Here is a 56,988-nt window from a genome sequence, read left to right as displayed (position 1 = left end):
ATCAGGATCGTTTCGGCATTCGTCAGGACATCACCTTGCTCGCCGGCAGCCAACGTCAGGCCGATCTGCGCGCCGACGTGCAAAGCAACAGCGGCCTCGACGCCTGGCTCGCCGGCACCCGTGCGCTGGGCGGTAAAGGCGCCCACTACATCGGGTTCGCCGACGAGCCCAACCTGAATTATTCGAGTTACGAGCAATACCGTTCGATCTTCACCAGCATGGCCCGGCAAGTGCGCAGCGATCCGGCCAATGCCAAGGCCGGTGTGCGTATTGCGATGCCGGCCAGTTCGCGATTGGTCAACGGGCCGTTCGCTGACAACGCGGCGAACAAGCGTGGCATCGACTGGGCGCGGCGCCTGCTGAGTGAGTCCGCCGATCAGGTCGATGCGCTGGCCTGGCACGAGTGGATGATTCGCGATCTGCTCGCCACCCGCGTCTACCGCGACAGCGTGCGCCGGGCGGCGGATCTGGTCGGCCTCGACGCCAAGGGTCAGCCGCGCAAGGCCTTGTTGCTGGACCAGACCAATCTGTCCAGCGGCTCAAGCCTGAGCCCCTACGATCAGGAAACCCATTTCACCTCGCTGTGGTGGGCCTCGGTGGTGATCAACGCCTCCCAGGACGGTTTGCTGACCATGCTCAACTGGTTCCAGGCCGCCGATGAGCCGCAATACCCCAAAGGCATGTTGCGGGTATTGGGCGATGACCGCTTCGAATTGAAACCGGTGGGCCTGGCCCAGCAGTTCATTCAGCAGCACTGGCTGCACAACGTGCTGTGGCTGGAGAACGACGCGTTCGAAGTCGATGTGCTGGCGATGTCTAGCGACGATCAGCGCGGACTGCTCGGCGTGAACAAAGGCACGCGTTTGCAGCGTGTCGATCTGGCGGGTGCCAAATGCCCGTTGAACAACGGCGCGCTGCGTTATTTCGGCGCCGACAACCGCAGTCGCGACGCACCTTTTCGCTGTCAGGACGGTCGCGTGCGCTTCGAGCTGCCCGGGCAGACCCTGTTTGCCCTGAGCTGGAGCGCCTCATGACCGCCCTGTTGATGTCCGGCCGCGCTGGCCTCTGGCCGCGCGATGACTCGCCATCAGGAGCAACGACCATGAATGTTCTGCAAAAAGTCAGCGATCACATCAAACGCAAAGGCCTGCGGGCCACCATGGCCAAGGTGTGGAAGCACTACGTCTTTTCTCATCAGGAACTGCTGTGGATGGAGCGCGATCTGGTCAGTCCGGTGCCGCCCCACAGCCTCAAACCCTACCCGCCGCTGCGGGTGGTGAAAATCACCCCGGACAACGTCAGCGCCTTCGCCCGCCACTTCGGCGACCGCGTCGGCACCATGGCTGAACTGGCCCGGGAACATCACACCGGGCACATGCATCTGGACGATCAGGGCCATGCGGTGGCCTTCATCTGGGGCACCGCCCGGGACTATTTCGACCGCCACTATTACGGCTGCCTGTTCCCGGTGAAACCCGGTGAATTCTTCGAGTTCGGCGGCGAACTGGCCCGCTCGTATTGGGGCACCGAACTGTCGGTGGACCTGCAACTGCAACTGTGGAAAGCCATGGCCGCCCAGGGCTGCGACAAGGTTGTGGACGTCTGCGAGTTCCACAACATTCCGGCGCTCAAGCTGCACCTGCGCATGGGCTATACCGAACAGGGCCGGATCATGAATGTGTATGAGTTGTTCGGTCGCTGGCGCTTCTATCGCGAAACCCGCTACAGCGGATCGCGTCTGGACGCGCTGCGCAAACCTTCCCGTCCACCTGTCACAGCAACGGCGACCTGAGCCTATGGCGCGATTCGAATGGCGCACCTCGTTGTGCGCACCTGACTTCCCGACGGCGGCTCATGAAGCGCTGCGCCTGCGGGTGACGGATCACACGCCGTTCAACAGCCTCGACTGGCTGCGTGCGGCAGAGCAGGCGCTCGACGCGCACGAGCGGCTGCATGTATTGCTGGGCTGGGAAGCGGACGAATTGCGCTTTTGCCTGCCGCTGGTGGCGAGCCATGAACGGTTTTTCGGTTTGCCGTTTCGGGTGGTGCACCACCTGGGTTATCCGCTGGCCGATCGCCTGGCGTTGTTATCACGGCTGAATGCCGAAGACATGCGCCAGGCCTTGCGGCTGATTCGCCAGCGAGTGCCCCACGCCCTGTTGCAACTCAACGAAATCGCCGAGCCGGTCGGCGCCGAAAGCCTGCTCACCGAATGGATGGCCCACAGCTCCACCGGCGAACGTCGCTTGAGCTGCCGGGTGCCGGTGCACCTGATCAGCGACGCCGATCGCCAGGAAGTCTCGGGCGACCCGCGCTATAAGCTGCGCCGGGCGCGCAAACGGATTGCCGCGTGCGGCGCCGAAGTCCGGCGGATCATTCCTGACGCGACCAGCATGGGCCCGTTGCTGCAGGCCATCAGTGAAGTCGAAGCGGTCAGTTGGAAAGGCGACGAAGGCGTCGGAATCTTTGCCAGCGAGCGCAGCCGCCGCTGCATGGAAAACGCCTTCACCGCCCTCGCCGCTTCGGATCGGGTCCGCGTGGTGATGCTGGAGTTGGACGGACGTTGCATCAGCTATCGGCTCGGCCTGTTCGAACAGGGCCGGCTCTACGACTACAACCTCGCCTTCCTGCCGCAATACGCCGATCTGGGCAGCGGCCGGGTGTTGCTGGAGGAATGGATACGCTGGGGGCTGGACGACAATTGGCGCTGGATCGATGCCTCGCGGGTCAGCCTGGAAAACTCCAGCCATCAACTGCACGAACGCATGACCGGGCAACTGGAACACTGGCGCTGGAGCTTCTATTCGTGGCGCCCGAGCGGTCTGTTGCTCGGGCTGGGGCTGCGCGTCTGGCACCGGCTCAAGCCTGCGTTGCAACAATGGCGGGCGAAGCGTGCGGCGGCCATTGCGACAGCTGTGATCAACCCGACCAAGGAGGGCGAACATGCCTCGCCAAGTCATAGTCAACGCTGACGATTTCGGCCTGAGCCCGAACGAAAACGCGGTGATTCTCGGTGCGTTCCAGGCCGGGGTCATCAGTTCCGCCACCGCCATGGCCAACATGCCGGCGTTCGAAGCGGCCTGCGCCTTGGCCCGGCTGCCGCTGCTGGAAGGCCGGATCGGCCTGCACTTCAATCTGACCTACGGCCGACCCTTGAGCCGGGCGATTCTCGAACGTCGCACTTTCTGCGACAGCCACGGCGTGTTCGACCTCAACCTGCCTCGCCACAGCCTGTGGCTGAGCCGGGAAGATCGCGAGGCGGTGCAGGAAGAATTGCAGGCGCAGTGGCAGCGCTGCGTCGATCACGGGGTGCGTCCCAGCCACCTCGATTCACATCAGCACGTGCACAACATCTGGCCGATCGGCGAGATCGTCGCGCGCTTCGCCGCCCATCAAGGGGTGCCGGTGCGCCTGGCGCGCAACCTGGGGCAAAACCTCAGCCTGCCCAAACGCGTGTTCAAGGGTTTGCTCAACCGTCGGTTGCAAGGTCTGGCCGGGGTTACGGCGGATTACGTCTGCACACCGGTGGACCTGCGCAACGCGCTCGCGCCGACCGACGGTGTGCTGGAAATAGTCGCCCATCCAAACCAGCTCGGGGCGGACTTCGGTGATGCCTATCTGCAACCCGGAGAGTCTCTGAGCCTTGTGCTAGAGCAGCGGCTGGCGGGCGTTCCACGGGTTTCCTATGCCGACTTGAACAGGGATTTCCTACGCGGTGCCGCGGCACTCTGAACGGTTACATAACTTGCAATAAATTCAAAGCTGGCGCTTTGACATGAACTGGCAAGGCTTGATCTATACCCACAAAAGCGACATCCACAACACCCGGGCTTCGGCCACGGAGGGCATCATGAGCGTCATTCAAAAGCTGCGCGAACGTATCAAGCAAAAAGGCCTGAGCCGCACCTTCGGCACGTTGTGGAAACGCTACGTGTTCTTCCATTGGGAACTGTTGTGGATGGAGCGCGACCTGGTCAGTCCGGTACCGCCGCACAAGCTGCGCCCCTACGACGGCCTGCGCAAAGTCGACATCACCGCCGAGAATGCCGGCGCGTTCGCCAAACACTTCGGTGACCGCGTGCAGACCATGGCCGAACTGGCCAACGAGGGCCACACCGGGCACATGTACCTGGACGCCGACGGCCATGCGGTGGCGTTCATCTGGGGCAGCATTCGCGACTACCACGACCGCCACTATTACGGCTGCACCTTCCCGGTCAAACCCGGCGAGTTCTTCGAATTCGGCGGCGAAATGACCCGCGCCTACTTCGGCAGCAGCCTGTCAGTGGACGTCCAGGTCGCCCTCTGGGAGGCCATGGCCGCTCAGGGCTGCCACAAAGTGGTGGATGTCTGCGAAACCCACAACATCCCGGCGCTGAAACTGCACATCCGCATGGGCTACCACGAACAGGGCCGCGTCACCCACGTCTATTGCCTGTTCGGCAAATGGCGGTTCTTCCGCGAAACCCGCTACGCCGGCTCACGCCTGGACCCGCTGCGCAAACCGGGACGGCCGGTGGTGACGGCGGCTGCGCAGGCTTGATCCAGTTTTGAGATTTGCGGCGTTCTCTCTATCGCTTTCGCGAGCAAGCTCGCTCCCACAGTAATTCTCGGTGAACTACATATTTGTGTACGCCGCAAACACTGTGGGAGCGAGCTTGCTCGCGAAGGGGCTCGTAAGCTCAACACACCGGTTCGCCAGAACTTCAGCTTTTAATGACTACCAACGTAAAACACATCGGCATCTGCGCCTCGCGGTTCTGGTACTGGTCATACACGTCTTCCCGGTTCGAGTGCGGGTATTCCTTGAAGTGCGTGATGTTCAGGCCGGCCTCGATGGCGGCGGTGAAGATTGCGCCGAGGCTGTGCACGAACCAGTAGGACTTCGCCGCCGGCTGTTCGACCTTGCCGACGTAGACGATCGGTTTTTCCAGCACGAAAGGTTCTTGGCGGAAATACGAGGTGGCGAGGCGAAACGGGTCTTCGGCCTCGGGGTCGACCATTTCCAGGAATGGGTGGGTTTCGTAGATCACCAGCCGTCCGCCCGGCTTGAGGGTCGAGGCGACGTGGCGGAAGAATTCGCCGATGTCGGGCATCCAGCCAAAGACGCCGATGGTGATCAGCGCGACGTCGAAACGGGCGCGCAGCGCTTCAGGCAAATGATGAATATCGGCTTCGATGAATTCGGCATTGTGCGGCGAACGCTTGTTCAGTTCGCGGGCCTGTTCGAGAAACGCGCTCGACTGATCGATACCGACCACGTTCCGCGCGCCGAGGGCGAACAGTGACAGGCTCTCGCGGCCGTTGTTGCAACACAGCTGAACGACGTCTTTGCCATCGACACCGACCTGCTCGAGCAAGCCGCGAAGGGTGTCGTCGAGGCAGGAAAAGTCAGCCTGCGTGACTTCGGTCAGCAAGGCCTGCCAGTCGGGCGAATCCTGATGATGACGGGCGGAATCATTCCACGCCTGACGATTGCTCTCGACGGCATTTTTATTGTTTGGCACTTCCATGGCGCACTCCGGGCGATGCTCACAATCGAGCGGCCCGAGTCTAGTTCAGCCTCGCGCTACAGGTTGTTGCGAACTTGTAAGCCGACAACACTTGCACCAACGCCTGCATCACGGACAGCTATAGTTAATGGCCTTGGGGAAATCCGCTTCCACAGGTGCTGCCATGGGAATGTTCAGTCGATTGCTGCTGTCCGTTTGTCTACTCGCCGCCACTCAGGCTCAGGCGCTGGACAGCAACTTCAATTACTACGGGTCCGACCAGCCTTTCGCCCACCCCGCTCCGCCGTCGTTGTCCGCTCAGCCACCCCGGCCGTTCGATGACACGCCGCCGCAGGATTTCATCGTCATCCCGGATCGCCACGTGTTCCATGACTCGCAACTGCCCACAGTGGCCGATGCGACGGTGCGGGTGTTCATCCGCACCTACGATGCCGAGCGCGGCATTTACGTCAACGACGAAGTGCTGGACCCGACGTGCGTGCTCGAATGCCTGAGCCCGCCGAATCCACGCAGCAACGCCGTTTACCACTGACGCTTGTCCGGACGGGCCAGGCCGAGTTTTTCGATGCGGTAGCGCAGCATGTCGCGGCTCAGGCCCAGCAGGCGCGCCGATTTGGTGACGTTCCAGTCGGTCTTGTCGAGCATCTTGCGCACCATGTCGCGTTCGACTTCCGGCAGGTTCATCGACTCGGTGTTGCTCGCCGGACGTGGTTCGAAATGCTGCACTTCGTGCTGATGCTGCGGTGGCAGGTCATCGCACAGACTCATGCAGACATTCAGTTGATGCGCGGCGATGGTGTCGTTCGGCGCCAGCAACACGGTCTGTTCGAGCATGTTGCGCAACTCGCGCACATTGCCCGGCCAGGTGTAACTGAGCAGCAGTTGCTCGGCCTGATCGCTGAAGTGCAGGTTCGGTTTGCCGTAGCGCTTGCCGTGGCTGGCGAGGAAGTGCCGGGCCAGCAGCAGGATGTCTTCGCCACGGGCATACAGACGCGGCACCTTGATCGAGATGATCCGCAAACGGAAAAACAGATCACGGCGAAACTTGCCCTGCTGGACCATCTGCTCAAGGTTGCAATTGGTGGCGCTGATCACCCGCAGGTTGACCTTGCGCTCCTTCACCGAGCCGACCCGGCGGATGGTCCGATCCTCGAGCAGTTTGAGCAGCTTGGCCTGCAACAGCAGGTCCATTTCGCCGATCTCATCAAGGAACAAGGTGCCGCCGTCCGCCGCTTCCACCAGTCCGACCCGGCGATCCTTGGCGTCGGTGAATGCGCCTTTCTCGTGGCCGAACAGTTCTGATTCCACCAGGTTGGACGGAATCGACGCGCAGTTGAATTCAACGAACGGGCCTTTGCTGCGCGGACCGTCGAAGTGCAGCGCGCGGGCCACCAGTTCCTTGCCGGTTCCGGTTTCGCCTTCCACCAATACCGGCGGCAGGTCGGTGTTGGCCATGCGCCGCTCGGCGTCGAGCAACTGGCCGATGGTGTTTTTCAGGTACTGCATCGGCGACGACTCGCCGATCAGCGCCTGCACGCCGGATTTCTGCGCTTCGCGCTCCTGGTAGAACGACAGCGTGCGCTCCATCCGTTCGGTGGCCAGGGCCTTGTCCAGCAGCAGTTTGAGTTCCGGCAGCGCGACCGGTTTGGTGACGTAATGAAAGGCGCCCTCCTTCATGGCGACCACCGCGTCTTCGACGTTGCCGTAACCGGTCATCATGATCACTTTCAGTTCCGGCGCGCTGATGCGCAGCTTCTGGATCAGATCGTGACCGCTCATGCCCGGCAGCGAGTTGTCGGTCAGGACGATGTCCGGCATGAAGCTTTCCAGCTGCGTCAGCGCGTCCTCGGCCGAGTGGCAGACCGTCACCTCGAAGTCTTTGCGCTCCAGGTAGGTCTGAATATTCTCGGCCAGCAGTTCGTCATCCTCGACCAGCAGAATGCTGTGTTCCATATTCCCCTCCCGATGCCACTCTAAAGTTGAGACTGACGCGGGTTCCTTCCTGCTCCCGGCTGGTCAGCACGACCGAACCCTGAAACCGCTCCATGATTCTTTTGACCAGCGCCAGGCCGACCCCGAGGCCGCCCTGTTTGGTGGTGAAAAACGGTTTGAACACCAGTTGTTGCTGCTGCGCGCTCATGCCTCTGCCGGTGTCGCTCAGGGTCATGCGCACATGACCGGTGTGCGGTGTTTCAATCTCGACACTCAGTACGCCCCCCTTGGGCATCGCTTCCAGGGCGTTGGCAAACAGGCTATTGAGAATTTGCGTCAGCAGCACCTTTTGGCTGATGACCGGCGGGCAATCTTGTGGCGTGAATCGCACTTCGACGCCATTGCGCCGGATCAACGCGTCAAACGCCCCCAGGGTGTCCTCGACCGCCGCCAGCAGTTCCACCGCCTCGCCGTCGTCACTCATCGGACGCAACGACACCAACAGCTCGCGCACCCAGCGCGACATGCGGTCGACCTGGCTGATGATGTCGCCGATATTGCGCTGCGCACCGGGGCTGGCGACTTCCTGGGCCAGTTCGGCGCTGGAGCGAATGGTCGCCAGCGGATTGCGCAAACTGTGGGCCACCGCCGAGGACATCTCGCCCAGGGCGACAAAGGTTTCGTTACTGATCAGTTGCCGTTGCTGGCTCTGCAGCAGGGTCGAGGCGCGCCGCACGATCCAGAACAGCCCCAGGTAAATCACCGCGCCGCCGAGGAGGGTCGCGGCCCAGATCGAAGCGAACCCTCGATCGATGCGGTCCACCAGATCCGCCGGTTCCTTGTAGATTTCCACCATGGCGACCACTTTGCTTTTGTCGGCGTTGAACATCGGAATGTAGTTTTCGATGAACAGGTATTTCGGTTCCCGCGACAGCCGCTGCTCGGGTTTTTCATCGTCGATCTTGTGATAGCTGGAAGACACCGGGACTTTCATCTCGAACGACTCATCCAGTTCGTCGTCGTCTTCAAACTTGACGTTGATCAGCTCGGGGTTGGTCGACCAGATGACCGTGCGGTCCAGGGCATACACCGTGGCCAGCAACACGTCGGGCAAGTGTTCGACATGATCGAGAAACTCCGCGCGGGCCGCGGCATGGGCCAATTGATCGACGTCGGGGTAATTCTGATCCTGGCGCGGGTCGAGCATTTCGCCCATGGTCCGTTGCGGCGTGATGTTGGCGTGGCGCATTTCCGCATCGCCGATGGCCTGCACGAACTGCGCGGTGAGCAGTGCATCGCGCTCCACGCTTTCGGTAACCACGAAGCGCGTGGAGATATAACCCAGCCCCAGCGCCACGGCCGCGATGATGAAAAAACTGGCCAGCGAGAACCAGCGCAGCAGGTTGAACTGTCTGCCCCAACTCTTGATGGCTGCCAACGCCACGTTCGGCGCTGCTGTTTTTTGTTCTTCCAGTCGCTGCATGGGAATGCCCTGGCGTTTTTGTGTCGAGCCCGTTACAGCCGCCTTCTCGAATGAGTGTAGGTGGCAATGACCGTGGCATACGGTTCAATGATGCTATTTAGCCGCTACTGCATACGACTCACCGCTTCGCTGGCAGAGCCCGGTTTTACTGGCGTCAACGCCCCGTCGGCCAAGGGTTGCACGGACGGATGCTGACGCTCGGTTTCGGCACTCAGAAAGTCGATGATCGACTGCGCCGAAGCCTCGTCCAGACGCAGATTCGGCATCGGGATGCGCTCGTATTGCTCGAACAGTTGCAGTGCGATCGGGTCTTTCTCCTCCAGCACGCGATCCGGTTCGCGGATCCAGCGATTGAGCCAGGCCGGGTCACGCTGGCGGGTCACGCCGATCAGGTCCGGGCCGATGTTGCGCATGCCGATGCCCTCGCCGTCCTGCGGGCCGAGGCTGTGACACGAAGCGCAACGGGTGCGGAACAGTTCTTCGCCATTGCTCGGCGGACGGATCTGCGGGGCGTCGGCATAGCTTTCTTCAGTGCTGGCCTGTTTCCAGTTCTGCAAGGTATTGGCGAGCTGATCGGCGAGGATCCACGGGTTCTCGAACGGCGAGGCTTTCATCCAGCGCCCGGTGCTCTGGTTGCCGACAATCAGGCTCAGGTTGTGATCCTTGGTGCGGCCGTTGTCGACGCCTTCGATGAACAGCCCGAGCTTCTTGCGCAGCTCAGTGACGTCTTCGAATTCACCCGTGAGGAATTTCCAGCCAGGAGCGACCTTGAAGCGTTGCGAATAAGCCTTGAGCACTTGGGGGGTGTCGCTCAGCGGATCGATGGTGATCGAGTAGAAGAAAATGTCTTTGCCGACCCGGTCCCCCAGCAGCTTCTGCACCTGGCGCAGGCGCGCGGTTTCCAGCGGGCAGGAGTCGCTGCACGAGGTGAAGATGAAGTTGATCACCACCACTTTGTCTTTGATCAGGTCATCGAAAAAACGCACCTGCCGACCGTCCTGATCGGTCAGCAGGGTGTTGGGGAAATAGTCGCCACCCCACGGGGTGGCGGATTCACTGGCGCCGTCGGGCTGCGCCTGATGGGCGATGAGCACCTGACTGCCAAGCAGGCAGGTGACCAGCACCAGAATCAGGTGCATGCCCAGGGCGCGGGAGCGCGGCGTTGGCTGGGTCATGTCGGCTCCCTCCCTGCTCATGGTTTCACGGTCACTTGCGGGCCGAAGCCGTCGCCGGTGCGGAAGGTCGGCAGCGCGGCGGAGTTGACGTAGCGCACGCCATCCCAGCTCGGCAGCGGTGTAGGCATCAACTGCAGTTGCCCGGGTTTTTCCAGGTCCCAGCGCAGCAGCATCGAGTTGTCCTCATGCTGGGTGTTGTGACAGTGCTCCATGTAGGTCCCGGCAAACTCGCGGAAGTTGATCGCCATCTCGACGTTATCCAGCCCGTCGGCTTCCGAACCGATCCGGTAGACGTCCTTGCGGGCCCATTTTTCCCACTCAGGCGGAGCCTTGCCGCCACGGCTGAGGATGATGCCTTCCTCAAAGTGCACGTGCACCGGATGGCTCCAGCCCTTGCCGCCGGCCTTGATACTCCACACCTCCAGGGTGCCGATACCGCTGACCCCGGCGTCGGTCGGGCCGCTGGCCAGTTTGGTCGAGGCATTCAACCGGCGCGGGTCCATGTGAAAGCCGAAACCGCCATCGGTCTTGATCGTCCACGGCGCTTCGTCGGTGCCGTCGGCGCGACCGAAGATGAAGGTCCGGTGCAGTGCCCTGGCGAGCAAGGCCTTGTCGGCAGCGTTGTCGCGGTGGATCTTCAGCGGAATCATTACCATGCCTTCGGCCTTGCCCGGTTTGGCCGGCTCGTAGGCCGCCGGGTCCATGGCCAGGTCCTGACCGGTGTAGGCCTTGACGTTGAGTTGCAGGACCTTGCCCACCACCGGGTCACCCCTGTCCCACTGCGGCCCCTTGCTGGTCTGCTTGATCACCGGCAGGTATTTCTCCGAGAGCACGTCGGCCAGCGGGATCACTTCTTTCGGGCCTTTGCCGTCGTCCTGGGCTTGCAGGTTGACGAAGAACAGCTTGTCACCCGGCTTGATGCCGTTTTTCGCGAAGTTGACGATGATGTCGAACCGCTCGGCGATGCCCTGGGTCGGCAGAATCGCATTGTGGTTCTGTTTGTCGCCGTCGGCATCAAGGTCCATCGAACCGTCGAACGGCACGCTGTGTTCCATGATGTTGCCGTCGTTGGCGATCATGTGGAACGGCACACGGCTGTACGACACACCGGCGTTTTTCGGCCCCGGGAATTCGCCGCCGTTGCCTTTGACTTCACGCACCAGCGCGAACTTGAAGTAGCGCGATACCGAACCGTTGAGGATGCGGAAGCGATAGCTGCGCGCCCTCACATCGAGGGTCGGTTTCCATTGCCAGTTGACCAGCACCTGGTCGCCGATGAAGCCATCGGTGTTGAACGGGTTGAACCACAACTGACCTTGCTGATCCCAGGCCTTGTCGGCGAACACCAGGTTGACGTCGTAGTCGCGGTTGCCCCACGGCAACGCGCTACCGCTGGGGAAACGCAGGTTGACGCCGTCGTTCACCGATTCATTGCCGCGATCCAGGGCGCTGTAGTAGTTCATCATCGCCGCGTTGCCCTTGTAGACGTTCTGCGCGGTGAAATCGAGCATGTGGTCGTGGAACCAGTGGGTGCTCATGGTTTCGCGCCAGTCGCCACGAATCTTGATGGTGCCGTGGTCGCAGGTCTTTTTCGCAGGCTGCACATCGTTGACCCACAGGGTTTCCCCCGGCGCGCACGGGAATGCCGCGCGTGGGTCTTCAGCCTTGGTGTTGATGCTGTCGTAACCGGCGAGCTGGATCGGCCAGCGATAGTCGTAGTACTGGCCGGGAAAGAAGAACGCGTTGGCATAACCATCGCTTTCTGCCGGCGCGTGGCCGTTATGCTCGTGGGTGGTGATGGTGTGCAGACCGAAACCGCGGTTGGCGGAAGGGTCGATCGGCAAGCCGTTGTAGTGACGCATCAGCACCGGTTGGCCGTAGCGCACCATCAACAGTTTCGGTGGCAGCGTGCCGTCAAAGGTCCACACCGAATTATGGTCCTGCACCGGCATCGCCGGGTGGAAGCGCGCATCGACACCCTTGGCCGTGCCATCGGTCGCAGGCACACCCGCGACGTTATGGTACAGACCACCGGGGCCGAACTCGCCAACCGCATAACCGTGCATTTGCCGACTGTCACGCAGGCCGCCGTTCAGCCGCGCACCGGTCTGCACGGTCTTGTAGGCGACTTGCGGGTAGAACTCGTTCCAGCGCTGGTGGGCCCAGCCTTTTCCCGGTGGCCGGCCTTCGGCAGAAGAGCCGATATGACGGTTGAGGAACAGTTCGATCTGCGCCTGCCACGGGTTGCGGTCAACCACGTTGGCAAACTGGCTCGGGAATGGCGTGAGCCCCGGCTGACGCAAAAACGCGTCCAGCGCGGTGCCGGGAGGCGCACTGCGGGCGATGTTGTTCGGGTCCTGCGCCGGTGCCGGGCCGATGGCCGCTGGCGGGAAACTCAAGGGCGCTGCCGGTGTGGTGGGGTCGAGTTTTTCCGGGCCGAATTCTTCGAACAGCACCAGTTGCTGAGTGAACGGCTGGGCACCGTACAGCGGGCTCGGCTTGCCGTTGGTGGGGTAATTGAAACTGGTCTGGACGGCGGGCGGCAGGATGTTTTCCGTGCGCGTCGTGTTGCGCGTGCCTTTGACCCCGTCGGGCAGATCGAAGGAGTCTTCGTTGGCCTCGGGCATCGTCAGGATGGCGTTGAGTGCCGCCGGTTCATCGGCCGGCTCGTCGTAGTACGCCGACGGGTCGGACGCTTCCGGCTGGTTTTCGTCGTCGATCGGACTCGCTCGAACCCCGGACATATTGCCGAGGGTCAACATCAGAACGACGCTCAGTGGCGTCAACAGGAATAGCTTTTTGGGGTCACGCGTTGTTCTGTCCATCACCAACCGCCTCATCTAAGGAAGGGGTGATGATGTTTTGCAATTACCTCGCCAAAAAATCTTTTCCAGTTGTAACAGTGGCTTGCGCGCGCTGTTGCATTCCCCACTCCCCGGTGACCGGGGCCTGACACCCACTGCTGGGGGAAAGTTCACCCCAACTTACTGAATGAGCTGAAACGCCAGACGAACGGTGGTGCCTTCGCCTTCGCGGCTGTCCAGACTCACACCGCCGCCGAAGCGCTCCATGATCCGTTTGACCAGCACCAGCCCAACGCCAAGGCCGCCCTGTTTGGTGGTGAAGAACGGCCGGAACGCCATGCTGCGCTGTTCTTCGTTCATGCCTTTGCCGGTGTCGCTGAGCATGACGATCACGCCACGGCTGTCGCCCGGTTCGAGGGTGATAGTCAGCGTGCCGCCCTTGTCCATCGCTTCCAGCGCGTTCGCCAGCAGGCTGTTGAGGATCTGTGCGAGCTGCACCGGCTGACTCAGCACCATCGGCGTCTGCTGGGGATGAAACACCACGTGCACGCCGGCCTTGGCGATCTGCTGCTCGAACGCCATCAGGCTGTCGTGCAGCGCCGCCACCAGGTTCACCGGTTCCGGGTCGTCATTGAGCGGTCGCAACGATTGCAGCAGCTCGCGCACCCACTTCGACATGCGATCGACCTGGCCGATGATGTCCTTGATGTTTTTCTGCGCAGGTCCCGCATCGAACTCCAGCGCCAGCTCGGCACTGGAACGGATGGTCGCCAGCGGGTTGCGCAGGCTGTGAGCCACCGCCGAAGACATCTCACCCAGGGCGACAAAGGTTTCGTTGGCGATCAGTTGTTTTTGCTGGGCTGCCAGCAGGATTGCCGCCCGGCGCACGATCCAGTACAGCCCCAGATAAATCAGTCCGCCGCCCAGCGCGGTGGCCAGCCAGATCAGCGCCAACCCGCGCTCCATGCGGGCGATCAGGTCTTTGGGCTCTTTATAGATCTCGACCATCGCCGTGACGTTCTTGCCCTCGGCGTCGAACAGCGGGATGTAGTTTTCGATGAAGATGTATTCCGGCGGCACCACGAATTTCTGCTCTTCACGGGCCTTGTCTACATCGTGATAGCTGGCCGACACCGGAATCCTTTGATCGAACGCCCGGTCGAGGTCTTCGTCGGCATGAATGCGGGTGTTGACCAGTGCGGGATTGGTCGACCAGATCACGGTTCGATCCGGCGCATAAACGTTGGCAAGGATCACATCCGGCAAATGTTCGATGTGATCAAGAAATTCGCCCCGCGCGCTGGCCCTGGCTTGCGGGTTCACATCGGGAAAGTCGTTGTCCTGACGAGGGTCAAGCAGCTCCCCCATGGTGCGGATATTGGGGATCGAGACGTGGCGCACTTCGGCCGAGGCGATGGCCTGAATGAACTGCGCGGTCAGCAAGGCATCGCGCTGCACGCTTTCCTCGATCACGAACCGTGTCGACACCGCCCCCAGCGCTACGGCCACAGTGCCGATCACCGCCATGCTGATCAGTGAAAACCAGCGCAACAGGTTGAACGACTGTTTGGGCGAGCTCAGCCGCTGGCTGCCCTGCTCGACCGGTAGCGATGTTGACTGCATGTTCATGGCGGCGACTTCCCGATACGTCCCTATAGGGTTATAGCCCACGGTTGGGTGTTTGCCCGGATGCGGGTCCCCACAAGCCCCCGGATAACCAGCGCCCTCCCCACAATCCCCAATGCTGGGGAAAGTCGCCCTGTCCGGGCGGGCGTCCCTGTCCCCCACGGCAAGCCGCGAACCCTTGCGCCACGGGCCTTTGCCGCCAGCTGGCGCGTCGTTGGTATGGAAGTTGTAAAGCCCTCTGCAACTGACCCATCCCCAAGGGGCAGGTACTTTGATAGAGGGATTAACTCATGCACCCTTTACTGTCCAAAACCGCGACCGTCCTGGTCGTAAGCGCCTTGGCCCAGGGCATTGCCCAGGCCGCTCTGTTCGCCGTCGACCCGGGTCCCTACACACCGGCCAATGGCGGTTTCGCCAGCTGGTATCAGGACACCCACGGTCGCACCCTGGATCTGTGCCTGTCCAAAGCGCTCAGCTCCCGCGTGCCAAGCACACCGGGCGCCCCGTCGTACATGTGCTCGCTGTTGCCGACCCCCGGCGTGTTCGATGACACGCAACCGCTCGTATTCCCCACCAACTTCCCCGATGAAGCATTCTGGTTCACCGGCGATACTTCCATCGTCGATGCGGCACGCGGCATCGACCTGACTTACGTCAGCGCCGTCGAGGCCGCGTTCGGGGGCGGCGACCCTGCGGAAGGCGACCAGATCAGCTTCGCGCGGATCCGCATCCGGGTCGACGTGCCCACCGCCGGCACCTACGTCATCACCCACCCCTACGGCGTCGATGTGTTCACCGTCGACACCCCCGGTCGCCGCGCGATCAACATGACTCGCGACATCGGCATCGGCACCCCGCAAACCTACGACGGCGCGCTCAAGGGTGACATCGGTCCATTCCTGCGCAGCGTCAACGGGCCTTACACCGAGACCAACCCATTGACCGGTGCGGCCGAGCAGTTTGTCGGCGACCCGAACCTCAACGAAGCGGTGACCGGCAGCCCGTTCAACACCAACTACGTGCGGATCGAAGGCCCGGGGGGCATTGACCTGCGCACCACGACCTTCGCCGTGTCCGGCAAGTTGTCGACGGTGGTGCGGCCAACCCCGCTGATTGCGCAGCGCAGCACCTACTCGCGCAAACCCGGCGACAGTGCGCCGGTGGCCCAGCAGGACGTGTTTGTCCAGGCGCCGCCAGCGCCCGGTACCGCCGCCATCACCAGCAGCACACCCGTGGTGAACATGACAGAAGCCGACAGCACCGGCAGCTGGTACGCGCAATCGGCGGTCAACCCGGCCTTGCCGACCGTGCTGCAAGTGACCGCCGACAACCACCTGGCGATCGCCACCAGTTCACCGACCACCCTGCCCATGACCCTGACCGACCTGGTGGTGATCCAGCGCGCTGAGTACAGCCTCAGTTCCGGGCAATTGACTGTGGAGGCTTCGACCAGTGACGAAACTTCGCCACCGGTACTCACCGCGACCTCCGGCACCGGCGCCACCATCGGTGCGCTGGGCGGTGATGGCGCGGTGAAAACCCTGTCCACCGGGATCACACCGATTCCACCGGCCAGGGTTCGGGTGACGTCGTCCAACGGCGGCAGCGATACCGAAGAAGTGGTCATCGTGCAATGAACGCTCACATGCCCAGATCCGCATCAGGAGGCATCATGAACAAGTGGCCACGTTTCGCGCTCAACGCGCTCGGGCTGACAATCTCGCTGACCGGCAGTGCGTTCGCGCAACTGGCCGCCGTCGATCCCGGCCCCTACACCTTCGCCACCGGGAAATTCCCGATGTGGTACCAGGACAACAATCAACTGTCGATGGAGCTCTGCCAGTCCCGCGCCGCCAGTTCGCGGGTGCCGGTCAGCACCCCGCCGGCGTACATGTGCACCCTGCTGCCGGAACCGGGCGTGTTCGATGACACACTGCCGATGGTGTTTCCCGACAACTGGCCACCGGAAGCCTTCTGGTTCCTGGCGGAAACCAACATCCCGAACAACGGCGCCGGTTTCGGCGTGGATGCCTACGTGGCCGGTATCGAAGCGGCGTTCGCCTCGGGAAATCCGGTCGATGGCGATCAGCAAAGCTTCGCGCGGATCCGCATCCGGGTGAACGTCCCGGTGGCCGGCACCTACACCATCACCCACCCGTACGGTGTTGAAACCGTCAATGTCACCACGCCGGGCCGGCGGGCAATCAACATCACCAAGGACGTCGGTATCGGCGCCCCGGGCAACTTCAGCGGTGCGCTCAACGGGGCCATCGGCCCATTCCTGCGCAGCATCAACGGCCCGTACACCGAAGTGAACCCGGACACCGGCGGCATCGAAACCTTTGTCGGCGACCCGAACCTCACCGAAGCGGTGACCGGCAGCCCGTTCAACACCAACTTCCTGCGGATCGATGGTCCGTCGGGTGCCGGCTCGATTCAGACCAACCTGTTCACGGTCGCCGGCAAGGTCCTCGACAACCGGCAACAGACCCATGTCGCCGTCGACCGCGCCACTTATCGCCGTACTTCGGCCGGTGTGCGCGCCGAGGTGTTCGCCGAGGCCGACAGCAGCTCGACCCTGTGCTTCCGTGAAACGTTGGCGTTGCTGCCCGGCCCACCGCCGACGCCGTGCCAGACCAGCCTGCTGGGTGACAACAACGGGCTGTTCTTCGGCCAGCGTCTGGGCACCGGTACCCTGCCGTCGGTGGTGGTCGTGACCGCGACCAACCCGGCCGGCACGACCCGTCCGACCGCCGTTTCGGCCAAGCTCACCGACGTGGTGAAAATCCAGACCGCCCGCTACAGCTGGGCCAACCATAGCCTGTTGATCGAAGCCACCTCGACCGATGAAGTCGCGGTGCCGGACATGGTCGCGCAAGGTTACGGACGCCTTTCGAAATCCGGGACTTTGCAAAAAATCACCGTGGCCGACCTGACCCAGCCTCCGGCCACCGTCACGGTCAAGTCCGCCGCCGGCGGCAGCGACACCGAGCCAGTGGTGGTGGTCGGTACCGCACCGGACACCGGCGAGAACCAGGCACCGCTAGCCGTTGCAGACACCGGCAGCACCAGCTTCGGCGTGCCGATCACCCTCAGCCTGTTGACCAACGACAGCGACCCGGACAACAACGTGCCGCTGACCATTACCGCGCTGACGCAACCGGCCGCAGGCCAGGGCACCGTCGCGCTGAGCGGCACCACCTCGGTGGTCTACACCCCGCCAGCCGTGGTCAACACTCCGCTGACCACCACCTTCACCTACAAGGCCCAGGACAGCAAAGGCCTGGCCTCGGCCAACCCGGCGACCGTGACGATCTCCGTCGCGCCCAACCGGCCACCGACCGCCGTCGCCGACAGCGTTGCCACGCTGGGTGTCGCAATCCCGATCAACGTCCTGGCCAACGACACCGATCCGGAAGGCAACACACCGCTGGGCGTCGCCAGCCTGACCCAACCGCCGGCAGGACGCGGCACGGTCAGCACCGACGGTACGGTGATCACCTACACCCCACCGGCCACCGTGACCACGGCCTTCACCACGACCTTCACCTACATCGCCCGGGACAGCTTCGGCGCCCAGTCGACGCCGGCGACCGTCACGGTGCAGGTGTCGCCACGGCCAGCGGCGGAAACCTTCACGATCACCACCTCGACCGTGCAGGCCCGCTCCGGCGGACGCTTCAACTGGGACTTCGCCGGGACCTCCTCGGTGACCACCGGCAACACCATCACCGTGCAGGTCACCACCCCGAACGGGTTGGTAACGCTGGGTAGCACCACGGTACCGGTGACCGGACGCTGGCGGCTGACGCTGAACAACACGCTGGTCGTGCCGTCGGCCAACCCGACCGCCACCATCCGTTCGTCCCAGGGCACCGTTCGCACCGTATCGGTGACCACGCTCTGAGCCCGTGCCCCACCCACCCCACATCGTTCAATGCGCAGTGGGTGGGGCCCGCTCAGCCCGGATTTCGGATTCAGGAAAACACAGGACAACGCCATGAACACGCCGACCGCCGCCCTGCTTTGCCTGCTCGCCCTGTGCGTCAGTGCGGGCGTGCGCGCCGACGACCTGATGGAAAACGATGACCTGGCGCCCAACAGCGCCGATCTCGGCGAACTGCCGCCCCCCGTGGGCCAGCAAGCCCTGATCGACCAGAACGGCCAGGTCAACCTTGCCCTGCTCTCGCAGAACGGTCAGTCGCTGCTGGGCAGAATCGTGCAGTCGGGCAGCAATCAGGAGGCGTACATCCTGCAACAAGGCAGCGACCTGATGGCCTTGATCACCCAAAACGGCTCCGGCAACGCCGCGTCCATCACGCAAACCGGCAGCCACAACCGTGCGCAGATTTCGCAAAACGGCAACAACAACGACGCCAGCATCGAGCAGGCAGGCACGGGGCTGCAAAGCGCCGTGACCCAGTCGGGCAACGGCATGAGCGTTTCGGTCAAGCAATATCGCTAAGCACTGCAATCATCGGAGAGTTCATCATGTTCAAACTGACGCCCCTCACCGCCGCCATCCTGGTCATGATCAGTGCCCAGGCCATGGCCGACGACAGCATTTCCACCCAGAGCCAGCTCGGCACCGCCAACATCGCTGATGTGAAGCAGACCCAGGCCCCGTTCAGCACCGCGACCCAGACCCAACTGGGCCAGGGCAACAACGCCGCCGCCGTGCAAGACACCGCCACCAGCGTCATCACTCAGGACGCGGTCGGCGACTACAACGCCGGTTACGCCGAACAGCTGTATGAAGACAACAGCACCATCACCCAACAACAGACCGGCGCCTTCAACACCGCCCACGCCAGCCAGTCCCTCGGTTTCGGCGCCGGCAACCAGGACCTGCAACAACAGCAAGGCACCGGCAACTTCTCGTTCGTCTACCAGGACTCGCAGAACGGCAGCGAAGGCAAGACCTTCCAGTTAGGCGACAGCAACGAAGCCAACATCGAGCAACTGTACGAAGGCACCGGCAACAGCTCGGTGATTACCCAATACGGCACCGCCAACTACGGCACCGCCGAACAAGTACTGCACAACGGCGGCCAGATCGGCATCAACCAGGCCGGTGAAACCAACTACGCCTATGGCGACCAGCGCAACGGCACCGGCGGCAACATCACCATCAACCAGTTCGGCAACCTCAACGGCAGCGAAATCTGGCAAGACTCGCAACTGGCCAGCCAGGCCACCGTCAACCAGTATGGCGACAGCAACGAAACCGTGGTCGACCAGAGCTATGGCGAAAACAACACCGCCGCCGTCACCCAGGTCGGCAACACCAACGCCATCTATGCCGACCAGTTCGAGTCGGTCAACTCGACGCTGTCGCTCTATCAAGTCGGCAACGGCAACGTGCATTACACCTACCAGAACGGCGACAGCCACACCCTCAACGCCACCTCGGTGGGCAACGACAACAAGGTCTACGCCAGCAACTGGAAAGGCCCGCAACACGGCGGCCAGTTCGGCAGCAACCAGCGTGCGACGGTCAATCAGGCCGGCAACGGCAACATCGCCAGCTTCACCCAGGACGGCGTCGGCCACATCATGACCACCAACCAGACCGGGACCGGCAACAAAACCACGGTCAGCCAGGCGGACTCCTACAACGAGCTGTACTTCGATCAGAACGGCAGCGACAACATCCTCATCGCCGACCAGCGCGGCACCACCAACCTGGTTCAGGGCTCGTCGAACGGCTCGGGCAACAGCGCCGAATTCGATCAATCCGGCACCGGCAACCAGGCCTACACCGCGCAGCTGTACGGCAGCGACAACATGATCACCGTGAAACAGGCTGACACCATGAACGTGGCGTACGTGACCCAGGGCGGGACCGGGAACATTGCCAATGTGGATCAGAGCGGGATGACGCAGACCGCGAATATTCAACAGTTCGGGTCGGCTAACCAGGCGACAGTGTTGCAGCAGTAAGGGTTGGGTGTTGGAAAACCGCGACCTGTTGAGGGTCGCGGTTTTTTTTTGCGCTGACGCTTGAGTGGCGTCCTACGGAAAACATACCGTTTTCAGAAAATCGGGGACTTTTCTGACGAATTCTGGCGGTTGGCCGTCGGAAGTGCAGGCTCTAGGATTTGCCGGGACAACTTGATCCTCATGGAGCTTGGCCAACATGCAATTCATCCAGACAGCGACGACAGCGATACCGTTAGCGAATAGACTTCCAGGCACCAAACCCGGAGGTTCCATGATCGACCCGTCTTTGATCGACCCACTGTGCCCGGTTGTTTCGGATCTTGCTCCCGAGGAGCAGGCTGCGAGTTATGACCGTTGGTTTCGGGCCGAAGTACAGGCCTCTCTCGATGATCCGCGTCCGAGTATTCCCCATGAGCAAGTGATGGCGGAAATAAACGCCTTGATGGAATCAATGCGCAAAAGCGCTGATGCAGATTAAGTGGCGACCCAAGGCTCGGGTCGAACTCTCGAAAATACTGAAGTACATTGGCGAGCGAAATTTTGTAGCGGCGACAGCACTTCACAAGTCAGTCGTAAAAACTACATCTGCGCTTCCTTGGCATCCACACCTGTATCGCAAAGGTCGCTCTCCCGGCACTCGGGAGATTGTGGTAAGCCCGAACTATCTCGTCGTTTATCAAGTGGCGGACCGAATTGAGATTGTGAGCATCTTGCATGCGCGTCAGGAATACCCTCGACGCGACCCCAGTTAAGATCGCGTCCTCGTATCAACACGAAAAACCGTGCTTCCCGTGGAAGTACGGTTTTTTTGTATCTCAGTACTCAGCTAATTGAGATGAAATATGCGATTTATAGCGGCTCGAGCCTTCTTGCCGTCAGCAACGCAAAGCACTTATATCGCCTCAAGCTTTCTTCGTTTTTCCTCCATCAGGGCCGACATTTCAGCAATCACCTGCTCATTCGGAATGCTGGGTCGTGGGTCATCGATTGAAGCCTGTACTTTGGCAATCAACCAGCGGTCGTAGCTGGCGGCCTGCTCTTCGCTTTCGAAGTCCGCAACGACTTCTGAAATCAGGGGATTCATGGTGGCTCCAGTTTGAATGTGAAAAACGCGACCCATTACTGGGCCGCGTTTTTTTTATTGGGGATGTGCTGGATCAGCCCTTCAGTTCGACGTGATCCAAGGCCTGATTCACGGCCAGTTCACCCAGCATGAGGATCTGCGCGATGCCCAGGGCGGTCTTGCGGTGGGCCGGGTCGAGGGTAGCGGCGAAGTTGTTGAGCATTTCGCTGGCCGAGCCCAGGGATTCACTGGCGTTGGCGAGCAGGGATTCGGTGTTGTAGGCCGGGTTGGCGAGGTACATCGGGGCGGGTTCGTTGACGCTGCCCATGATGTGGGCGCCGGGGCAGAGGTAATGATCAAGGGCGCGTTCGGCGGCTTCGTGGAGTTTTTTGGAGTTGATGGAGGTGTATGGGGAGGTTGGGTCGGTTTCGAGAGTGGCTTCGGGTGGGTTGGGTGTTGGTTTGAACATGGTGAATCTCCGATCCTGAAATGAAGCTGGCCCATTCGGTTTCCGAACGAAGGGGTGGCAGCTGTACGCAGGCTGGAAACCCGGGGAACGGAGAACCCGGTTGACCCGAAGGTCTCCCGCGCACAGCCGCCATAACGGAGTGCACACTTTTCAAGGTGCGCAAGCATACGTTATGAAAAGCGCTTGTGCGCTCGGTTCTCATCGGGGTTTCCAATCCCGATCGCTGAATTGGCAGTGACCGAAACAGGCTAGAGCCCACGCTTCCGACGGACAACCTGAAAACCTTGTGGGAAGGATCGGCAAAACCGAAACAACTTTTAAACATTCGAGAATGGAACGCGGAGCGTCCCGGGCTGCATTCCCACGCGGAGCGTGGGAACGATCAATCGAGTGCGGACGCTCGCTACCACACAAGCCTCACGTACACCCGAAAGTGATCGGTCGGCTGTCAGGCCGCCATCGCGAGCAAGCTCGCTCCCACAGAAAAGCAGGAGCCAAACAACCCGGCTCCAGCTTTTGCTTCTCACCACTCAACACAATGAGCGTTAGCTCGAGTACCGCTTTTGACGTACCGGCCCCTTCGGCAGGCTGAGTGGAGGGATTTATCCGGGGGTGGGAGCGCAGCGACCGTTTGGCGAAGCCAAACACATCGAGAGGAGGTGCAGCGAAGCAAACCGGAGGCGATGCCCCCGGATGAATCCCGGAGCGAAGGAACCCCGAGCCCCAGCGAGGGGCCGAACGCCGGGGCCCAGACCTTTGGTTACTTTGGGGCGTTTGCCAAAGTGACCCGCCGTAAGGGCGGAACCGCCAGTGGCAACACCCGAAGAAACGGATATGTACCCAAAACGACCCAAAGAACCTGGCCGGCCCGAAGGCCGCCAAGTTCACTCAGCCTCCGGATCCACCTTGTTCTGAGTCAGGTAGCGATTCAAAACATCATCCTGCGAAGGCGTAGAAGCATCCCCCGCCACCTGCCACAACCGCCGCTCAATCCCCTGCGCCAGCAAATGCCCCACCGCCGCCTCGATCGCCGACAACACACAAAGCTGAGCCGGCTCATTGGTCGTGTACCCCGCCTCAGCCTCAAGCAACTTCTTGAACTCGATAAACTTGAACACCCCGGCACTGCGTGCCACCGAATAAATCGTCTTGCTGGTCATCACATTCGCCAACACCTGCCCGCTGCGCACATCCACCGCGCGCAAATTCACAGTCACCTGATCCACCCGATACTCCCGGGTCAGATCAATCCCCAGATACCGCGCGCCTTCCCCACCGCTGCGCACGTTGGTGTCGTAAGCGATGATCCCGCCCTCGAGCATCATGTTCGCCGCCTGCAACGGTGGCAGCTCACCCTGAATATTCACCGGCGTATTCGGCTTCTTCTGCGACGCCCGAATGATCTTGCGTTCCGTCAGCAGGTTCTGCAGCCCTTCCCGCTCAAGCACCACAAACCAGCCACTGGCCTGCATCGCGTCCATCAGCATCGACGCCGCGCCCTGGGTGACGCTGGTGGAAAACGAACTCGCCGGCGTCGGTTTGTACTGCCCGGTCTGGTCACGGAAGCCGTACACCACCGCCATCAGCCGGCCCTTGGGTCGCGGCATTTTCAGCAAGTCGTAATAAGTCGAGGCCCTGGGGGTCAGGGTCGGGGTCTCGGTGTCCTGCTCGGCCGGCATCGGCTCGCGCAGACTGCACCCTTGTAATGCTGCCAACATCAGCCCTAGCGCGATTATTTTTTTCATGTCCATCACTCCCCGGAACCGTCATCCCGTCATGGATTGAGGCCGTTCACCTGAATTTCGGAAACTTCGCCACTCGCTCGGTCGGTCACTTCAATCGTGAGTGCCCCCGAGTCATCAACGACGTTGACGATAAAAGCGTCGGTAGACAGGCTCCCCGTGTTGCCGGTGGAGATGTTGTCCAGCAGTTGCCCCAGCAACCGCGACTGCAATTGACTGGTGAAACGTTCGAGTGCCGAGGTGCCGGCCACCGTCGAGCGCTTCTTGAGATCCGGATCGTCGTGGTCGTTTTGTGCCTGGGCGTTGTTGAGCAGCCAGGTGCCGTTGAGCGGGTTGCCGCCGAACGACGGGTTGACCGGCGTGTAGACCAGTTCGGTGGCCTGGACGGCAGCGGCGCTGGCAAGCCCGATCAACAACCCCGAGATCCAGAATCCGCTGCGCCGTGAGAACGTTGTCGTGTTCATAGTTCGTCCTTCTCAAGGTCGGTGGTGTCCTGCAACAGGGCTTCCAGCTTGCGCCGGACGACCTCCAGGCGAACCGAGTCGGCGGCCTCGTAGGCCTCGTCCTTCAGTTCCACGGTGTTCGGCGGCAGGAAGCGCCGATACACCAGGCGTTGTTGATATTCGACGGTCACAAGGCTGCCCCAGCGCGCGTCGGGGCGCTCGCGCACCACCAGGTTGAAATCCATGCGGCTGGTGTCGCGCAGGCGTTCGCTGAACGAGTAGTAAAAGTCGTGGCCGATGTGCGAGATCGTGTCGTCGACGATGAAGCCCATCATTTCGTCTTCCTCGCTGGCGATGGCGCAGGCCGCCGCTAGCGAGAGGATCAACGCGCACCACCCTTTTGCGTTCATGGCTGCAACGCCTGCGGCAGGGCCGACTGGCCTTTGGCCGGCCCCCCGCTGCCGGAGCCGGCGCCATCGAGAAAGGCTTTCTCGGCCACGAACTGCCAGTCCGAATAACGCTGCATGCCCTCGAAATCCGACCACTGCGCCGGGAAGTCCGCCTGCTTCAACGGCACCTCGGTGGAGGCACTGTTGATGCCGGTGATGCGCCCGTCGAAGCCGCGTTGCAGTGCCCATTCGCCGCCACCGATCGGGTCTGGATAGAGTTGGCGGATATGGTGACGCGCCTCGGGAAAACGCTCGTCATCGAGCAGGTCCACCAGTTCTTTCGGGTACTGCGCCAGCCCCGGCGAACTGCGGTAGTAGCTGCGCAGCGCCTGGGCGTATTGGGTGCCGACCCACAGCAGTTGCTTCTCGCGATCGCGGCGCGACACGGTCGACCACAACTCGCCGGCACTGGCCAGGCCCATGCCCATGATCACGATCAGGAACAGCACGCCCAGGTAGGTGAACCCACCCTGCTCCGCGTGCTTACCACTCGGAATACTGGCTGCCATCGCGCGCCCTCCCGGTAGCTCCGCTCTTGATGTCGGCAACGCCGCCCGCCACGCCGTCCGGTGGAGCGATCAGCACCCATTGGTCATTGCGTTCGGTGATCGGGTCCAGCGGCGCGTTGCGCAGGTAACGCATCTCCACCAGTTGCTCGATGGAATCGGGATAGCGCCCGGTGTCGCCGTAGTAGTGATCCAGCGCCTCGCGCATGGCCGACAGGCTCTGGTGCAATGTGGTCTCTTTCGAGGCCTCAAGGCTGTTGAAGTAGCGCGGCAAGGCGATGGTCATCAGGGTCGCGATGATCGCCATCACCACCATCAGCTCGAGCAAGGTAAACCCCTTTTCCCGGCGCATGAGAGTCACCACTCGCGGTACGCGATGCCGTTGAGACCCTTGCCCCGGGCATGGGAGTAGACGTCGAACACGTCCTCGCCATCGCGCGGGTTCTGGGCCGAACTGTTGTAGGCCCGCAGGCCCCAACCGCCGTTGTCGTCACGCTTGGCCCGCACCAGCGGATCCCGCGGTATCCGGCGCAGAAAATAGAACTTCGCCCCCTTGGCGCTGCGCACGTCGCGCACGCCTTCGACCAGCACTTTCAGGTTCGGCGGATAGCCGCTGCTGTTCAGGGATTTCTCGATGTAGCCGGCATCGAAGGCACGCTTGTAGGCGTCGATGCCATCGCGGATCTGATACAGCGCGGTGCGCAGTTCCTGCTCCTTGCCACGCCGTACCAGGGTTTCGGTCAGCGGCGCGGCCATGCCGGCCAGCAGGCCGATCAGGGCCAGCGTCACCACGACTTCGATCAAGGTAAAACCGCGCTGGGAGGCGTTCATGATCAAGGCTTCTCGACGGTCACGTGAGTGGTTGCCACGGCCGCTTCACCGACTGCACGAGGCTGCGCGGCAGGCGCTGGCATGGTGTAGTTCTGCGAACGGTCCGGCGCCTGAATGTGCATGCTGGTTTCGGTACCGGTCGGGAATTCCATGTCCGACGGGCTCTGGTACGGCAGGTTGCGCACGATCCGTGGGGTGATCGAGAGCACCAGTTCCGATTTGCCGATGGTGTCCTTGTTGCTGCCGAACAGCCGGCCCAGACCGGGAATGTCGCCGAGGCCCGGAATCTTGTTGCCGGTGGCGCCGTGGTCGTTGCGCATCAGGCCGGCGAGGATCTGGGTTTCGCCGTCATGCAGACGCAGCGAGGTCTGGGCGTTGCGGGTATCGACCTGCACCGGAATCGTCCCCTGGCGAGTCGGTTCCAGCGGTGTGGCGTTACTCACTTCCAGAGCAATCTTGATCGCCACTTCGTTGTTCAGGTGCACGGTCGGCTGCACTTCGAGCTTCAGGCCGACGTCGAGGTAGGTCACGCTTTCGGTGATCACCGGGCCTTGAGTCGAAGGCACCGAGGTGGCGCTGATGATCGGCACCCGCTGACCGATATGGATGCGCGCCTGTTCGCGGTTGCTGACGCGGATCACCGGGCTGGCCAGGGTGTTGATGTCGTTGTCCTGCGCATTGATCTTGGCTTGCGGCGACGGCGAGATCGAAATCCGGCTGGAGTTAATGCCCTTCAGTTGATCGAGAATGGTCACCGCCGAACCGTCGCTGTTGACCACCCCGAAGGTGTTCGGCCATTGCAGGCCGAGGTCGAGAATGCGCTGGGTGGCGACTTCCATCACTTCCACTTCCAGCACCACTTCGGGGTTGGACTGGTCTTGCGATTGCAGGAGTTTCTCGGCCATGCGCACCGCGTCTTCGGTGTCACGCATGGTCAGGGTGTTGAGGCGTTCGTCGACGAACACGTCGCGGGTCTTGAGCATGGTTTTGATCATGTTCAGCGCGGTGTTGGCGTCGATGCTGGTCAGGTAGAAGGTGCGCATCACCAGCTCTTGATAGTCCTTCAGCTTCTGCGGCGAGTCCGGAAAGATCAGCAAGGTGTTTTCGTTCACCACTTTCTGGTGCAACTGGTTCTGTTGCAGCAGCAGTTGCACGGCGTCTTCGATGCGCACGTCACGCACGAAGATCGTGGCTTTCATGTCCGGGCGCAGGTCCTTGTCGAAGATGAAGTTCAGGCCGGCGACCTGCGACAGCACTTCGAAAATGGTCTTGAGGTTGGCGTCGCGAAATTCCAGGGTTACGGGGCGGTCGAGCCGGGTGCGCAGTTGCGGGTACTGGACCACGTTGCGGCTCTGCACCAGACGAATATTGCCTTGCAGCTCCAGCGCGCCTTCGTTGGTCGGGTCGAGTTCGAGTACCTGTTTCACCTGGCGGTCGGCGCCGTAAATGTCACCCCGGCGCAGGTCGCCACGGGCCAGTTCGATCTTTTCGTCCATGCTGCGCAAGTATTCGAGCTGACGCAGCGCGTCCTGGGCGCGGCGGTTGTTGGGCTCGATGGTCAGCACGCGGTTGTAGGCGGTACGCGCCGAAGCGAAATCGCGGCGGGCGCGGTCGGTGTCGCCGGAGGTCAACAGCGCAGTGATTGCCTTGGCCCGGCCGCTGTTGAGCAGCAGGTGCAGCTCGGTGTCGCGCGGATTTTCCCGCAAGCCTTCCTCGATCCGGGCCAGGCCCGCCTCGTACTGCCCCTGATCGATCAGGTCGGCGGCTTCCTTGTTGGCGACCTGCGCGGAACTGCACGCGGCCAGCCCGGCACACAGGCCCAGGCTCATCAGCAAACGGGATCTGTTCATTGCGTACTCCCCACAGACAAGGTCTGCGACAAATGCAAAGGCAGGTAGACCAGGCTCAGCTCCAGATCGGAAATCGCCGCAATCTTCCAGGTGTCGTCGATCACATCCCCGCTGCGCACGACGTAGATTTTCTCGCCGTCCTGCAAAAACACCTGCAGGTCGCTGCGGTCATGCAGCCTGCCGACGAACTGGAACGGCACCGGTGGCAGGCTCGGGGCTTGCACCACCGGGGTCGGGTTGATCGCTTGTTCGGTGACCGTCGCCAAAGTCGGCGCGGCCTTCCAGGATTTGCTCGCAAACAGATCGCCGGCCGGGCTCAGGTCCTTGATCGGCGCCGCATTCGCCTTGGCGCTGCTGGCGGGCAAGGCGCCACGGGCAGTGGTTTTCGCCGGGCTGGCCACGGCAACCTCGGTCGAATCCGCCTCGTCGCTCGGCGAGAAATATTCCGGCAACCAGGCCAGCGCCGCCGCCACGCCGAAGAACGCCACCCAGCCGGTTATGCGTTTGCTGTCCATCACGACCTCGACAGATAGAGGGTCATACGGATCCGGCCGCTGAGGTCGGTGTCGGCGATTTTCTTGCGCTGAAACTCGACGTCCTCCACCACCACCGCCGGCAACTGGCCGAGCAAGGCATGCAGGAAGCGGCGCAGTTGCGGGTAGCTGCCGCGCACCGGCAACAGGATCTGGTAGCGCGCCAGATGCGTCTTGGGATCGACGCCGAGGGCGTATTCGCCGCGCGCCAGGGTGATGTGTTCCTGCGCGGCCAGGGCGTAGATGCGGTCGATGGCGACTGTGGCTTGCGGCTGGGCCGGCAGTTTGTTGCGAAAATCGTCGAGCTGACGTTGCGGCACCACGGGCGGCGCGATGCTGCCGTCCTCGACCCTGGCCAGGTATTCGCTGGCCTCTTGGGTTTGCTGGCTGAGCTGTTGCAGCGATTGCCAGCCCGGCAGCAAACCGCCGAGTGCCCAGGCAACCGTGACCAGCAGCAGCGCCAGTCCGGCCAGGCCTGGAACACCGAGACCTTGCAGGTACTCGTGAACGATCAGTCTAGGGATTCGCATCGCCCATCTCCCAGGTCGCCGACAGGTTGAATTGCACCGGTTGCTCCGGCGATTTGACGACGATTTCGTGGCTCAGCAGCGACACGTCGGACAGCTCGTCACTGGCTTCCAGCCGTTTGTGAAAATCCAGCATCGCTTGCAGATCCCGCGCCTCGGCGCTGATCCGCACCTGGCCCTTGCGTGCATCCGGAGTCAGGGTCAGCAAGGCGATGTCGTCGCGCGGCATGGCTTCGAGCATGGCGAACAGGCGCTCCCAGGGGCGGCGCAGTTGCTGCGAGACCTTGCGCATTTCGGCGAGGTTCTGCGCCTGCTCGCGGGTTTCTGCCGGGCTCAGCGTGGTCTTGGCGCCGCTGTCGCCGGTGAGCTGGCGCTGGGTGTGCTGCAAGTGACCTTGCTGTTGTTCGGCCTGATCGTCGAGGTGCTGCTGCACGCCGAAGCACGCCAGCGCAAGGAATACGCCGCCACCGAACAGGCTCCAGCCCAACGGGCCGGAACGCGGACGAGGCTGGAAGTCGAGGTTCAAGGCGCGCATGTCAGGCCACCGCCCGGGACATGACGTACAAGGCGTCACGCACGGTCATCGATTCGTCTTCGAGGGTGCGCAGGTGCACCCCCGCCACATCCGGTTGCGCATCGAGGCGTGCCGGGGCGTGCAGGTAAACGTTGAAGGCGCGCTCGCTGGTGGAAGCTTGCAGTTGCCGTTCGCGACCGATCAGCGCGCTGAGTGCCGCGTCGCTGTCGCTGCCGCCCACCGAGCGCACCGACGACCAGCGCCCTTCCCTTGCCAGCAGCAACACGCTGCGTTGCGGTTCGGCGACGATGAACAGGAAGTCGCCGGCGTCGAGGCTTTTGTCGAAGCGGTTGAACGCAGTCATCAGGTACGGCTGCACCGAGCGCAGACGCAGGCCGCGACCCGTGACCAGCGTGCGCAGGCGTTCCAGCAAATCCTGCGGCAAGGCGCTGGCGATCCGGTCATGCCCGGCCGGCTCGGCCGACAGCACCAGACTCCACGGTTGGGTCGGTGCGCCGAACAGGTCTTCGAAGCACAACCGGGCGAAGCCGCGCAGTTCTTCAGGGCTGCTGATCTGTTCGCTCCAGGGCACCAGGCAAAAGCGGCTGAAATGGCCGGAGATCACCACGCTCAGCTCGGCACCGGCGCGGGTGTGTTCGCCGAGCAGACGGTCGAGGGTGTCCAGCGCCACCGCGTAGCTCTGGAAGCCTTCGTCGATGTAGCCGACGCTGCCCAGCCACAGGGTGTCGCTGCCCCGGCGCTGGCCGAGGCCGACACCGCTGGCGCCGAGCACGGCGATAAACTGATCACGCGATAAAAGTGACACGATTGATCTCCTCCAGCGTGGTCCGACCGTGCTCCACCAGCTCCAGCGCCGATTCGCGCAACAGGCGCAAACCACGGGCGCAGGCCAGGGCTTTGATCTGGGTGATGGGTTGGCGCTCGACGATCATCTGCCGCAGTTCGTCGTCCAGATGCAGCAGCTCGGCAATCGCCGTCCGACCGCGATAGCCGCTGCCGCGGCAGTGGCCGCAGCCTTTGCCGTGGACGAAGTGGTAGTGATCGACTCGCTGTGGATCGAGGCCCGAGGCACGCAGTTCTTCATCGCTCGGGTTGACCGGAGTGCTGCAACTGCTGCACACCAGCCGGATCAGGCGCTGGGCGAGAATCGCGTTGAGCGCCGACACCAGACTGTAGGGGTCGATTTCCATCTGGGTAAAACGACCGATCACGTCGAACACGTTGTTGGCGTGAATGGTGGTGAACACCAGGTGCCCGGTGAGTGCCGATTGCACGGCGATCTGCGCGGTGTCCGGGTCGCGGATCTCGCCGACCATGATCTTGTCCGGGTCGTGACGCAGGATCGAGCGCAGGCCACGGGCGAAGGTCAGGCCCTTCTTCTCGTTGACCGGAATTTGCAACACCCCCGGCAGCTGATATTCCACCGGGTCTTCGATGGTGATGATCTTGTCCACACCGTGGTTGATCTCGGTGATCATCGCGTACAGCGTGGTGGTCTTGCCGCTGCCGGTGGGGCCGGTCACCAGCACCATGCCGTAGGGTTCGGCAGCCAGACGGCGCAATTGACGCAGGGTTTCGTCTTCAAAGCCCAGCGCCTGAAGTTGTACGCCGCAGACCTTGTCGGCCAGGTCCTGTTTGTCCAGCACCCGCAGCACCGCGTCTTCGCCGAAGATGCTCGGCATGATCGACACCCGGAAGTCGATCTGCCGGCCGCTGATGCCGATCTTGAAGCGACCGTCCTGGGGCACGCGTTTTTCGCCGATGTCCAGTTCGGCCATGACCTTGACCCGCGAGATCACCTGCTCGGCGAACTCGCTGCCCTGGATCTTGCCGATGTTGTTCAGCACGCCGTCGATCCGGTACTTGATCACCAGGCCATGGCCGGTGGTGCCGAGGTGGATGTCGCTGGCGTGCATTTTCAGCGCGTCGTACAGGGTCGAGTTGACCAGTTTCACCACCACGCTCGAGTCTTCGCTGATGCTGGTCAGCGACAGGCTTTGCAGGGTGTCGGTCTCGCTGCCGGCATCGGCCTGGGCGTTGAGCGATTCGACGGCGTGGAAGCTTTCTTCGTGGCGGGCCAGATAGGCCTTGAGGTCGTCGGCGTGCACCAGGTACAGCGGCGCGCCGTGCAGGCATTCGTCGATCCAGGCCAGGCGCGACGTGTCGAAGGGGTCGGCGAACACGCCGATGACTTCGTCGTTGTGGCGCAGCAGGATGAATTCACGTTTGAGGCATTGCGCGAGGGTGACCCGGTCGAACACCGGGGTCGCCAGAAACAGCGTGTCGGTGTCGAGCACCGGGTAATGCAGGGTGGCGCCAAGGCTGGCAATGAACGGCATCGGCGCCAGCTCACAGAGCACGGCCAGCGCATCGAGCACCCGTTCCCCGGAAGTGCTGGCCCGTGCCCGGGCCTGGGCCAGTTGCTCACTGGAAAAGCGGGGCGGGGTCTGTGCCTCCTGTGGAGGAGTGACCGACAGCGGTTCGACGACAACGGACAGACGATCCATGGCTTGCTCTCCAACACCCGGGGCTTGAGGCCCTGACGGCGCGGGAGGCGGGTTCGGCGAGTGCCGGAACGTCTATCGCGCCATTACTCCCCGGTGAGCATTTGATCGTCGTCCGGTGCCATGGCCTCCGACCGGTTTCGTCGGCGGTCCGCCAGCACCCAACTGCCATCGTACAACTGCAACGGGAAGCTCTCGGTCCTGCTCTGGCGTCGTTCGACGAAGCCTTCGGATGGGCTCGCACCGGGTTTCTCTTCGCGCTGGATCCCCAGAAGGTCACAGACAGCTCGGGCCAGTTCCGCCAGTGGAAACGGTTTGAACAGGATGTGACTGACCCCCAGTTGCCGCGCCCGCTCACAGACTTCAGCGGTCGGGTGACCCGTTATCAGCACGAAATGACACGTCCTGTTCTGGCGGACCGCGTCGAGCACCTCGAACCCTTCCATATCGGGCAAGCGGTAATCGAACACCAGCACGTCGGGGGCGAAAGTCTCGGCCAGGCCGATTCCCTCTGCGCCGTCATGTGCAATCCGGACTTCCAGCCCTTGCGCCGACAGATAATCCTGAAGGTTCTGTGCAAGCAGCTGTTCGTCTTCGACAACCAGTACTTTGTTAACCAAGGTGGACTCCCTGAAACCTCAAGTGCCGGCAATTGAAATTCAATGACCCGAACCTGCTGGAGTGCGCCTCACAAGAGGTAACGCACACTTCATGCCAGGCTGAGTGCCGGTAATTTTTTGTCTTCATGTCCTTGAATTGAATGGAAATGCCCGCTCGTCCCGGTACCCCGTTCCCCAGAAACGGGGAAGCACCTGAATGGGCATCGAAGCCATTCCCCACTTTTGGGGGGGAACCTTCAGTCGTCGTCAATTCGTTCGATCCTGTTCTCTGCCCGCAACTGCGCGAGCACCTGACGACGAGCCTGGGTCTGTTGCTGTCGGGCGAGGTACGCCCTGACTGTTTCCAGCCCTTGCTCCTCTGGGACATCGGCCGCCTCCTTGTGGTTCTCGACAAAGATCAAATGCCAGCCGAACGGTGTACGCACCGCCTCGCTGACTTCGCCAGGCTTGAGGGCAAACGCCGCCGTTTCGAAGGCCGGCACCATTTGCCCACGGGCGAAATACCCCAGGTCCCCGCCCTGGCGGGCGGTGACATCTTCCGATCCCGATTGGGCGACGCTAGCAAAGGTTTGCCCCTCAGCGATAGCCGCCCGCATTTGCATCAAGCGTAGCCGCGCCGCTTCAACCGTGGCGGCGTCGGCATCGCCGGCAACCTTGATCAGAATGTGCCGGGCCTGCACCTGCTCCGGCGCGCCCATTTCAGCGCGGTGTTCTTCAAAGAAAGCCCGCACCGTTTGCTCGTCCGGGGCCTGGACCCGGGTCAGCTCGGCGAACATCCGCTGCGCCGCCAGTTCGCGGTGGGTGTACTCGGTGAACGAGGTCTCGTCGAAACCGGCGTCTTGCAAACGCTGGAGGAATTTATCGGTGCCACCGATCGCGGTACGGGTCTGCTCGACCTGATCGCGCACCGTTTGCTCATCGATCCTGACCCCGCGCTTGCGCGATTCCTGCCAGAGCAGTTCCTTGTCGATCAACGCATCCAGCGCGGCCTGCCGCAGTTGTTTATAGGCCTTCGGGTTGCGGATGCTCGCCACCGCGCGGCCTTGATCTTCCAGGTACTCGGCGAAATAGCGTTCCAGGCGAAACCCGGAAATCGCCTCGCCGTTGACCCGGGCGGCCACCGGTTCATCGTTCGCCAGCGCCACCGACAACCAGCCTGTCAGCAGCAAACACAGGGTTTTGAGCTTCATGATCAGGGCCTCCGGTCAGGGCGTGGCAATAATCGGTTTGTAGGGAGCGACCAGGTAAAAACGCTGGTCGGGCAAGTCAACGGTGACCACGTGCGCCCCGCTCAGGCCCGATCGTCGGCCGGGGCCGAAGCTCAGGCGCGGGGTCAGGCCGGTGTCGAAGTCGTGCAGGCCTTCGAGCGCCGCCACCAGTTTTTCGCGGCTGGCGTCGCGGCCGGCTTGCTTCATGCCTTCGCTGAACAACAGCATCGAGGCGTAAGCGCCGACTTGCAGCACCGCGTGCTGGGCGCCGAGGCCCTGATGTTCGCGCAACAGCGTCAGCGCCATGCGCCCGGCCTGGGTCCAGTCGCTGGGCACGAACGGATACGCCAGAAACACTCGCCGGGAAAATCCCTCCGGCACTTGCAGCAGATCCCCCGCCACCTGGCTCGATGCGGCAAACAGATAAGGCACCTGCCCGGCATTCTGCAATCCGGTCGCCAGCCGACTGAAACCACCACCGCTGCCCAGGTAAAACACCGAGCGTGAGCCCAGCGGCAAGCTGTCCGCCGCCGGGTCGTAAGCCTGCAGATGGACTTTTTGCCAGCCGTGTTCCTGCAGATAACGACCGAGGGTCTGTGCCGCCAGCACTTGCGCCGGATCATCGGGATAGGCAATCAGCGTCGGCCCTTGCAGCACTCGCAGGCTGGCGGTGGCGTAGTCGGCCAGCGCGATCAGCTGCTCGCGCAATCCCGGCAGCGGTTCGAAAATCTGCGGGCTGGCCTGCACCGGACCGAGCAGCGACATGGCCCCGATCAACGGCACGCCGGACTGTTCCAGGCGCGGCGCCAGTTCGCTGTCCAGTGCCGGGGCCAGCGGTGCGATCAGGGCGAAAACTTTCTCCTCCTCGATCAGCCGTTGCAGGGCCCGTTCAGCACTCGCGCGATCCGGGCCGGGATCGGCCACGGTCAGGCGCAACTGCCGGCCGTGAATCCCGCCGGCCTGATTGATCCGCGCCACGCTGCCGTTGAGCACCGCCGCGATGGTTGCGCCCTCCTCGGCCAGCGGCCCCTGGCTGGGCAGCAAGGTGCCCAGGTGCAAGGTCTGGTCATCAAGCCCCGGATCGCGGTCATCGGCCAGGCGTTTGAGGTACGCGGTGAGGTTGCGCTGATCCTTCATCGACAGCAGAAAGCGCGGCATGCTCGGGTCGAGGCGATTGTTGCCGGGGTCGCGGCCCTGCTGGATCACCTGCGCCAGACTGCTCTCGGTGTAAGCCGGGTAATGGCGGCCATTGATTTGCTGCTGACCGTGGACGCTGGTCAGCCGCGACCAGTTGAGTTCCGGCGGACGCACCCCGCCTTCGGGCCGACCGAGACCGTCGGCGCCGTGGCAGTTGGCGCACGGCAGGCTGGTGGCCGGCAGCAACACATCCGCCGCGCCGACCCGCGCCATGATCGGTTCGCCGCTGGCGGACAAACCTTCGCGGTACAGGCGCTTGCCGGCGCTTTCTTCATCGGTCAGCGGCAACGCGGCCGCGCCGAGGCTGACGCCAGCGAGCAGGATCAGGGCGAGGACGCGGCCGAGGTTCATGGCGCGGACTCAGCGGCCGGCCACGGGCATTGTCAGCAGCTGCAAGCGCTGGGCAATGGCGGCGGCCGGGGCGTCGGGACGGATTTTGCTCCAGCGTTTGTTGGCGACATCGCCGACGATCAACTGGGTCGAGTGCTGCTCGGGCGTCGGCACGATCTGCCCGATGCGGCCCAGCACCAGGTCCATCTGCGCCTTGTCGCCGGTGAGGAAAAGCCAGTGAGGGTCATCGGCACCCTGCTTCAAGGTGTAAGCCTTGAGCACCGCCGGCGTGTCGCGCAGCGGATCACTGGTAAGGGAAATGAAGGTGATGCCGTCGGCCTTGTCGCCCAGCAGCTCGCGGACTTCCTTGAGCTTGCGGGTGATCAGCGGGCAGGCGTCATTGCAACGGGTGAAGATCACGTTGAGCAGCACCACGCGGTTGTGCAGCGCGTCGCTGTAGAAACGCTGGACGTCACCGTTCTGATCCAGCAGCGGCGTGTCGGTGAACCAGGTTTTCGCGTCGTGGGTGCCTTTGGCCGGTGCCGGCGCAGCGCTGGCCGTTGTCGGTGCAGGTTGTTCGTGGCCTTCGTGGGCCAGGGCCATGGCGCTGAAAATCCAGAAACACAGCGTCAGGGTGATCCAGTCCAGGGTTCTCATGGTTGTTGCTCCATGGCAATCGCGGTGTGTTTGGCGTGGGTGCGCAGGCCGCTGAGTTTCTCGACTTCCCTGGCCAGCAATACCGGGTCGGTGAAACCGTAATAGCGCGTCCAGTGGCGGCTGTTGCCGTCACCGACGAGGATCAGCGGCTGGTGATTCTTGAAGTCGCCGCTGAAACTGCCGAGGCCCTTGAGGGTGGCGGTGATCGATTGCGGCGAACCGGTGAGCCAGCTCCAGCCCGGGCCTTTCTGGAAGGTGCGGGCGTAATCCTGCAAACGTTTCGGGTCATCGCGCTGCGGGTCGATGCTGATCGACACCAGTTGCACTTCGGTGCCGACCCGGGCACCGAGCTGTTTCTGCACCTTGCCCATGATCGACGAGACCACCGGGCACACCGTCGTGCAGCTGGTGTAGATGAAACTCATGACGACAATCTTGTTGTGCACCAGATCCTGCTCCAGGTGCACGGTCTTGCCGTTCTGGTCGAGCAGCGGCACGTCGGCGAATTTGACCTGGGCGTGCTGCTGGCTGTTGGCGGCTGGGGCCGTGTGCCCGGCATGCTCGTCCGCCGAGTGGGCGCTGGCCTGCTGGATACCGACGGTCAACAGGCACAGGGTCAGCAGGCCACGGGATGCAAATCGGTTCATGGTCGTTACCTCGTCACTGGGTCTGGCCGGGCAGCACCCGGACACTGGCAAATGTCTTGTCGTCGAAACCGGCGCCCAGCGAGGCCGCGCGCACATGCAGGTACCAGGCGCCGCTGCGGTCGAGGGTCACCGGCGCTTCGTACACGCCGTCGGCGACTTCCTGTGCCGCCACTTCGCGGGGGCGCGAGGTCGGCGCGAGGAAGTAGCGCAACTGCACGTCGGTCACGCCGCTGCGCTGGATCTTCTGTTTGCCCTGGACGATGCGAAAACGCACCACGTACGGGTCGTTGAGGGCCACGGCGGTCTTGTCCAGCAGGAACTCGACTTTGGGCAGGCCCAGATGTTTTTCAGGCGCGCCGTCGGACGCTATCTGCGCGGTGAAGCAATGAATGATGTTTGGCTGGTTAAGCAGGAACGCCACGTCGAAGCGCCCCGCCGCCGGCAGCTTGACCCGTGCGCTGTAGAGCCCCGGCGACACCTCGCGCAGGCTGCGGTCGATCACCAGCGCGGCACGGGCGATCTGACCCCGGTTGGGGTAACCGGACATCGGCGCGTTCATGCCTTCGGCGTAGAAATAGGTGGTGTTGTCCACCGGGTTGACCACGAACACCGCGTTGTCATCGCGCGATACCGCGAGGCTCGACGCCAGCGGCAGATCCCCGGCCAGCCGTGGCGGCTGCGGCCCGGCTTCAAAACCTTGAGTAATCGGCTGACGCCCGTCGCCCAGCGAAGACAGGTTGATCATGGTGACTTTCGGCGAGGCCAGTCCGCGCACGTAGGCATAGGCCTGGGTGAACACCACTTGATAGGGTTCGGCTGAAACCTCCAGGTCATGGATCGCCGAATCGTTGGCCGCGTCGATCACCGTGGCGCGGTTCTCCACCGTGTTCAGCACCACGCCAAAACGGCCGTCGGCGCTGAAACCCATCGGGCCGAGGCCCTGTTGCAGCTTGATTACCCGCCGCACGGCGCGGCTGTTGCTGTCGATCACGGTGACGGTGCCGTCCTTGCCATCGGCCACGTACACCGCGCCGGACAGCGGCGAGTACGCCACCGACAGCGGGCTGGAGCCGGTTTGCACCTGTTGCAGCAGGCTCAGGCTGGCGATGTCGATGACGCTGAGGGTGCCGTCGTCGCGGTTGCTGACGAAGGCGAAACGGCTGTCCTTGCTGAAGGTGATTTCGTGGTGGCCGCGACCGGTCGCCAGGTGTTTCAGCGGTTTGAGGCTCTGGGTGTCGATCACCGTGACGCCTGACGCTTCAGCCTTGCTCGCGTTGTTGCCGACCCACAGCAGGCGCTCGTCCGGTTGCAGCGCGACTCGCACTGGCTGGCTGCCGGCGGCCACCGAGTCGATGACCTTGAACTGCTCGCTGTCGATCACCGCCACTTCTCCCGCCGCCGGCATCGACACGAAGACCTTTTTGTTGTCCTTGGGCGTGACCCAATCCATCGGCGATTGCTTGAGTTCGATCCGCGCGAGCGTGCTGGTGATGCCGCCGACCGAGACAGAGGGATCGACCACCGAAACGCTGGCATCGCGGTTCATCACCAACAGGAAATAGCTGTTGAGATCGAGCAATGGCCGCGCGCCGATGTTGGATTTGAGGAACGTGCCGACCCGCGACTTGCAGCTCTGATCGCGGCCCTGGGCCTGATCGGCGGCAACGGTTTGCGGATCGATCCACGCCCCCGGCGCCACACCGGACAACGGCTGGCCGGACGCGCCGTCGGTGACGCGAAACTGCACGTCGGCGAACTCGCCCTCACGCAACTGGCCGTCGCTGGCCAGCGGCTTCAGGTTGAAGGCGATCGATACGCCGTCGCGGGTCAGCACCTGCCCGGCGCCGGTTTGCGCCAGGGCTATCTCGCTCAGCGTCAGCAGCGCGCCGGCCATCGCCAGCAGGCAGATGCCGATAATGTTGATGATCCTGTTCATGTCGCTCTCCCCTGACACATTGTCCGAAACACCACCGCCCTGTGGGAGCGAGCTTGGTCCGGGCGGCGTTCCGACGAAGGCGTCAGACGCCTCACCCCTCGAAACCGAGTTGCTTTCATTCGCGAGCAAGCTCGCTCCCACAGTTTTTGCATCCACCGATCCATCGCATTCCAGCTACTGAGCAGGCGGCGCCGGCTCCGGCTCATTGGTCACCCGCAGCAATCCCCACAGCCCCGAGGTATTGCCGTAGGCGGCGTAATCGCGGAACAGGTAGTCCCCCGGTATCGCGTTGCTGCCCCCGGCGCTCGGGATCATGAAGCTGAAGTGCGCCGCCGGCAGAACGCTCTCGTGAGCGCCGATGTACATCGACATCGGGTTGTAGCCGAAGCGCACCGAGCCCACACCCGGCGTGCCCATCGGGTAGCCACCGGTGTCGCTCTTCTCGGCCTGGAACGGGTTGAGCGACCAGACATGTCCGTCGAGCTGGAACGTCGTGCCGCGACTGCCGCCGCTCGGCATCAGGATGTGCGTACGCAACGGCTGCCCCGGTTTGGCATACAGCACCGGCGTCTGCGGATCGCCCCCCACCAGCGCATTGCTGTAGGCCATGTGCGCGTTGGTCATGTCGCCGTAACCGGCGCCATCGGCATGGCCGAACGGCGCATCCGGAGCGAGGCCGAAGCGATACCACAGCGGCTCGGTCTTGTAGTTGATGGCCATGCTCGAGTTGTCCTGCGGATCGGTCGGCACGCCGAAGCCCTCGGCAGCGATGCCTTCGACTGGCCGGCCATTGGCCCAGCGCGTGTTCAGCGCCTTGTGCCAGACCATCGCGAAGTCGCGGTAAGTCGTCTGCCCCGGTGCGGTGACCGTGGCGTTGACCTTGCGCGCATCGTCGACCCAGGTCGCGCCGATCGGCAGGATGCTCATCGCACCCCCCAGACCTTTTTGCGGTTGCTTGATCACATCCGCCGGGGTGATGTTCAAGCCACCGAATTCCACGGCCGTGGCGTTGATGTTGTCGACACTGCGCCCCAGTTGAGTCACCGGTTTGCCTTCACGCTCCAGGTGCCCGGCGTAGTACTGATAGGTACGGGTCGGGTAGGCGCCGCTGCTGCCAACCCGTGGCGGCACGGTCTGGATCGGGTTGGCGCCGACGTTGGCACCGTCGGATTTGGTGATGTCGTAGGCCAGCAGTTGGGCGTGCAGCCCCACGTGGCTGGACGGCCGCATCAGGTTGTTGCTGAAAGTGGTCGAGCCCAGGCCGCTGTTGCGGTCGCGCTTGACGATGCCTTGCATCACCGCGGTCTGGGTCAGGTCCGGCATCACGCTCGGCAGACGGTTTTCCAGGGTGATGTTGATGCAGTCCCCCGCCGCTGCGCGCAGTACCAGCGGTTCGACCGGAATGCCGGGTTTGAGCTTGCCGCTGACCGGATCGAGGTCGGATTTGCGCACGTACAGGATCGCCGTCGGATCATGCAGCGGCCCGCTCTGGCCACCGATGGTGATGGTCTCGCCGTCCTCCGGATCAGTCACGGTCACTTGCGGGATGCTCACCGTGCGCGAGTTCAGCACCAGGGTGCCGCCCGCCGGATTCAGCGGCCCGCCGACATGCTGACCGAGCCCGGCCGAATCGCCGATGCTCAGGCCCAGCGAATTGCCGAGGATGTCGTTGGCCAGCGCGGCGACCACTTCATAGTTGCGCTGCACCGTCGGCCGGGTGCCGATGCCGTTGGGGTTGGCGCTGATCCGTGGGCAGCTGCCTTCAAACGCCACGGTGTTGCGCATGCCGGCCGGGTTCGGGTTGTTGGGGATGGCGAACAGGTCATTGCGTTTGGCCGTGTAGTTGCGCATCACGCCCCAGATCCCGCTCCAGTAGCCTTCGATCGAAGCGTCCATCGAGTACAGATAGTCACCGGTGGTCGCGGCGGAACTGGACAGCATCGACACGGGTGCGATGAAGCCCATCTGTTCAGAGATGCCGATCATCTGCGAGGCGCGCCAGCCAGAGTTGGAGCTGTTGCCGAAACCGGAACCGCTCTGCAGCCATTTCACGCCGTGCAGGGTGACGTTGTGCTCTTCCTCGTGGCCGCCGGCATGGACCCGCAGACGCACGTTGTCGCCGGTGTAGGTACGCAGCATCGGGGTGAACGGATCGCCCGGCTCGCTGCCGCCCTTGTTGATGTGCGGCGGGAACAGCGTGGTGCCGCCGGTCGGGCCGGTGGCAGCCGTCACCAGATTCGGCGCCAGGTTCATCGCCGGGATCGCCCGGTCGGTACGGCTTTGCATGGCGTACGCCAGATCGCCGCCGAGGCCGTCGGCCTGCATGCCGCGCTTGCCGTCCGGGCCGACCTTGTTCGGGTCGTAGACCCGCAGGGCCAGCGGCTCGTTGCGATAGTTGACGACGAACATGCCCGGATCATCCACGGAGATCGCTTGCGGGCAAGGCCGACTCGGGCAGCCCGGCACCTGACCGCCCTGCATTTCCAGCACGCCCTCGAGCAAGGAGCTGGCGTTGCTGCGCACCGGCGGGTTGATCGCGTAGCGGAAGCTGTCGGCGGTGGCCGGAAACGCTTGCGGATCAGGCACGCCGTTAGGGCCGGCGCCCACGTACACACCGGCTTCATAGGCGTGCTGGAAGTCGCTGTATTCGAGGAAGAACTCACGGAAGCTGTCGTTCTTGCCGTCGCCGTCGAGGTCGCCGGTGTTGATCACCGCCTGCCACGAGGTCGGCCCGCCGTCCTGGCGCGCGCCGCTGTACAGAGGCTCGCCGGTTTCGGCGTGGAACCAGGTGGAACCGGCCGGCTCCGCCAGCACCGTGGCATACAGCCCGATCTGCTGGTGAGTCGATGGGCCGAGGTGGTCGTGGGTGAAGATCGTGCCCAGCCCCCGGTCCACGCCCTTGGCGTTGACCACCGGATCGACGAACCAGCGTTGCATGGCCGTGCGTGCGCCCATCCAGTCGCTGCGCCCGAACTGGCCGAAGAATGGATGCGCCTTGGCTTTCGGGCACGCCTGGGTGCCGTCGCGCGGGTCGCTGCCCTCGCACTGGTTGAACTCGCGGATCGCGTGAATGCGTTCCTGAACAGCGCCTGGGGAGAGCACGCCGTCCTCGTAGTTCCAGCCGTTGGAGGAACCGTCGGCGGACGTCAGGTCCCACTTCGGCAGGTGGATGTGCTGGCCGATCACGTCGGTCGGGGTGCGCACCTGATAGTCGTCCATCTCGTAGGTGGCGGGCACCAGATTGGTTTGCTGGTATTGCACGCAGTCGAAGGTGTTCATGCGCATCACCAGCGGCTCTGGCGGACGCTGTTTGGTGATTACCGGCCAGGCGTCTTCCCACAGCGCCAGAATCCGGGCTTGCGGGAAGTGATAACCGACCTTGTTGTAGACCGCATCGAACTGGATGTTGGCGGCCTTGTAGATCCGTGGCCGGTCGGCGGTGAAGGTCGAGGCGCCGACGAAGGACATGCCGTCCAGCCGGTCGCCGCTGGCGAATTCACCGCTGCCGGCGCTGCTGGTCAGGCGTTTTTGCCGGTCGTCCATGCACGGTTCGTAGTACGGCGCGCCGGCCATCGGCAAGGCGCCGTTGGTGCGGAAGGCCTTGGCCACGATTTGATTGCCGGGCAGCAAGGCAAAGCTTGGGTGGTCCTTTTTCGCGTGGAACACCATCGCGGCCTGTTCCACTTCCGTGCCCTCTTCGGGCAGGTAAATCGGTTTGGCGCGGGTGACTTCCTTGGAGAAGTCCAGCGAAGTGGTCACGGTGTGCGCCTCGCCTCCGGCCGCCACTCCGTCGAGGGCGTGCCGCTGCAAGCCGCCATCCCAGCCGCCGGACTGGTTCGGGTCGAGGTTGGCCCACAGCGCCTTGCCGCTGGCTTTCAACGATTGCGCGGTGGCGGCGTCGAGCATGTCCAGCGGTGGGGTTGGCGGACGCTGACCCACCGAACTTTCCATGCCGCCGATCCAGAATGGATAGCCGGGGTTTTTCAGGCTGCCGTCGGCGTTGCGGTTGGCTTCGCTGCGATCGACCAATGCCAGGGAACCGATGGCTTGCGATCCGCCGTTGCCGCCATGGTGTTCGCCATCGTCATCGCCCTCTTCTTCCTCATCGTCGTCATCGTGGCCGGCAACCAGGGTTTCACCGATTTTCGGCACGACCACCACTTTGCCCGGCATCGGGGCCATGGCTTTGCCGGGCAGCGGCACGACGGCCGGAATCGGCGTGCCGGCAATGATCTCGCCATCCGGCAAGGCGCGGGCACCGGCGGCCGGTTTACCGCTGCGCAGTGCGTAAGGTTCGCTGTGATAACCATCGGCGCCCTGTTGCGACACTTCAAGCCGGGTGCCTTCTTCGAACACATCGTGGACCCGCCACATCGACCACATGCCCTGAGCGAAATGCGGATAGAAGTGACAGTGATAGATCGCATCGCCGGCCACCCGGTTGCGGTTGCCGGAGCCGCCGTTGGCGATTTCGTAGGTATAGCCGGCGCCCGGACCTATGCCTTGGGCATCGACATAATCGGAGTTGTCATCATTGGGGTTGAACAGCCACTGGTGACCGTGCAGGTGGAAGATGTGCTGCTCGTGGCCGTTGTGGGTGTTGCGGAATTTGACGAAGTCACCGATGTAGCTGTGGTTGACGTTCGACGGCTCCGACGGATAAAGGGCCATGGTGGCCTTGACGCCGACCTGATCGGCGCTGGGTGTCTGGCCGGGGGCGATGTTCTCGAGCCCGGTGTTGGCCGGCACATCCACCAGCATCGCCACATCACCGACGGTGTGCGAGCTGAGGAAGAATTCTTCGTAGGCGCAGGACAGGCAATCGTGCATCGGCCCCACGCCGAGACGGTTGGCGACCACTTCAGCGCCCATGCCGCCGGAACCGTAGTTGATCATGAACGAGTCACGGGTCGGCTCCAGCACGTGGGCCATGACCGGGTCGGCCCAGTAGGCGGGGAATGCCTGGGTGGCGGCAGTTTCATCCTGGAACTGCGAGGCGAAATCGCGAAATGGTTCGAGGCGGTTGGGGATCGCCGGGTTGCGTTTGCCCATCGATTCCAACGGATAGGTGCTGGGCGCAAAACTGCCATCGGCATTGCTGCCCATGACAATCGCATCGCTTTCGCTGGAGATGATTTCGTTGCCGTCGACCATGCTGATGATCGGCGTACCAGCCTTGCCTTCGCGCAGCCATGGTTCGCGCTGCGGGTAGCGAGCCTGGTAATCGACGATGGGTTGACCGGCCGGTGTGCGACCGGTGGTGGCCAGACGCATTTCTTCTTCAGTAAGAGTATTGCGATAGGTGCGGCCCGACTTCGGCACCACCACGACCTGGCCGAACAGACCATTGGCGGTATTCCCGGCCGCGCCCTCGCCACCGAATGTCGCGCCGCGACTGCTGACGGCAAACGCTCCTTCGCGCTCGGCGTACAGCACATACGAACGGCTCGCCCCCGGCGGCACCAGGGTATTGGCGTTACGCCCGGTATAGGAGGAAATGTCGTCGATGCTGTTCACCGCTTGCAGGCCGTTGACCTGGAAACCGACATGGCGGTCGGCGACCTGCTCGTCGACTTTGAAAGCATCGGCGCCGTTGGCGTTCTCGGTGCCCTCCTCGCCTTCTTCGCCTTCAGGGCCTTCGAAATGCTTGTTCGGGTTGGCCTGATAATCGAGCAGGTTCTGCAGGTTGATCGTCAGGCAATCACCGGCGGCCACCCGCAGCACCAGCGGCCGCGGGCGCTTGTCCGGCCGCAGCGAGACTTTGCCCGGCACCGCGCTGCCGCCATTGGCCAGCGAAACGTCATGCTCATCCACCACATCGCGGCGCAGCGCGTACATCATCCCGTTGGCATTCTGCGCACCGAGGCGGTTGAACATCAGCGGTTGATCGAAGGCGACGACATTGGCCACCAGATTGCGCTCACAGCGCACGGTGGCGCTGGCCAGTTCGACACTGAGCATCGAGACCAGCAACAGCAGCCAGTTCAACAGGGACGGTGCGTGGTGAATGCCAACCATGATCGGAAACCTCGTAGTGGGTGCTCACAGGGAACGATTCTCGATAAACCCCTTGGAGCAATCCGCATGCCACAAAAAATTGCTTTCCATCTCAATCAGTTACACAAGCCATTTGAGAATCCGGGGGATATTCCCCACCCGTTTCCCCACTTTTCCGGCCCCTCGGATTTGCCCCGAAAGTGGGGAAAATCCGTGTCCGGACCTACAACGGCGCGTCCACTGCCAGCCCTTGCAGACGCCGGTACTGGCGCAAGACGCTGGGTACATAACGTTGGGTTTCGGCGAACGGCGGGATCACCCGGCCGCGGCTGAGCACCGCGTCAGGCCCGGCGTTGTAAGCCGCCACGGCCAGGGCGATGTCGTTGTCGAACAGGGTCATCAGGCGCTTGAGGTATTTGGCCCCGCCCTGGATGTTGGCCTTGGGGTCGTAGACGTCTTTCACCCCCAGCTCGCGGGCGGTGTCGGGCATCAATTGCATCAGTCCGCCGGCCCCCTTGGGCGAGGTGGCGCCGGGGTTGTAATTGGATTCGGACTTGATCACCGCGTGCAGCAAGGCTTCAGGCAGCTGATTGGCGCTGGCCGCCGCTGACACCAGCTCGGCATAGGGCTGGTTGGCGATCAATTGTGGTTGCCGGTCAAGGCTGACCAGCGGCGCATCGGCTTCGCGGATCACCCGCTCGTAAGTGCGTCCGGGACGGTGGACGTTGGACAGCACGTAGCTGCCCTTGGCGTCCACGGATACGAAGACATCGGCTTGCGCGACACCGACTGACAGCACGCAGCCGAGCAGTCCTGCAGTGAATGAATGGATCATTGGGCCTCCCCTGACAGGCCCCGAAAAATTGGGGGAAATGCCCCACTGACCCGTCGTCATCCAGCCCTACGCAAGCACTGTGCCGAATCTTGAAGAGCCCGTAATACAAGGGCTACAGCCCGACAGCCGAATTTATCGGGGGCTGAGCATGGCAATTGCATAAGCCCCTGTGGCGACACGGCTGCCACTCACGGGAGGTCATCATGAAGCTGCATTTTCGTCCGCATGCCCAACGCGGTTTCACCCTGCTCGAATTGCTCGTGGTGCTGGTGGTGCTTGGCCTGCTGGCCGGGATCGTCGCGCCCAAATATTTCGCCCAGCTGGGGCGTTCCGAAGTGAAGGTCGCCAAGGCGCAGATCGAAGGCCTGAGCAAGGCGCTGGATCTGTATCGGCTGGAAGTCGGCCACTACCCCTCCACCGAACAAGGCTTGCAGGCGCTGGTGACCGCACCGAGCGACGAAGCCAAATGGACCGGCCCGTACTTGCAGAAAAAACTGCCGCAGGATCCGTGGGGGCGTAACTACACCTACCGCTATCCCGGCGAAAACGCCGAGTACGACCTGCTCTCGATGGGCAAGGACGGCCAGCCCGGCGGCGAAGGCGAAAACGCCGAAGTCACCAACTGGCAATGAGCGGAGCACAGCGCATGCGTTTTCATTTGAAGGCAGTGGGCAAGGCCGGGGTGGTGTCGCTGAGCGTCGAGGCGCCCGGCCAGAGCGAAGCGCGGCGCATCGCCGAAGATCAAGGCTTGCGCGTGGTCAGCCTGCACGCCGAGCGTCACTGGCGCTCGTTGCGTCTGAGCAAACGTGAAACCTTCAACCTGGTGCTGTTCAGCCAGGAACTGACCACCCTGCTCAACGCCGGTCTGCCGCTGATTGATGCACTGGAAAGCCTGGCCGAAAAAGAAACCGCCCCCGCCGCCCGCAAAACCTTGAGCGAGCTGGTGCGGCTGCTGTACGAGGGCAAATCCTTCTCCCAGGCACTGGGCCAGTTGTCGGCGGTTTTCCCGCCGTTGTACGTGGCGTTGGTACAGTCCAGCGAGAAGACCGGTGCGGTCGGCGATGCGCTGGGCCGCTACGTGAGCTATCGCCAGCGCATGGACGAGGTGCGGCAGAAGATCGTCAGCGCCTCGATCTACCCGCTGTTGTTGCTGGTGGTCGGCGGTGGCGTGGTGCTGTTTTTGATGGGCTACGTGGTGCCGCGCTTCAGCCTGGTGTTCGAAGGGCTGGGCTCGAACCTGCCGTGGCTGTCGCAGATCCTGATGAGCAGCGGCATGTTTCTGCACGCCCATCAGGGTGAGTTTTTCGGCCTGTTGGCGACAATCGTCATCGCCTTCGCCGTGCTGCAGAAACAACCGGCGTTTCGCCGTGGGCTGGATCGGCTGGTGGAGAAACTGCCCGCCGTGCACCAGCGAATTTTCATGTATGAGCTGGCGCGGTTTTACCGGTCGCTGGGGATTCTGCTGCAAGGCGGGATTCCGCTGGTGACGGCCATGGGCATGGTGCGCGGCCTGCTCACCGTGGCCTCGCGAGCACGCCTGGATCAGGCCTGCGAGCGGGTGCGCGAGGGGCAGTCGTTGTCCACTGCCCTTGAGCTCAACCGTCTGGTGACACCCGTGTCCCTGCGCCTGCTGCGCGCCGGCGAACAGTCCGGCAACCTCGGGCAAATGATGGAACGCAGCGCCGATTTCTACGATGAGGAAATCAGCCGCTGGATCGAGTGGTTCGTGCGTTTGTTCGAACCGCTTCTCATGACATTCATCGGCCTGTTGATCGGGGTGATCGTGATCCTGATGTACATCCCGATCTTCGAACTGGCTTCGAGTATCCACTGACCTCGGGAACGGGTCGGATCACACGCAAAAACAAGGCACATCCACGTTCCCAATCAAGACAACAAAGACGGAGAACGATATGCACATTAAAAAGCTAGTGCTCGCAATGGCCATCGGCGCAGTCCTGTCGGCGTCTACCGTACTGATTCCGGACAACCTGTCCGGGATGTCGAGTGTTCAGGCCAAGGAAGGGGGTAGCGGTGGCGGCGGTGGTGGAGGTAGTGGCGGTGGCGGCGGCGGTGGACACGGCGGTGGTGGAGGCGGTAACGGCGGAGGTGGCAGCGGAGGCGGTGGTGGCGGTAATGGAGGTGGCGGCGGTGGCAATGGTGGTGGTCACGGCGGCAGCGGCAGTGGTGGCAACAGTGGCAGTGGTGGCGGTGGCGGAGGCAACAGTGGCCACAGCGGCAGTGACCACGGTTCGGGCCATTCCGGCAACACGGCGTCATCGGGTCGCAGCGGAAAGCATTCGGAACCCGGCGATGACCACGGTGTGCATCGCGCGGGCGAAGTCGGCGATGACCATGGCGTGCACCGTGCCGGTGAAGTCGGCGATGACCGGGGCCAGCATGCGGCGGGCGAACCCGGTGATGATCGCGGCGTACATGTCGGCGGTGAACCTGGCGATGACAAGCGGGCCAACTGACTCACGTTGAAACACACCACCTGTGGGAGCGAGCTTGCTCGCGAAGGCGTCGGCACACACAACCTCTTCGCTGGCAGACAGAGAGCTTTCGTCGGAACGCCGCCCGGAGCAAGCTCGCTCCCACAGTTATCGGCTACTGAATCTTTGAGCGGCTACAAAATCGCTTGTGCCTTATCCAGCCGCTCACGCAAAAACTCGATCAACGCCTGCACCGGCCGCGACGCCTGGCGATGCTGCGGATACACCGCCGACAGCGTCAGCGGCTCCGGGCGAAACTCGTCCAGCACCGGCACCAGCCGCCCATCCTTCAGCGCCGCGCCGACAATGAACGTCGGCAGATAGGTAATCCCCATCCCCGCCACCGCCGCATCCCGCAGCAATTCACCGTTGTTGACGCGCATCCGCCCGGTGACATTCACCAGCAGCGGCTTGCCCTGCCCCGCGTTGAACCGCCACTGCACCGAACGCCCGTGGCCGTAAGGCAGGCAGTCGTGGCCGAGCAGATCTTCCGGTTTGACCGGCGTACCGCGCTCGGCCAAATACTCCGGACTGGCGCAGTAAACCCGCTCGATTGACGCGATGCGGCGGGCGATCAAGGTCGAGTCTTCCAGCACACCGATACGCAGCGCCAGATCGTAACCCTCGCCCAGCAGATCCACCGGCCGATCACTCAGGTCCACTTCCACCGTGACCTCGCAATAACGCTGCAGAAACGGCGGCAGCAGGCAGCCCAAATGCGCCAGTGCAAACGACAGCGGTGCGCTCACGCGAATCGCCCCGCGCGGCTCGGCGGTCTGCCCGGCGATGCTCTGCTCCACCGATTCCACTTCGCCGAGCAAGCGCAGCGCCGACTCGTAATAACTCTGGCCCAGCGGCGTCACGTCCAGGCGCCGGGTCGAGCGGTTGAGCAATCGCACGCCGAGGCGTTCTTCCAGCTGCATCAACCGACGGCTGACGAACTGCTTGGACAGGCCCAATTGATCGGCCGCCGCCGTGAAGCTGCCGGAGTCCATCACCTGGCAAAAAATACGCATGTCTTCGAACGGGTTCATTGTCACTCTCTGGTTGACAGTTAAACGCTTTATAGCCGCTTTTTCACTTTCCGGCACCTCATTAATCTGTGCTCACGGTGTTGCTGAGGCCTGAAGCCCAGCGCCACAGCAGCCCGATCCCAAGGCATACAAAAACTCAAACGACTTAAAAAGGAATTACACATGAACATCAAGAAAACCCTCGCCGCTTCCCTCCTCGCCCTGTCCATCGGCAACGCATTCGCCGCCCAGAACACTGGCGTCGAACACAACACCCAGGCGTTCCTCGATGCCCTCGCCGCCGGTGGTGGCAAACCGCTGGAGCAACTGAGCCCGAAAGACGCCCGTGCGGTGCTGACCGGTGCCCAGGCTTCGGTGAAGGTTGACCTGTCCGGCGTTGAAGTCAGCGACAAGGCGATCAAGGTCGATGGCCAGACGATCAACCTGAAAGTGGTGCGTCCGGCCAAGGTCAAGGGCGAGCTGCCGGTGTTCATGTTCTTCCACGGTGGCGGCTGGGTGCTGGGGGACTTCCCGACGCACCAACGCTTGATCCGTGATCTGGTGGTGGGCTCTGGCGCGGTTGCGGTGTATGTCGATTACACGCCGTCGCCGGAAGCGCAGTACCCGACTGCGATCAATCAGGCTTACGCGGCAACCAAATGGGTGGCCGAGCACGGCAAGGACATCGGGGTCGACGGCAAGCGTCTGGCGGTGGCCGGTAACAGCGTCGGCGGCAACATGGCGGCGGTCGTGGCGTTGATGGCCAAGGAGCAGAAAACCCCGGCCCTGCGCTTCCAGCTGCTGATGTGGCCGGTGACCAACGCCGGGTTCGATAACGGCTCGTACCAGCAATTCGCCGAGGGCCACTTCCTGACCAAAGGCATGATGCAGTGGTTCTGGGACAACTACACCACCAACCCGGCCGAGCGCGCGCAGATCCATGCCTCGCCACTCAACGCCAGCGCCGAACAGCTCAAGGGCCTGCCCGCCGCGCTGGTGCAGACCGCCGAGTTCGACGTGTTGCGTGACGAAGGCGAAGGCTACGCCCGCCACCTCGACGCGGCGGGTGTGCCGGTGACCTCGGTGCGTTACAACGGGATGATTCACGACTTCGGCCTGCTCAACCCGCTGAACGGCATCCCCGAGGTGAAAGCCGCCGTGCGCCAGGCAGCGGCAGAACTCAAGACCCACCTGAACTGAGTGCAACCCTCGCCACACCTTCGGGTGTGGCGTTTTCTTTTGTGCCCGCCGGAGTTCACCTCATGAGCCTATTTTCTGCCCATCTGCTGTCCTGGAGTGCCCTGCTGCTGGTGCTCGACGCGCTGATCTGGCACCTCGCGCCGTTCAAGCATCGCGCGCAACGGGTCGCTGTGCGACTGGTGCTGTTTCTGGCCTTCAACGCACTGGTCATCAACGCCGGCGTCAGCCCGTTGCAGGTGCCCATGTTCGCCGATGATCCGGTGGCGCAACTCGGGGCGACGGCCCTGGGGATTCTCTGGTGGTTGTACGCCGCGCGGGTGCTCACCGAAGTCATCGGCCTGATCCTGATGCGCCGCATCGGCCACAGCGGCCGTCTGTTGCAGGACGTGATCGGTGCGCTGGTGTTTCTGGCGGCCATCGTCGCGGCAGCCGGTTATGTGCTGGATCTGCCGGTCAAAGGTCTGCTCGCGACCTCCGGCGTGGTGGCGATCGTCATCGGTCTGGCGCTGCAAAGCACCTTGGCCGACGTGTTTTCCGGCATCGTGCTCAACACCACCAAGCCGTATCAGGTGGATGATCTGGTGGTCATCGACGGCGTCGAAGGCAAAGTGCTCGACATCAACTGGCGCGCCACGCACCTGCTGACCAGCACCGGCACCCTGGCCGTGGTGCCGAACTCGGTGGCGGCCAAGGCCAAGATCGTCAACCTCAGCCGCCCGAACAACCTGCACGGCGTGTCGATCAGCATCAAGGTGCCGAACCACATCCGCCCGCGCCGGGTACTCGACGCCCTCGACCGCACGCTGCAGGGCAGCAGCAGTCTGTTGCTGTCGCCTGCACCGAAAGCGGTGCTGAAAGAGGCCGGCGAAGAAATGTCCGAGTACGTGGCCAGCGGATTCATCGCCGAACTGGGCAAGAAAAGCGACGTGCGCAATCAACTGTTCGACCTCGCCCACCGCCACCTCGAAGCGGCCGGTATTTCGCGCCACCCCGACGGCGTGATCGAACCTTCGAGCCGCGCTCGCGCGTTGCTCGATGAAGTGAAAATCTTCCGCTCGCTGAGCCATGAGGAACGCGATCGTCTTGCCGAATCGATGGTCGCGCAGCAGTACAGCGCCGGGCAGGTGGTGCTCAATCTGGAGGAAGTCCCGGACAGTCTGTTCGTGATCGCTACCGGCGTGGTCAGCGCCAGCGTGCCCGACGGCAACGGATTCACCGAGGCCGGGCGTATGGGGCCAAGTGAGGTCATGGGTGAACAGAGCATCCTCGCGGATACGCCCTCGCAGGCGACGTTTACGGCGCTGACGTCCTCGATCATTTATCGCCTCGACAAGAACCTGACTCGCCAGTGCATGGAGCAGCGCAGTGAAGTGGGTCGGGCGTTGAATAAACTGCAGGCGGTACGGCAGCAGAATAGCCGGTTGGCGTTGATGGCCAAGCCTGCGCCAGTGAAGAAAGGTGGATTCCTGGGCTGGTTGCAAAAACGCTGAGCCCTTTTCAGAAGACAAAAAGAGGCCCGCCACTTTGGCGGGCCTCTTCGTTACAAGCTTACTTGGCAGTGAACTTGGTATAGCTGTTGATCAGGTTGCGGTAGTTCGGCAGACGCTGGGACAGCAGATTCGCCAGGCCTTCCATGTCGTTGCGCCAGTCGACTTGCAGCTCGCAAGCCACGGCGAACCAGTTCAGCAGGTGTGCACCGGCAGCGGACATACGCGCCCAAGCAGCTTGCTGCACAGTGGTGTTGAAAGTGCCGGAAGCGTCAGTCACCACAAACACTTCAAAACCTTCAGCGATGGCCGACAGAGTCGGGAACGCCACGCACACGTCAGTCACCACACCGGCGATGATCAGTTGCTTGCGGCCGGTGGCCTTGATGGCCTTGACGAAGTCTTCGTTGTCCCAGGCGTTGATCTGGCCAGGGCGGGCGATGAACGGCGCGTCCGGGAATTGCTCTTTCAGTTCAGGCACGATCGGGCCGTTCGGGCCGCTGTCGAAACTGGTGGTGAGGATGGTCGGCAGGTTGAAGAACTTGGCGATGTCACCCAGCGCCAGCACGTTGTTCTTGAACTCGTTCGGCGAAAAATCCTGCACCAGCGAGATCAGACCGGTCTGGTGGTCGACCAGCAGGACCACGGCGTCGTCTTTGTTCAGGCGTTTGTAAGGAACGTTGCTCATGTGAAACTCCTCGGGGATGGGTGATGCGGCAAGCGCCGGCCACGAAGACCGGCGCCGTTTACGGAATCAGAAAGCGAAGCAGGAGCAACCGAACGCGCCCCAGAAACCGGCAAAATCGCTGACCGGTGCATTCGACATCCGCGCTTTTTCATGGCTGTGGGTATGCACCGCGCACGGGCCGCTGCATTGGTGGACCTGGGCCTGCAATGGCGAATTCGGGCGCCAGTGGCCCGGGACTTTCACCACTGGCGACCAGTCCGGCAGCACCGGCAAGGCACGCGGGCCGAGGTCTTCGAAGTCGCCGGCGGAATAAACGATCTTGCCGCCGACCACGGTCAGCACCGACTCGATCCACTTGATCGCTTCTTCCTCGACACTGAAGAAGTCCGCGCTCAACGCTGCCAGATCCGCCAGTTGCCCGACCTTGATCTGGCCCTTCTTGCCCTGCTCGGACGAGAACCAGGCGCTGCCATGGGTGAACAGTTCCAGCGCGGTGCTGCGTGGCAGACCTTCTTCGTACAGCGCCAGACCGCCGACGGTGCGACCGCTGACCATCCAGTACAGCGAAGTCCACGGGTTGTAGCTCGACACCCGCGTGGCATCGGTGCCCGCGCCGACCGGCACGCCTTCGGCAAGCATGCGCTTGATCGGCGGCGTGGCTTCGGCGGCTTGTTTGCCATAACGGTCAACGAAGTATTCGCCCTGGAACGCCATGCGATCCTGAATCGCGATGCCGCCGCCCAACGCTTTCACCCGCTCGATGTTCTGCGGGGTGATGGTTTCGGCGTGGTCGAAGAACCATGGCAAGCCGTTGAACGGAATGTCGCGGTTGACCTTCTCGAACACATCCAGCATGCGGCTGATCGATTCGTTGTAGGTCGCGTGCAGACGGAACGGCCAGCGTTGTTCGACCAGGTGGCGCACCACCGGCTCCAGCTCCTGTTCCATGGTCTGCGGCAGGTCCGGGCGCGGTTCGAGGAAGTCTTCGAAGTCCGCCGCCGAGAACACCAGCATTTCGCCGGCGCCGTTGTGACGCAGGAAGTCGTCGCCCTGATGCAACTTGACGCTGCCGGTCCAGTTCTGGAAATCGGTCAGTTCTTCCTTGGGCTTCTGGGTGAACAGGTTGTAGGCGATGCGCACGGTCAACTGGTCGTCTTTGGCCAGTTGCTCGATCACCTGATAATCGTCCGGGTAGTTCTGGAAACCGCCGCCGGCATCGATGGCGCTGGTCAGGCCGAGGCGATTGAGTTCGCGCATGAACTGACGGGTCGAGTTGACCTGATATTCCAGTGGCAGCTTCGGCCCCTTGGCCAGCGTCGAGTACAGAATCATCGCGTTCGGCCGCGCCACCAGCATGCCGGTCGGGTTGCCATTGGCATCGCGCACGATCTCGCCGCCCGGCGGGTTCGGCGTGTCGCGGGTGTAGCCGGCGACGCGCAACGCGGCGCGGTTGAGCAGCGCGCGGTCATACAGGTGCAAGATGAACACCGGGGTGTCCGGCGCCGCCTGGTTGATCTCTTCAAGGGTCGGCATGCGTTTTTCAGCGAACTGGAATTCGTTCCAGCCGCCGACCACGCGTACCCATTGCGGGGTCGGCGTACGGTCGGCCTGATCCTTGAGCATGCGCAGCGCATCAGCCAGCGACGGTACGCCTTCCCAGCGCAGTTCGAGGTTGTAGTTCAAGCCACCACGGATCAGGTGCAAGTGCGAGTCGTTGAGGCCGGGGATCACGCAGCGGCCCTTGAGGTCGACCACTTGAGTGCCAGCACCTTTGAGCGCCATCGCCTCGGCATCGTTACCGACGGCGACGAAGCGCCCGTCCTTGATCGCCACGGCGCTGGCGAGGGGTTTTTCGCGGTCTACCGTATGAAATTGGCCATTGAACAGAATCAGATCGGCGTTCATCGCAGTTCCTTCGAGATAAGTGAAACGGAGCCCGGACCCACCACTTCAGCGCGGCGGATTGGCATTGGATTCGAGGTGTTTGTGTGACTGACCGGCTTCCAGCCACGGCGCGAACAGACGGGTCACGGGCGGCATGAACACGTAGACCACCGACAGCACGATGGTCAGGGTGATCAGGAATGTGGCGACCACGTAGTTGGACAGGAAGGCATTGAGCTGCAGCAGCGGCCCCCAGATCAGCGGCACCAGCAAGGTGTGCGGCAGGATGACCAGCAGCGTGACCACGGCCTGCTTCCAGCGCGGTGGCGGCGAACCGGCCTCGTCGGTCGGCGTGAACCAGAATTCGCTGGCGGTATTGACTTCGGTCTGGTCGCCGTCGGCGAGCATCGGTGCCGCTTCGTCGATCAGCTTCTGACGCTGCGGAGAATCGAGCCAGCGCTGCATCGCGTCGGTCGAGCAATAACGCAGCACGCAGGTGAACAGCGCGAGCCCGCCCTGCTGGCTGCGCATCACATCCACGCCCAGATGCCCTTCTTCGCGCCCCGCCACACTGACGATATTGCGCAGCCAGGCTTCGTACGGCTGCTCAAAACCGGCCTTGACCCGGTGCTTGACGATCAGCGTCACGGTTTCTTCGGGCCCCGGTTTTTTCAGGGTCTGGGCATCAGGCATAACGGAGTACTCCGGGCAAACGAACATTGAGCGCCAGCCGTCCGGGCCCGGCGATCAGAACAGTGGTGAACAGGATCAACAGCAACCAGCCAAACTGCCCTTCGGCCACACTCCATTGCGGATGCACAAGCAGCAGCGCCACCAGCAACACAAACAGAATAGGCAAGCACGCCAGACGCGCCAGCACCCCGGCGACGATCAGTAGCGGACAGAGGACTTCGGCGAAGATCGCCAGAATCAAAGTGAGGTGGGCACCGAGGTGGAACGGATCTTCGATCAGTTGCAGCTGCGCGGTGAAGTCCAGCAGCTTGGGCAAGCCGTGGACGAACAGCAGAAACAACCCGCCAGTGACCCGCAGGAACAGCAGGCCGAGGTTCTGCGCCTGGTCATTGCGTTGTACAGCGTTCATGGGCCCATCCTTGATCAATCATTGCAGGCATGGTGCAACGATTGATCGGGGGGAAATTGGATGGGTGTGCTCTCTTTTTGAGACCACCGTCGATCGTTCCCACGCTCTGCGTGGGAATGCAGCCCGGGACGCTCCGCGTCCCAAAGAGCGGACGCAGAGCGTCCAATGAGGTATTCCCACGCGGATGGTTCGACGCCTCGACGTGGGAACGATCAGTGGAAACGATCAGGCTATAGCGGGCGCCTCAGCCTTCACCTCCAGATTATCCAGCACCCGATTCACCGCCAGTTCCCCCAGCATGATCAGTTGCGCAATCCCCAACAGCACATGCCGCTGCGGGCCGTCCACCAGTCCGGCGAAGTCATTGGCCATGACCTTGGCCGAGGTCAGGGTTTCGCAGGCATCGGCCAGCAGTTCTTCGCTGTCGATGCCGGGGGCGATGAGGTAGCGGGTGTTGGGTTTGAGCAGCGGTTTGCGGGGGAGCAGCGGATTGAGGTAGTGATCGAGGGCGCGTTCGGCGGCTTCGTGGAATTTCTTGGAATCGAGGGTTTCGTAGGGGGAAGTCGAATCGACTTCCGGCGGGTTTGGCGTGGGTTTGATCATGATAAAACTCCTTGAGAACTGGAGCCGTCATCCATCGCTGCTAAACGAAGAGGGTGGCGGCTGAACGCGGGTTAGCAGACCAGGCTCAAGGATCCCGGCGCACCGAAGTGCCCCACGTCAGCCGCCATAACAAACCAATGGCGACACCAACGTGCCTTGAAATTAGTCGGGCTGCTAAACCCGATCGCTGCTTTTCAGCGACCGCCAAACAATAGAACCCGCCCCCAAGGCGCACAAGCCGGCGGATTCTGGCGGATGCGTAGGTAAAGGCGCAAGGTTGTGTGGCTTCGCGGACATAACCTTAAACACTCTTCAACGAGTGTTTCCGTAGGCCCGGAAACAACAAAACCCGCCCTCCCCATTGCAAGGAAGTGCGGGTTTTCATAGTGGAAACTGGTAAATAAATGCGTCCCCTTTTATTTCGTCCCCTTTTATTCACTTTTATTCAACAGTTGAGAAGGGCGCGTTTAACACTAAGACCATTCAATATCAATGAGGCGCAAACTCCCACGTGCTTCAATGTCAAAATAAGATATGGTTGATCCTGTAAGATAAATATATTTCGTGTCAGGGCTTGCGTAATGATCCGTGAAATGTATTAAATTTCCAGCTGCATCATAATGAGAAACTCTAAGACAATCGTAGGCTGTCACAATGAACCAGTAAAATTTTATTGTTATTGATTTTGCAGGCCCCTTGGTTAGTTTGAATCTACCGTGCGTGTATTCGTATATTGAACAATAAGAGTCACCAGCACTATAAATTGCCTTATTTGGTGACCTGTTGGTTTCCAGAACTGAAATCTCGAGTCCACTTGAGTACGTATAGCTGTCTCCCGCAGAACGTAGGTCGAGCGTTATGCCATTCGAAAAGTCTTCATGGCCGGATGGAAGCGCGCTGATGTACAAAGTCCAGTCCTTCGATACCGCGCCCGAGCCGTACAAAGCCTGGGCAGTGAAAAGGTGAGCGCCGGGCGTCAGGCCGCTGACATTTTTGGTCCAGCGCCTTCCGTTGTCGGCTTCGGCATCTCCCATTGAAGTCGTGCCATCAAACACCTCGACCTTCTGGTTCTCGGCGGCCGTGCCGATGAGAGTCACGCTGGTTTTGACGGTGACGCCGCCGTCGGGGATTTCGACGCCTTCGGAATCCTCCGCTCGGGTG

The 56,988-nt window shown here is 62.5% G+C and carries 51 protein-coding genes and 1 pseudogene (1 of these 52 only partly in view); 17 read left to right on the top strand and 35 right to left on the bottom strand.

Features of this window, described 5'->3' with window-relative positions; translation table 11 throughout:
- The 5 genes from CAF79_RS16175 to CAF79_RS16155 all read left to right on the top strand — a co-directional run.
- Nucleotides 1-1,034, top strand: the 3' portion of a protein-coding gene (locus tag CAF79_RS16175; protein WP_085698611.1) for a hypothetical protein. It extends 886 nt beyond the left edge of the window; 1,034 of the gene's 1,920 nt are visible here — the last part of the coding sequence; the start codon falls outside the window, past its left edge; it ends in the stop codon at nt 1,032-1,034.
- A gap of 68 nt (nt 1,035-1,102) precedes the next feature.
- A complete protein-coding gene (locus CAF79_RS16170) occupies nt 1,103-1,792 on the top strand; it encodes a GNAT family N-acetyltransferase (RefSeq protein WP_085698906.1) in 690 nt (229 codons plus the stop codon).
- Between the two features lie 4 nt (nt 1,793-1,796).
- A complete protein-coding gene (locus CAF79_RS16165; protein ID WP_085698610.1) occupies nt 1,797-2,972 on the top strand; it encodes a GNAT family N-acetyltransferase in 1,176 nt (391 codons plus the stop codon).
- Nucleotides 2,944-3,732, top strand: a complete 789-nt coding sequence (locus CAF79_RS16160; RefSeq protein ID WP_085698609.1) for a ChbG/HpnK family deacetylase — start codon at nt 2,944-2,946, stop codon at nt 3,730-3,732. Before CAF79_RS16165 ends, CAF79_RS16160 begins: the two co-directional genes overlap by 29 nt.
- Before the next feature lie 118 nt (nt 3,733-3,850).
- Nucleotides 3,851-4,543: a GNAT family N-acetyltransferase gene (locus CAF79_RS16155; RefSeq protein ID WP_085698904.1), complete on the top strand. Its 693-nt coding sequence runs from the start codon at nt 3,851-3,853 to the stop codon at nt 4,541-4,543.
- A gap of 163 nt (nt 4,544-4,706) precedes the next feature.
- On the opposite strand, the gene CAF79_RS16150 is transcribed toward CAF79_RS16155, so the two are convergent.
- The gene (locus CAF79_RS16150; protein WP_085698608.1) at nt 4,707-5,513 is read right to left on the bottom strand and encodes a class I SAM-dependent methyltransferase; all 807 of its coding nucleotides are present in this window, start codon (nt 5,511-5,513) and stop codon (nt 4,707-4,709) included.
- Nucleotides 5,514-5,676: 163 nt separating this feature from the next.
- Here CAF79_RS16150 and CAF79_RS16145 point away from each other — a divergent pair, with 163 nt between their 5' ends.
- Entirely contained in the window at nt 5,677-6,045 is a 369-nt protein-coding gene (locus CAF79_RS16145) for a hypothetical protein (RefSeq protein ID WP_085698607.1), read from the top strand.
- On the opposite strand, the gene CAF79_RS16140 is transcribed toward CAF79_RS16145, so the two are convergent.
- From CAF79_RS16140 to CAF79_RS16120, 5 genes are all read right to left on the bottom strand, one after another.
- Nucleotides 6,036-7,466: a sigma-54 dependent transcriptional regulator gene (locus CAF79_RS16140; protein ID WP_085698606.1), complete on the bottom strand. Its 1,431-nt coding sequence runs from the start codon at nt 7,464-7,466 to the stop codon at nt 6,036-6,038. The genes CAF79_RS16145 and CAF79_RS16140 overlap by 10 nt on opposite strands.
- A complete protein-coding gene (locus tag CAF79_RS16135) occupies nt 7,435-8,928 on the bottom strand; it encodes an ATP-binding protein (protein WP_085698605.1) in 1,494 nt (497 codons plus the stop codon). Before CAF79_RS16135 ends, CAF79_RS16140 begins: the two co-directional genes overlap by 32 nt.
- 104 nt (nt 8,929-9,032) lie before the next feature.
- Nucleotides 9,033-10,103, bottom strand: coding sequence for an SCO family protein (locus CAF79_RS16130; RefSeq protein WP_371917929.1), 1,071 nt, complete (start codon nt 10,101-10,103; stop codon nt 9,033-9,035).
- Nucleotides 10,104-10,120: 17 nt separating this feature from the next.
- Nucleotides 10,121-12,928, bottom strand: coding sequence for a multicopper oxidase domain-containing protein (locus CAF79_RS16125; RefSeq protein WP_085698603.1), 2,808 nt, complete (start codon nt 12,926-12,928; stop codon nt 10,121-10,123).
- A gap of 159 nt (nt 12,929-13,087) precedes the next feature.
- Nucleotides 13,088-14,536 carry a sensor histidine kinase gene (locus CAF79_RS16120; protein ID WP_085698602.1) on the bottom strand — a complete coding sequence of 483 codons (1,449 nt, stop codon included), beginning with the start codon at nt 14,534-14,536 and terminating at the stop codon, nt 13,088-13,090.
- 287 nt (nt 14,537-14,823) lie between these two features.
- Between CAF79_RS16120 and CAF79_RS16115 the strand changes: the two genes are divergently transcribed.
- From CAF79_RS16115 to CAF79_RS16090, 6 genes are all read left to right on the top strand, one after another.
- Entirely contained in the window at nt 14,824-16,170 is a 1,347-nt protein-coding gene (locus CAF79_RS16115; protein WP_085698601.1) for a hypothetical protein, read from the top strand.
- Between the two features lie 35 nt (nt 16,171-16,205).
- The gene (locus CAF79_RS16110; protein WP_085698600.1) at nt 16,206-18,440 is read left to right on the top strand and encodes an Ig-like domain-containing protein; all 2,235 of its coding nucleotides are present in this window, start codon (nt 16,206-16,208) and stop codon (nt 18,438-18,440) included.
- A gap of 93 nt (nt 18,441-18,533) precedes the next feature.
- A complete protein-coding gene (locus CAF79_RS16105) occupies nt 18,534-18,998 on the top strand; it encodes a curlin (RefSeq protein ID WP_064595177.1) in 465 nt (154 codons plus the stop codon).
- A gap of 26 nt (nt 18,999-19,024) precedes the next feature.
- Nucleotides 19,025-20,476 (top strand): curlin, encoded by a 1,452-nt coding sequence (locus CAF79_RS16100; RefSeq protein WP_085698599.1) that lies wholly within the window; start codon nt 19,025-19,027, stop codon nt 20,474-20,476.
- Between the two features lie 271 nt (nt 20,477-20,747).
- Nucleotides 20,748-20,954 (top strand): hypothetical protein, encoded by a 207-nt coding sequence (locus CAF79_RS16095; RefSeq protein ID WP_039767856.1) that lies wholly within the window; start codon nt 20,748-20,750, stop codon nt 20,952-20,954.
- A complete protein-coding gene (locus CAF79_RS16090; protein WP_080770598.1) occupies nt 20,944-21,228 on the top strand; it encodes a type II toxin-antitoxin system RelE/ParE family toxin in 285 nt (94 codons plus the stop codon). The genes CAF79_RS16095 and CAF79_RS16090 overlap by 11 nt, the downstream gene beginning before the upstream one ends.
- Nucleotides 21,229-21,368: 140 nt before the next feature.
- Here the strand turns inward: CAF79_RS16090 and CAF79_RS16085 are convergent, their stop codons facing one another.
- The 22 genes from CAF79_RS16085 to CAF79_RS15980 form a co-directional block, all read right to left on the bottom strand.
- Nucleotides 21,369-21,560 (bottom strand): antitoxin, encoded by a 192-nt coding sequence (locus tag CAF79_RS16085; protein WP_085698598.1) that lies wholly within the window; start codon nt 21,558-21,560, stop codon nt 21,369-21,371.
- A gap of 73 nt (nt 21,561-21,633) precedes the next feature.
- The gene (locus CAF79_RS16080; protein WP_085698597.1) at nt 21,634-22,008 is read right to left on the bottom strand and encodes a DUF6124 family protein; all 375 of its coding nucleotides are present in this window, start codon (nt 22,006-22,008) and stop codon (nt 21,634-21,636) included.
- 884 nt (nt 22,009-22,892) lie between these two features.
- Nucleotides 22,893-23,753: a CsgG/HfaB family protein gene (locus CAF79_RS16075; RefSeq protein WP_085698596.1), complete on the bottom strand. Its 861-nt coding sequence runs from the start codon at nt 23,751-23,753 to the stop codon at nt 22,893-22,895.
- A 29-nt stretch (nt 23,754-23,782) separates the two neighbouring features.
- On the bottom strand, nt 23,783-24,214 hold the full coding sequence (locus tag CAF79_RS16070; protein WP_007956141.1) for a curli assembly protein CsgF: 432 nt from the start codon (nt 24,212-24,214) through the stop codon (nt 23,783-23,785).
- On the bottom strand, nt 24,211-24,603 hold the full coding sequence (csgE, locus tag CAF79_RS16065) for a curli production assembly/transport protein CsgE (protein ID WP_085698595.1): 393 nt from the start codon (nt 24,601-24,603) through the stop codon (nt 24,211-24,213). Before csgE ends, CAF79_RS16070 begins: the two co-directional genes overlap by 4 nt.
- Nucleotides 24,600-25,151: a type II secretion system protein gene (locus CAF79_RS16060; RefSeq protein ID WP_085698594.1), complete on the bottom strand. Its 552-nt coding sequence runs from the start codon at nt 25,149-25,151 to the stop codon at nt 24,600-24,602. The genes csgE and CAF79_RS16060 overlap by 4 nt, the downstream gene beginning before the upstream one ends.
- Nucleotides 25,126-25,500 (bottom strand): type II secretion system protein, encoded by a 375-nt coding sequence (locus CAF79_RS16055; RefSeq protein ID WP_011333435.1) that lies wholly within the window; start codon nt 25,498-25,500, stop codon nt 25,126-25,128. The genes CAF79_RS16060 and CAF79_RS16055 overlap by 26 nt, the downstream gene beginning before the upstream one ends.
- Nucleotides 25,501-25,505: 5 nt before the next feature.
- Nucleotides 25,506-25,979, bottom strand: coding sequence for a type II secretion system protein (locus CAF79_RS16050; protein WP_085698593.1), 474 nt, complete (start codon nt 25,977-25,979; stop codon nt 25,506-25,508).
- A gap of 2 nt (nt 25,980-25,981) precedes the next feature.
- On the bottom strand, nt 25,982-27,829 hold the full coding sequence (locus CAF79_RS16045; RefSeq protein WP_085698592.1) for a secretin N-terminal domain-containing protein: 1,848 nt from the start codon (nt 27,827-27,829) through the stop codon (nt 25,982-25,984).
- The gene (locus CAF79_RS16040) at nt 27,826-28,344 is read right to left on the bottom strand and encodes a hypothetical protein (RefSeq protein ID WP_085698591.1); all 519 of its coding nucleotides are present in this window, start codon (nt 28,342-28,344) and stop codon (nt 27,826-27,828) included. The genes CAF79_RS16045 and CAF79_RS16040 overlap by 4 nt, the downstream gene beginning before the upstream one ends.
- A complete protein-coding gene (locus tag CAF79_RS16035) occupies nt 28,344-28,892 on the bottom strand; it encodes a GspMb/PilO family protein (protein ID WP_085698590.1) in 549 nt (182 codons plus the stop codon). Before CAF79_RS16035 ends, CAF79_RS16040 begins: the two co-directional genes overlap by 1 nt.
- Nucleotides 28,879-29,424 carry a PilN domain-containing protein gene (locus tag CAF79_RS16030; protein WP_085698589.1) on the bottom strand — a complete coding sequence of 182 codons (546 nt, stop codon included), beginning with the start codon at nt 29,422-29,424 and terminating at the stop codon, nt 28,879-28,881. Before CAF79_RS16030 ends, CAF79_RS16035 begins: the two co-directional genes overlap by 14 nt.
- 1 nt (nt 29,425) lies before the next feature.
- Entirely contained in the window at nt 29,426-30,229 is an 804-nt protein-coding gene (locus tag CAF79_RS16025) for a hypothetical protein (RefSeq protein WP_085698588.1), read from the bottom strand.
- Entirely contained in the window at nt 30,210-31,931 is a 1,722-nt protein-coding gene (locus CAF79_RS16020; protein ID WP_085698587.1) for a GspE/PulE family protein, read from the bottom strand. Before CAF79_RS16020 ends, CAF79_RS16025 begins: the two co-directional genes overlap by 20 nt.
- A gap of 83 nt (nt 31,932-32,014) precedes the next feature.
- Entirely contained in the window at nt 32,015-32,548 is a 534-nt protein-coding gene (locus CAF79_RS16015; RefSeq protein ID WP_085698586.1) for a response regulator, read from the bottom strand.
- Nucleotides 32,549-32,784: 236 nt separating this feature from the next.
- Nucleotides 32,785-33,738 (bottom strand): peptidylprolyl isomerase, encoded by a 954-nt coding sequence (locus CAF79_RS16010; protein WP_085698585.1) that lies wholly within the window; start codon nt 33,736-33,738, stop codon nt 32,785-32,787.
- Between the two features lie 15 nt (nt 33,739-33,753).
- Nucleotides 33,754-35,304 carry an ABC transporter substrate-binding protein gene (locus tag CAF79_RS16005; protein WP_085698584.1) on the bottom strand — a complete coding sequence of 517 codons (1,551 nt, stop codon included), beginning with the start codon at nt 35,302-35,304 and terminating at the stop codon, nt 33,754-33,756.
- Between the two features lie 9 nt (nt 35,305-35,313).
- A complete protein-coding gene (locus CAF79_RS16000; RefSeq protein ID WP_085698583.1) occupies nt 35,314-35,940 on the bottom strand; it encodes an SCO family protein in 627 nt (208 codons plus the stop codon).
- On the bottom strand, nt 35,937-36,587 hold the full coding sequence (locus CAF79_RS15995) for an SCO family protein (RefSeq protein WP_085698582.1): 651 nt from the start codon (nt 36,585-36,587) through the stop codon (nt 35,937-35,939). The genes CAF79_RS16000 and CAF79_RS15995 overlap by 4 nt, the downstream gene beginning before the upstream one ends.
- A 13-nt stretch (nt 36,588-36,600) precedes the next feature.
- Entirely contained in the window at nt 36,601-38,523 is a 1,923-nt protein-coding gene (locus CAF79_RS15990; protein ID WP_085698581.1) for a YncE family protein, read from the bottom strand.
- Between the two features lie 174 nt (nt 38,524-38,697).
- Entirely contained in the window at nt 38,698-44,541 is a 5,844-nt protein-coding gene (gene mnxG / locus CAF79_RS15985) for a manganese-oxidizing multicopper oxidase MnxG (protein WP_085698580.1), read from the bottom strand.
- A gap of 202 nt (nt 44,542-44,743) precedes the next feature.
- Nucleotides 44,744-45,355: a lytic transglycosylase domain-containing protein gene (locus tag CAF79_RS15980; protein WP_085698579.1), complete on the bottom strand. Its 612-nt coding sequence runs from the start codon at nt 45,353-45,355 to the stop codon at nt 44,744-44,746.
- A 203-nt stretch (nt 45,356-45,558) separates the two neighbouring features.
- On the opposite strand from CAF79_RS15980, the gene gspG reads away from it, so the two are divergent.
- The 3 genes from gspG to CAF79_RS29290 all read left to right on the top strand — a co-directional run bounded on the left by gspG (nt 45,559) and on the right by CAF79_RS29290 (nt 47,832).
- A complete protein-coding gene (gspG, locus tag CAF79_RS15975) occupies nt 45,559-45,987 on the top strand; it encodes a type II secretion system major pseudopilin GspG (protein ID WP_085698578.1) in 429 nt (142 codons plus the stop codon).
- Nucleotides 45,988-46,001: 14 nt separating this feature from the next.
- Nucleotides 46,002-47,189, top strand: a complete 1,188-nt coding sequence (locus CAF79_RS15970; protein WP_085698577.1) for a type II secretion system F family protein — start codon at nt 46,002-46,004, stop codon at nt 47,187-47,189.
- Nucleotides 47,190-47,268: 79 nt separating this feature from the next.
- Nucleotides 47,269-47,832: a hypothetical protein gene (locus tag CAF79_RS29290; RefSeq protein WP_085698576.1), complete on the top strand. Its 564-nt coding sequence runs from the start codon at nt 47,269-47,271 to the stop codon at nt 47,830-47,832.
- 152 nt (nt 47,833-47,984) lie between these two features.
- Here the strand turns inward: CAF79_RS29290 and CAF79_RS15960 are convergent, their stop codons facing one another.
- A complete protein-coding gene (locus CAF79_RS15960; RefSeq protein ID WP_085698575.1) occupies nt 47,985-48,884 on the bottom strand; it encodes a LysR family transcriptional regulator in 900 nt (299 codons plus the stop codon).
- A 162-nt stretch (nt 48,885-49,046) separates the two neighbouring features.
- Here CAF79_RS15960 and CAF79_RS15955 point away from each other — a divergent pair, with 162 nt between their 5' ends.
- Together CAF79_RS15955 and CAF79_RS15950 are read left to right on the top strand one after the other, a co-directional pair.
- Nucleotides 49,047-50,063 (top strand): alpha/beta hydrolase, encoded by a 1,017-nt coding sequence (locus CAF79_RS15955; RefSeq protein WP_085698574.1) that lies wholly within the window; start codon nt 49,047-49,049, stop codon nt 50,061-50,063.
- A 62-nt stretch (nt 50,064-50,125) separates the two neighbouring features.
- The gene (locus CAF79_RS15950) at nt 50,126-51,553 is read left to right on the top strand and encodes a mechanosensitive ion channel family protein (RefSeq protein ID WP_085698573.1); all 1,428 of its coding nucleotides are present in this window, start codon (nt 50,126-50,128) and stop codon (nt 51,551-51,553) included.
- 58 nt (nt 51,554-51,611) lie between these two features.
- On the opposite strand, the gene ycaC is transcribed toward CAF79_RS15950, so the two are convergent.
- From ycaC to CAF79_RS29160, 6 genes and pseudogenes are all read right to left on the bottom strand, one after another.
- A complete protein-coding gene (gene ycaC, locus CAF79_RS15945; RefSeq protein ID WP_040068711.1) occupies nt 51,612-52,238 on the bottom strand; it encodes an isochorismate family cysteine hydrolase YcaC in 627 nt (208 codons plus the stop codon).
- A 66-nt stretch (nt 52,239-52,304) separates the two neighbouring features.
- A complete protein-coding gene (locus tag CAF79_RS15940; RefSeq protein WP_085698572.1) occupies nt 52,305-54,143 on the bottom strand; it encodes an amidohydrolase in 1,839 nt (612 codons plus the stop codon).
- 45 nt (nt 54,144-54,188) lie between these two features.
- Complete coding sequence (locus CAF79_RS15935) at nt 54,189-54,815, bottom strand: antibiotic biosynthesis monooxygenase (protein WP_085698571.1); 627 nt, start codon at nt 54,813-54,815, stop codon at nt 54,189-54,191.
- Nucleotides 54,808-55,224, bottom strand: a complete 417-nt coding sequence (locus CAF79_RS15930) for a DoxX family protein (RefSeq protein WP_085698570.1) — start codon at nt 55,222-55,224, stop codon at nt 54,808-54,810. Before CAF79_RS15930 ends, CAF79_RS15935 begins: the two co-directional genes overlap by 8 nt.
- A gap of 225 nt (nt 55,225-55,449) precedes the next feature.
- A complete protein-coding gene (locus tag CAF79_RS15925; protein ID WP_085698569.1) occupies nt 55,450-55,827 on the bottom strand; it encodes a DUF6124 family protein in 378 nt (125 codons plus the stop codon).
- 473 nt (nt 55,828-56,300) lie between these two features.
- Nucleotides 56,301-56,988 (bottom strand): annotated as a pseudogene (locus CAF79_RS29160) (hypothetical protein); the annotation flags it as partial.

This window comes from Pseudomonas sp. B26(2017) (genome assembly GCF_002113045.1).
In the GTDB taxonomy this organism is placed as follows: Bacteria; Pseudomonadota; Gammaproteobacteria; order Pseudomonadales; family Pseudomonadaceae; genus Aquipseudomonas.
This window is presented reverse-complemented; position numbering and strand designations above follow the sequence as displayed.

Excerpts from the sequence above, each read along its gene's own strand:
- CAF79_RS16170 (WP_085698906.1), top strand. The coding sequence starts at position 1,103 with ATGAATGTTCTGCAAAAAGTCAGCGATCACATCAAACGCAAAGGCCTG.
- CAF79_RS16165 (WP_085698610.1), top strand. The coding sequence starts at position 1,797 with ATGGCGCGATTCGAATGGCGCACCTCGTTGTGCGCACCTGACTTCCCG.
- CAF79_RS16160 (WP_085698609.1), top strand. The coding sequence starts at position 2,944 with ATGCCTCGCCAAGTCATAGTCAACGCTGACGATTTCGGCCTGAGCCCG.
- CAF79_RS16155 (WP_085698904.1), top strand. The coding sequence starts at position 3,851 with ATGAGCGTCATTCAAAAGCTGCGCGAACGTATCAAGCAAAAAGGCCTG.
- CAF79_RS16150 (WP_085698608.1), bottom strand. The coding sequence starts at position 5,513 with ATGGAAGTGCCAAACAATAAAAATGCCGTCGAGAGCAATCGTCAGGCG.
- CAF79_RS16145 (WP_085698607.1), top strand. The coding sequence starts at position 5,677 with ATGGGAATGTTCAGTCGATTGCTGCTGTCCGTTTGTCTACTCGCCGCC.
- CAF79_RS16140 (WP_085698606.1), bottom strand. The coding sequence starts at position 7,466 with ATGGAACACAGCATTCTGCTGGTCGAGGATGACGAACTGCTGGCCGAG.
- CAF79_RS16135 (WP_085698605.1), bottom strand. The coding sequence starts at position 8,928 with ATGCAGCGACTGGAAGAACAAAAAACAGCAGCGCCGAACGTGGCGTTG.
- CAF79_RS16130 (WP_371917929.1), bottom strand. The coding sequence starts at position 10,103 with ATGACCCAGCCAACGCCGCGCTCCCGCGCCCTGGGCATGCACCTGATT.
- CAF79_RS16125 (WP_085698603.1), bottom strand. The coding sequence starts at position 12,928 with ATGGACAGAACAACGCGTGACCCCAAAAAGCTATTCCTGTTGACGCCA.
- CAF79_RS16120 (WP_085698602.1), bottom strand. The coding sequence starts at position 14,536 with ATGAACATGCAGTCAACATCGCTACCGGTCGAGCAGGGCAGCCAGCGG.
- CAF79_RS16115 (WP_085698601.1), top strand. The coding sequence starts at position 14,824 with ATGCACCCTTTACTGTCCAAAACCGCGACCGTCCTGGTCGTAAGCGCC.
- CAF79_RS16110 (WP_085698600.1), top strand. The coding sequence starts at position 16,206 with ATGAACAAGTGGCCACGTTTCGCGCTCAACGCGCTCGGGCTGACAATC.
- CAF79_RS16105 (WP_064595177.1), top strand. The coding sequence starts at position 18,534 with ATGAACACGCCGACCGCCGCCCTGCTTTGCCTGCTCGCCCTGTGCGTC.
- CAF79_RS16100 (WP_085698599.1), top strand. The coding sequence starts at position 19,025 with ATGTTCAAACTGACGCCCCTCACCGCCGCCATCCTGGTCATGATCAGT.
- CAF79_RS16095 (WP_039767856.1), top strand. The coding sequence starts at position 20,748 with ATGATCGACCCGTCTTTGATCGACCCACTGTGCCCGGTTGTTTCGGAT.
- CAF79_RS16090 (WP_080770598.1), top strand. The coding sequence starts at position 20,944 with ATGCAGATTAAGTGGCGACCCAAGGCTCGGGTCGAACTCTCGAAAATA.
- CAF79_RS16085 (WP_085698598.1), bottom strand. The coding sequence starts at position 21,560 with ATGAATCCCCTGATTTCAGAAGTCGTTGCGGACTTCGAAAGCGAAGAG.
- CAF79_RS16080 (WP_085698597.1), bottom strand. The coding sequence starts at position 22,008 with ATGTTCAAACCAACACCCAACCCACCCGAAGCCACTCTCGAAACCGAC.
- CAF79_RS16075 (WP_085698596.1), bottom strand. The coding sequence starts at position 23,753 with ATGAAAAAAATAATCGCGCTAGGGCTGATGTTGGCAGCATTACAAGGG.
- CAF79_RS16070 (WP_007956141.1), bottom strand. The coding sequence starts at position 24,214 with ATGAACACGACAACGTTCTCACGGCGCAGCGGATTCTGGATCTCGGGG.
- csgE (WP_085698595.1), bottom strand. The coding sequence starts at position 24,603 with ATGAACGCAAAAGGGTGGTGCGCGTTGATCCTCTCGCTAGCGGCGGCC.
- CAF79_RS16060 (WP_085698594.1), bottom strand. The coding sequence starts at position 25,151 with ATGGCAGCCAGTATTCCGAGTGGTAAGCACGCGGAGCAGGGTGGGTTC.
- CAF79_RS16055 (WP_011333435.1), bottom strand. The coding sequence starts at position 25,500 with ATGCGCCGGGAAAAGGGGTTTACCTTGCTCGAGCTGATGGTGGTGATG.
- CAF79_RS16050 (WP_085698593.1), bottom strand. The coding sequence starts at position 25,979 with ATGAACGCCTCCCAGCGCGGTTTTACCTTGATCGAAGTCGTGGTGACG.
- CAF79_RS16045 (WP_085698592.1), bottom strand. The coding sequence starts at position 27,829 with ATGAACAGATCCCGTTTGCTGATGAGCCTGGGCCTGTGTGCCGGGCTG.
- CAF79_RS16040 (WP_085698591.1), bottom strand. The coding sequence starts at position 28,344 with ATGGACAGCAAACGCATAACCGGCTGGGTGGCGTTCTTCGGCGTGGCG.
- CAF79_RS16035 (WP_085698590.1), bottom strand. The coding sequence starts at position 28,892 with ATGCGAATCCCTAGACTGATCGTTCACGAGTACCTGCAAGGTCTCGGT.
- CAF79_RS16030 (WP_085698589.1), bottom strand. The coding sequence starts at position 29,424 with ATGCGCGCCTTGAACCTCGACTTCCAGCCTCGTCCGCGTTCCGGCCCG.
- CAF79_RS16020 (WP_085698587.1), bottom strand. The coding sequence starts at position 31,931 with ATGGATCGTCTGTCCGTTGTCGTCGAACCGCTGTCGGTCACTCCTCCA.
- CAF79_RS16010 (WP_085698585.1), bottom strand. The coding sequence starts at position 33,738 with ATGAAGCTCAAAACCCTGTGTTTGCTGCTGACAGGCTGGTTGTCGGTG.
- CAF79_RS16005 (WP_085698584.1), bottom strand. The coding sequence starts at position 35,304 with ATGAACCTCGGCCGCGTCCTCGCCCTGATCCTGCTCGCTGGCGTCAGC.
- CAF79_RS16000 (WP_085698583.1), bottom strand. The coding sequence starts at position 35,940 with ATGAGAACCCTGGACTGGATCACCCTGACGCTGTGTTTCTGGATTTTC.
- CAF79_RS15995 (WP_085698582.1), bottom strand. The coding sequence starts at position 36,587 with ATGAACCGATTTGCATCCCGTGGCCTGCTGACCCTGTGCCTGTTGACC.
- CAF79_RS15990 (WP_085698581.1), bottom strand. The coding sequence starts at position 38,523 with ATGAACAGGATCATCAACATTATCGGCATCTGCCTGCTGGCGATGGCC.
- mnxG (WP_085698580.1), bottom strand. The coding sequence starts at position 44,541 with ATGGTTGGCATTCACCACGCACCGTCCCTGTTGAACTGGCTGCTGTTG.
- CAF79_RS15980 (WP_085698579.1), bottom strand. The coding sequence starts at position 45,355 with ATGATCCATTCATTCACTGCAGGACTGCTCGGCTGCGTGCTGTCAGTC.
- gspG (WP_085698578.1), top strand. The coding sequence starts at position 45,559 with ATGAAGCTGCATTTTCGTCCGCATGCCCAACGCGGTTTCACCCTGCTC.
- CAF79_RS15970 (WP_085698577.1), top strand. The coding sequence starts at position 46,002 with ATGCGTTTTCATTTGAAGGCAGTGGGCAAGGCCGGGGTGGTGTCGCTG.
- CAF79_RS29290 (WP_085698576.1), top strand. The coding sequence starts at position 47,269 with ATGCACATTAAAAAGCTAGTGCTCGCAATGGCCATCGGCGCAGTCCTG.
- CAF79_RS15960 (WP_085698575.1), bottom strand. The coding sequence starts at position 48,884 with ATGAACCCGTTCGAAGACATGCGTATTTTTTGCCAGGTGATGGACTCC.
- CAF79_RS15955 (WP_085698574.1), top strand. The coding sequence starts at position 49,047 with ATGAACATCAAGAAAACCCTCGCCGCTTCCCTCCTCGCCCTGTCCATC.
- CAF79_RS15950 (WP_085698573.1), top strand. The coding sequence starts at position 50,126 with ATGAGCCTATTTTCTGCCCATCTGCTGTCCTGGAGTGCCCTGCTGCTG.
- ycaC (WP_040068711.1), bottom strand. The coding sequence starts at position 52,238 with ATGAGCAACGTTCCTTACAAACGCCTGAACAAAGACGACGCCGTGGTC.
- CAF79_RS15940 (WP_085698572.1), bottom strand. The coding sequence starts at position 54,143 with ATGAACGCCGATCTGATTCTGTTCAATGGCCAATTTCATACGGTAGAC.
- CAF79_RS15935 (WP_085698571.1), bottom strand. The coding sequence starts at position 54,815 with ATGCCTGATGCCCAGACCCTGAAAAAACCGGGGCCCGAAGAAACCGTG.
- CAF79_RS15930 (WP_085698570.1), bottom strand. The coding sequence starts at position 55,224 with ATGAACGCTGTACAACGCAATGACCAGGCGCAGAACCTCGGCCTGCTG.
- CAF79_RS15925 (WP_085698569.1), bottom strand. The coding sequence starts at position 55,827 with ATGATCAAACCCACGCCAAACCCGCCGGAAGTCGATTCGACTTCCCCC.